Annotated in this window: 62 protein-coding genes (1 of these 62 only partly in view); 42 read left to right on the top strand and 20 right to left on the bottom strand. The window is 42.6% G+C overall.

Annotated features, from left to right (window positions below):
• Positions 1-272 precede the first annotated feature (272 nt).
• The 3 genes from NFU07_RS13615 to NFU07_RS13605 all read left to right on the top strand — a co-directional run bounded on the left by NFU07_RS13615 (position 273) and on the right by NFU07_RS13605 (position 2,975).
• Positions 273-1,925 (top strand): DUF2075 domain-containing protein, encoded by a 1,653-nt coding sequence (locus NFU07_RS13615; protein WP_251478985.1) that lies wholly within the window; start codon positions 273-275, stop codon positions 1,923-1,925.
• A gap of 68 nt (positions 1,926-1,993) precedes the next feature.
• Positions 1,994-2,809 carry a Hachiman antiphage defense system protein HamA gene (locus NFU07_RS13610; protein WP_251478983.1) on the top strand — a complete coding sequence of 272 codons (816 nt, stop codon included), beginning with the start codon at positions 1,994-1,996 and terminating at the stop codon, positions 2,807-2,809.
• Entirely contained in the window at positions 2,799-2,975 is a 177-nt protein-coding gene (locus NFU07_RS13605; protein ID WP_251478981.1) for a hypothetical protein, read from the top strand. Before NFU07_RS13610 ends, NFU07_RS13605 begins: the two co-directional genes overlap by 11 nt.
• Before the next feature lie 32 nt (positions 2,976-3,007).
• On the opposite strand, the gene NFU07_RS13600 is transcribed toward NFU07_RS13605, so the two are convergent.
• The 4 genes from NFU07_RS13600 to NFU07_RS13585 form a co-directional block, all read right to left on the bottom strand.
• Positions 3,008-4,189 (bottom strand): IS256 family transposase, encoded by a 1,182-nt coding sequence (locus NFU07_RS13600; protein ID WP_251478804.1) that lies wholly within the window; start codon positions 4,187-4,189, stop codon positions 3,008-3,010.
• Between the two features lie 322 nt (positions 4,190-4,511).
• The gene (locus NFU07_RS13595; protein ID WP_251478979.1) at positions 4,512-4,832 is read right to left on the bottom strand and encodes a hypothetical protein; all 321 of its coding nucleotides are present in this window, start codon (positions 4,830-4,832) and stop codon (positions 4,512-4,514) included.
• 325 nt (positions 4,833-5,157) lie between these two features.
• Positions 5,158-5,346, bottom strand: coding sequence for a hypothetical protein (locus NFU07_RS13590; protein ID WP_251478977.1), 189 nt, complete (start codon positions 5,344-5,346; stop codon positions 5,158-5,160).
• 163 nt (positions 5,347-5,509) lie between these two features.
• Positions 5,510-6,184 carry an excalibur calcium-binding domain-containing protein gene (locus tag NFU07_RS13585; protein WP_251479190.1) on the bottom strand — a complete coding sequence of 225 codons (675 nt, stop codon included), beginning with the start codon at positions 6,182-6,184 and terminating at the stop codon, positions 5,510-5,512.
• Between the two features lie 224 nt (positions 6,185-6,408).
• On the opposite strand from NFU07_RS13585, the gene NFU07_RS13580 reads away from it, so the two are divergent.
• The 4 genes from NFU07_RS13580 to NFU07_RS13565 all read left to right on the top strand — a co-directional run bounded on the left by NFU07_RS13580 (position 6,409) and on the right by NFU07_RS13565 (position 9,928).
• On the top strand, positions 6,409-8,016 hold the full coding sequence (locus NFU07_RS13580; RefSeq protein ID WP_251478975.1) for an S-layer homology domain-containing protein: 1,608 nt from the start codon (positions 6,409-6,411) through the stop codon (positions 8,014-8,016).
• Complete coding sequence (locus NFU07_RS13575; protein ID WP_251478973.1) at positions 8,013-8,252, top strand: DUF3006 domain-containing protein; 240 nt, start codon at positions 8,013-8,015, stop codon at positions 8,250-8,252. Before NFU07_RS13580 ends, NFU07_RS13575 begins: the two co-directional genes overlap by 4 nt.
• A gap of 249 nt (positions 8,253-8,501) precedes the next feature.
• Positions 8,502-9,095: a type IV toxin-antitoxin system AbiEi family antitoxin domain-containing protein gene (locus NFU07_RS13570; protein WP_251478971.1), complete on the top strand. Its 594-nt coding sequence runs from the start codon at positions 8,502-8,504 to the stop codon at positions 9,093-9,095.
• Positions 9,092-9,928 carry a nucleotidyl transferase AbiEii/AbiGii toxin family protein gene (locus NFU07_RS13565; protein ID WP_251478970.1) on the top strand — a complete coding sequence of 279 codons (837 nt, stop codon included), beginning with the start codon at positions 9,092-9,094 and terminating at the stop codon, positions 9,926-9,928. The genes NFU07_RS13570 and NFU07_RS13565 overlap by 4 nt, the downstream gene beginning before the upstream one ends.
• Positions 9,929-10,107: 179 nt before the next feature.
• Here the strand turns inward: NFU07_RS13565 and NFU07_RS13560 are convergent, their stop codons facing one another.
• A complete protein-coding gene (locus NFU07_RS13560) occupies positions 10,108-10,893 on the bottom strand; it encodes a nucleotidyltransferase domain-containing protein (protein ID WP_251478969.1) in 786 nt (261 codons plus the stop codon).
• A gap of 1,492 nt (positions 10,894-12,385) precedes the next feature.
• Between NFU07_RS13560 and NFU07_RS13555 the strand changes: the two genes are divergently transcribed.
• Entirely contained in the window at positions 12,386-12,781 is a 396-nt protein-coding gene (locus NFU07_RS13555; RefSeq protein WP_251478968.1) for a hypothetical protein, read from the top strand.
• 3,366 nt (positions 12,782-16,147) lie between these two features.
• Complete coding sequence (locus NFU07_RS13550; protein WP_251478966.1) at positions 16,148-17,659, top strand: DUF3987 domain-containing protein; 1,512 nt, start codon at positions 16,148-16,150, stop codon at positions 17,657-17,659.
• 104 nt (positions 17,660-17,763) lie between these two features.
• Here the strand turns inward: NFU07_RS13550 and NFU07_RS13545 are convergent, their stop codons facing one another.
• Positions 17,764-17,964: a hypothetical protein gene (locus NFU07_RS13545; RefSeq protein WP_251478965.1), complete on the bottom strand. Its 201-nt coding sequence runs from the start codon at positions 17,962-17,964 to the stop codon at positions 17,764-17,766.
• A 152-nt stretch (positions 17,965-18,116) separates the two neighbouring features.
• Positions 18,117-18,452, bottom strand: coding sequence for a helix-turn-helix domain-containing protein (locus NFU07_RS13540; protein ID WP_251478964.1), 336 nt, complete (start codon positions 18,450-18,452; stop codon positions 18,117-18,119).
• 160 nt (positions 18,453-18,612) lie between these two features.
• Between NFU07_RS13540 and NFU07_RS13535 the strand changes: the two genes are divergently transcribed.
• Genes NFU07_RS13535 through NFU07_RS13525 form a run of 3 tightly spaced genes read left to right on the top strand, consistent with a single transcriptional unit; the run spans position 18,613 to position 19,624 of the window.
• Positions 18,613-18,885 (top strand): hypothetical protein, encoded by a 273-nt coding sequence (locus NFU07_RS13535; RefSeq protein WP_251478963.1) that lies wholly within the window; start codon positions 18,613-18,615, stop codon positions 18,883-18,885.
• 1 nt (position 18,886) lies between these two features.
• Positions 18,887-19,186, top strand: coding sequence for a hypothetical protein (locus NFU07_RS13530; protein WP_251478962.1), 300 nt, complete (start codon positions 18,887-18,889; stop codon positions 19,184-19,186).
• A 6-nt stretch (positions 19,187-19,192) separates the two neighbouring features.
• Entirely contained in the window at positions 19,193-19,624 is a 432-nt protein-coding gene (locus NFU07_RS13525) for a hypothetical protein (protein ID WP_251478961.1), read from the top strand.
• 89 nt (positions 19,625-19,713) lie between these two features.
• Here NFU07_RS13525 and NFU07_RS13520 read toward each other — a convergent pair whose 3' ends face one another.
• The 4 genes from NFU07_RS13520 to NFU07_RS13505 form a co-directional block, all read right to left on the bottom strand.
• The gene (locus tag NFU07_RS13520) at positions 19,714-20,571 is read right to left on the bottom strand and encodes a site-specific integrase (protein WP_251478960.1); all 858 of its coding nucleotides are present in this window, start codon (positions 20,569-20,571) and stop codon (positions 19,714-19,716) included.
• A 115-nt stretch (positions 20,572-20,686) separates the two neighbouring features.
• On the bottom strand, positions 20,687-22,057 hold the full coding sequence (locus NFU07_RS13515) for a primase C-terminal domain-containing protein (protein WP_251478958.1): 1,371 nt from the start codon (positions 22,055-22,057) through the stop codon (positions 20,687-20,689).
• Between the two features lie 640 nt (positions 22,058-22,697).
• Positions 22,698-23,042 (bottom strand): hypothetical protein, encoded by a 345-nt coding sequence (locus NFU07_RS13510; protein WP_251478956.1) that lies wholly within the window; start codon positions 23,040-23,042, stop codon positions 22,698-22,700.
• Positions 23,043-23,873 carry a ParA family protein gene (locus NFU07_RS13505; protein ID WP_251478954.1) on the bottom strand — a complete coding sequence of 277 codons (831 nt, stop codon included), beginning with the start codon at positions 23,871-23,873 and terminating at the stop codon, positions 23,043-23,045. It abuts the gene before it with no gap.
• A gap of 438 nt (positions 23,874-24,311) precedes the next feature.
• On the opposite strand from NFU07_RS13505, the gene NFU07_RS13500 reads away from it, so the two are divergent.
• The 15 genes from NFU07_RS13500 (at position 24,312) to NFU07_RS13430 (ending at position 34,771) form a co-directional block, all read left to right on the top strand.
• The gene (locus tag NFU07_RS13500) at positions 24,312-24,971 is read left to right on the top strand and encodes a hypothetical protein (RefSeq protein ID WP_251478952.1); all 660 of its coding nucleotides are present in this window, start codon (positions 24,312-24,314) and stop codon (positions 24,969-24,971) included.
• A 232-nt stretch (positions 24,972-25,203) separates the two neighbouring features.
• The gene (locus NFU07_RS13495; protein WP_251478950.1) at positions 25,204-25,500 is read left to right on the top strand and encodes a colicin immunity domain-containing protein; all 297 of its coding nucleotides are present in this window, start codon (positions 25,204-25,206) and stop codon (positions 25,498-25,500) included.
• 90 nt (positions 25,501-25,590) lie between these two features.
• Positions 25,591-25,785, top strand: coding sequence for a hypothetical protein (locus tag NFU07_RS13490; RefSeq protein ID WP_251478948.1), 195 nt, complete (start codon positions 25,591-25,593; stop codon positions 25,783-25,785).
• A 103-nt stretch (positions 25,786-25,888) separates the two neighbouring features.
• A complete protein-coding gene (locus NFU07_RS13485; protein WP_251478946.1) occupies positions 25,889-26,302 on the top strand; it encodes a GNAT family N-acetyltransferase in 414 nt (137 codons plus the stop codon).
• 95 nt (positions 26,303-26,397) lie between these two features.
• Entirely contained in the window at positions 26,398-26,688 is a 291-nt protein-coding gene (locus NFU07_RS13480; RefSeq protein WP_251478944.1) for a hypothetical protein, read from the top strand.
• 431 nt (positions 26,689-27,119) lie between these two features.
• Positions 27,120-28,469, top strand: a complete 1,350-nt coding sequence (gene aroA, locus NFU07_RS13475) for a 3-phosphoshikimate 1-carboxyvinyltransferase (protein WP_251478942.1) — start codon at positions 27,120-27,122, stop codon at positions 28,467-28,469.
• Positions 28,470-28,520: 51 nt separating this feature from the next.
• A complete protein-coding gene (locus NFU07_RS13470; protein ID WP_251478941.1) occupies positions 28,521-28,952 on the top strand; it encodes a GNAT family N-acetyltransferase in 432 nt (143 codons plus the stop codon).
• Positions 28,953-29,316: 364 nt separating this feature from the next.
• Positions 29,317-29,883 carry a sigma-70 family RNA polymerase sigma factor gene (locus NFU07_RS13465; RefSeq protein WP_251478939.1) on the top strand — a complete coding sequence of 189 codons (567 nt, stop codon included), beginning with the start codon at positions 29,317-29,319 and terminating at the stop codon, positions 29,881-29,883.
• A complete protein-coding gene (locus tag NFU07_RS13460) occupies positions 29,870-30,592 on the top strand; it encodes a hypothetical protein (protein ID WP_251478937.1) in 723 nt (240 codons plus the stop codon). Before NFU07_RS13465 ends, NFU07_RS13460 begins: the two co-directional genes overlap by 14 nt.
• A gap of 330 nt (positions 30,593-30,922) precedes the next feature.
• Entirely contained in the window at positions 30,923-31,672 is a 750-nt protein-coding gene (locus NFU07_RS13455; protein WP_251478935.1) for a hypothetical protein, read from the top strand.
• Between the two features lie 185 nt (positions 31,673-31,857).
• On the top strand, positions 31,858-32,208 hold the full coding sequence (locus NFU07_RS13450) for a hypothetical protein (protein WP_251478933.1): 351 nt from the start codon (positions 31,858-31,860) through the stop codon (positions 32,206-32,208).
• Positions 32,209-32,308: 100 nt separating this feature from the next.
• Entirely contained in the window at positions 32,309-32,875 is a 567-nt protein-coding gene (gene lepB, locus NFU07_RS13445) for a signal peptidase I (protein ID WP_251478931.1), read from the top strand.
• Between the two features lie 104 nt (positions 32,876-32,979).
• Positions 32,980-33,657, top strand: coding sequence for a hypothetical protein (locus tag NFU07_RS13440; protein WP_251478929.1), 678 nt, complete (start codon positions 32,980-32,982; stop codon positions 33,655-33,657).
• A gap of 130 nt (positions 33,658-33,787) precedes the next feature.
• A complete protein-coding gene (locus tag NFU07_RS13435) occupies positions 33,788-34,033 on the top strand; it encodes a hypothetical protein (protein WP_251478927.1) in 246 nt (81 codons plus the stop codon).
• A 297-nt stretch (positions 34,034-34,330) separates the two neighbouring features.
• Positions 34,331-34,771 carry a hypothetical protein gene (locus tag NFU07_RS13430; RefSeq protein WP_251478925.1) on the top strand — a complete coding sequence of 147 codons (441 nt, stop codon included), beginning with the start codon at positions 34,331-34,333 and terminating at the stop codon, positions 34,769-34,771.
• A 238-nt stretch (positions 34,772-35,009) separates the two neighbouring features.
• Here NFU07_RS13430 and NFU07_RS13425 read toward each other — a convergent pair whose 3' ends face one another.
• Positions 35,010-36,899 carry an LTA synthase family protein gene (locus NFU07_RS13425; protein ID WP_251478923.1) on the bottom strand — a complete coding sequence of 630 codons (1,890 nt, stop codon included), beginning with the start codon at positions 36,897-36,899 and terminating at the stop codon, positions 35,010-35,012.
• A 28-nt stretch (positions 36,900-36,927) separates the two neighbouring features.
• The gene (locus tag NFU07_RS13420; protein WP_251478921.1) at positions 36,928-37,470 is read right to left on the bottom strand and encodes a recombinase family protein; all 543 of its coding nucleotides are present in this window, start codon (positions 37,468-37,470) and stop codon (positions 36,928-36,930) included.
• 174 nt (positions 37,471-37,644) lie between these two features.
• On the opposite strand from NFU07_RS13420, the gene NFU07_RS13415 reads away from it, so the two are divergent.
• From NFU07_RS13415 to NFU07_RS13370, 10 genes are all read left to right on the top strand, one after another.
• Entirely contained in the window at positions 37,645-39,105 is a 1,461-nt protein-coding gene (locus NFU07_RS13415; protein ID WP_251478919.1) for a SulP family inorganic anion transporter, read from the top strand.
• Between the two features lie 23 nt (positions 39,106-39,128).
• On the top strand, positions 39,129-39,548 hold the full coding sequence (locus NFU07_RS13410; RefSeq protein WP_251478917.1) for a universal stress protein: 420 nt from the start codon (positions 39,129-39,131) through the stop codon (positions 39,546-39,548).
• A 246-nt stretch (positions 39,549-39,794) separates the two neighbouring features.
• Positions 39,795-40,745, top strand: a complete 951-nt coding sequence (locus NFU07_RS13405) for an arsenic resistance protein (RefSeq protein ID WP_251478915.1) — start codon at positions 39,795-39,797, stop codon at positions 40,743-40,745.
• Positions 40,746-40,964: 219 nt separating this feature from the next.
• Complete coding sequence (locus NFU07_RS13400; RefSeq protein ID WP_246807663.1) at positions 40,965-41,315, top strand: ArsR/SmtB family transcription factor; 351 nt, start codon at positions 40,965-40,967, stop codon at positions 41,313-41,315.
• Between the two features lie 13 nt (positions 41,316-41,328).
• A complete protein-coding gene (locus NFU07_RS13395; protein WP_246807664.1) occupies positions 41,329-42,624 on the top strand; it encodes an arsenic transporter in 1,296 nt (431 codons plus the stop codon).
• Between the two features lie 33 nt (positions 42,625-42,657).
• Positions 42,658-43,077 carry an arsenate reductase (thioredoxin) gene (arsC, locus tag NFU07_RS13390; RefSeq protein WP_251478913.1) on the top strand — a complete coding sequence of 140 codons (420 nt, stop codon included), beginning with the start codon at positions 42,658-42,660 and terminating at the stop codon, positions 43,075-43,077.
• A 90-nt stretch (positions 43,078-43,167) separates the two neighbouring features.
• Positions 43,168-43,527 carry an arsenite efflux transporter metallochaperone ArsD gene (arsD, locus tag NFU07_RS13385; RefSeq protein ID WP_251478912.1) on the top strand — a complete coding sequence of 120 codons (360 nt, stop codon included), beginning with the start codon at positions 43,168-43,170 and terminating at the stop codon, positions 43,525-43,527.
• Between the two features lie 16 nt (positions 43,528-43,543).
• On the top strand, positions 43,544-45,316 hold the full coding sequence (gene arsA, locus NFU07_RS13380) for an arsenical pump-driving ATPase (protein ID WP_251478910.1): 1,773 nt from the start codon (positions 43,544-43,546) through the stop codon (positions 45,314-45,316).
• 67 nt (positions 45,317-45,383) lie between these two features.
• The gene (locus NFU07_RS13375; RefSeq protein WP_251478908.1) at positions 45,384-45,812 is read left to right on the top strand and encodes a protein-tyrosine phosphatase family protein; all 429 of its coding nucleotides are present in this window, start codon (positions 45,384-45,386) and stop codon (positions 45,810-45,812) included.
• 49 nt (positions 45,813-45,861) lie between these two features.
• The gene (locus NFU07_RS13370; protein ID WP_251478906.1) at positions 45,862-46,140 is read left to right on the top strand and encodes a HesB/IscA family protein; all 279 of its coding nucleotides are present in this window, start codon (positions 45,862-45,864) and stop codon (positions 46,138-46,140) included.
• 31 nt (positions 46,141-46,171) lie between these two features.
• Here the strand turns inward: NFU07_RS13370 and NFU07_RS13365 are convergent, their stop codons facing one another.
• The gene (locus NFU07_RS13365) at positions 46,172-46,669 is read right to left on the bottom strand and encodes a GNAT family N-acetyltransferase (protein WP_251478904.1); all 498 of its coding nucleotides are present in this window, start codon (positions 46,667-46,669) and stop codon (positions 46,172-46,174) included.
• 99 nt (positions 46,670-46,768) lie between these two features.
• Here NFU07_RS13365 and NFU07_RS13360 point away from each other — a divergent pair, with 99 nt between their 5' ends.
• From NFU07_RS13360 to NFU07_RS13350, 3 genes are all read left to right on the top strand, one after another.
• Positions 46,769-47,215 (top strand): MarR family winged helix-turn-helix transcriptional regulator, encoded by a 447-nt coding sequence (locus NFU07_RS13360; RefSeq protein ID WP_251479188.1) that lies wholly within the window; start codon positions 46,769-46,771, stop codon positions 47,213-47,215.
• Between the two features lie 64 nt (positions 47,216-47,279).
• Complete coding sequence (locus NFU07_RS13355) at positions 47,280-48,638, top strand: NAD(P)-binding domain-containing protein (RefSeq protein WP_397443735.1); 1,359 nt, start codon at positions 47,280-47,282, stop codon at positions 48,636-48,638.
• Positions 48,639-49,271: 633 nt separating this feature from the next.
• Entirely contained in the window at positions 49,272-49,565 is a 294-nt protein-coding gene (locus tag NFU07_RS13350; RefSeq protein ID WP_251478902.1) for a hypothetical protein, read from the top strand.
• 259 nt (positions 49,566-49,824) lie between these two features.
• Here the strand turns inward: NFU07_RS13350 and NFU07_RS13345 are convergent, their stop codons facing one another.
• The 3 genes from NFU07_RS13345 to NFU07_RS13335 form a co-directional block, all read right to left on the bottom strand.
• Entirely contained in the window at positions 49,825-50,769 is a 945-nt protein-coding gene (locus NFU07_RS13345; protein WP_235196248.1) for a cation diffusion facilitator family transporter, read from the bottom strand.
• A gap of 73 nt (positions 50,770-50,842) precedes the next feature.
• Positions 50,843-51,178, bottom strand: a complete 336-nt coding sequence (locus NFU07_RS13340; RefSeq protein WP_235196247.1) for an ArsR/SmtB family transcription factor — start codon at positions 51,176-51,178, stop codon at positions 50,843-50,845.
• Between the two features lie 204 nt (positions 51,179-51,382).
• Positions 51,383-52,006, bottom strand: a complete 624-nt coding sequence (locus NFU07_RS13335) for a class I SAM-dependent methyltransferase (RefSeq protein WP_251478900.1) — start codon at positions 52,004-52,006, stop codon at positions 51,383-51,385.
• Positions 52,007-52,368: 362 nt separating this feature from the next.
• On the opposite strand from NFU07_RS13335, the gene NFU07_RS13330 reads away from it, so the two are divergent.
• A complete protein-coding gene (locus NFU07_RS13330) occupies positions 52,369-53,757 on the top strand; it encodes a murein hydrolase activator EnvC family protein (protein WP_251478898.1) in 1,389 nt (462 codons plus the stop codon).
• 49 nt (positions 53,758-53,806) lie between these two features.
• On the opposite strand, the gene NFU07_RS13325 is transcribed toward NFU07_RS13330, so the two are convergent.
• From NFU07_RS13325 to NFU07_RS13315, 3 genes are all read right to left on the bottom strand, one after another.
• Positions 53,807-56,227 carry a heavy metal translocating P-type ATPase gene (locus NFU07_RS13325; protein ID WP_251478896.1) on the bottom strand — a complete coding sequence of 807 codons (2,421 nt, stop codon included), beginning with the start codon at positions 56,225-56,227 and terminating at the stop codon, positions 53,807-53,809.
• Entirely contained in the window at positions 56,220-56,585 is a 366-nt protein-coding gene (locus tag NFU07_RS13320; protein WP_235196246.1) for an ArsR/SmtB family transcription factor, read from the bottom strand. Before NFU07_RS13320 ends, NFU07_RS13325 begins: the two co-directional genes overlap by 8 nt.
• Before the next feature lie 76 nt (positions 56,586-56,661).
• Positions 56,662-57,276, bottom strand: a complete 615-nt coding sequence (locus NFU07_RS13315; protein WP_251479184.1) for a CadD family cadmium resistance transporter — start codon at positions 57,274-57,276, stop codon at positions 56,662-56,664.
• A 239-nt stretch (positions 57,277-57,515) separates the two neighbouring features.
• Between NFU07_RS13315 and NFU07_RS13310 the strand changes: the two genes are divergently transcribed.
• Positions 57,516-57,671, top strand: partial view of a copper resistance CopC family protein gene (locus NFU07_RS13310; RefSeq protein WP_251478894.1) — the start only. It continues 375 nt past the right edge of the window; 156 of the gene's 531 nt are visible here — the first part of the coding sequence; it begins with the start codon at positions 57,516-57,518; the stop codon falls past the right edge of the window.

The raw sequence follows: 57,671 nt of genomic DNA, 5'->3' as shown, positions 1-57,671 counted from the left end.
ACCTCAATTATCGATTATCAATATATTAAATATGAATTTGTATTAAAGTAAAATTACATTTTTATTAAATATTATCTTTAAATCCATACGTCATGGAAAAACAAATATTATCCTATAATTTTCATAGTAATTTTCCAAAAGAATACAATTAACAATTAAATAATGCTAATATTAGATCATTAATATCGGCTTAGTATTTTGATTAAACATAGTCCGTGAAATTGTAAGCGCTTGAATTTCATATTTGCTGCATCCAGAAAGGCTGAATACTTATGGGAATAACAGAAATAAAAACCTGGAACTTTAACAAATCCACGTTGGAAAGCATCAAGAACGATACGTACTTTGATTATCCAGTGGTTTATTTTTTAAACAATAATACGTCGGTATACATCGGGGAAACAGTAGCCTTTAAAAACCGGATGAAGTCTCACTTGAATAACATCGAGAGAAAGAAATTAGAAAAAATGACGCTTATCATTCACGAAGAGTTTCATCGTTCTGCTACGTATAACCTGGAAACGAAATTGATCAATTATTTTTTAGGGGACGACCGCTACAAGCTGCAGAACAAAAGCCAAACGGCGCAAAGCGTAACGCACAATTACCACAACAAAGAGTTCTACGACAAAGAAATATTCAATGAGATCTGGAAAGAATTATTGCGACGGCGAATGGTGGACAACCCTTCGCATGTGATCGAAAACAGAGACATCTTCAAACTTTCTCCTTTTAAAGAGCTGACGATCATGCAGCTCGAGCTGAAGAATAAAATCCTTGAGGCCTGCGAGAATCACATCGATGACGATGAAACCTTTGTCTTTACGATCAAAGGCGAAGCGGGAGTGGGGAAAAGCGTGGTCCTCAGTTCCGTATTCAACAGCATCCAAGAACGCGCTGCGGATAAAAACTCCAATCTGTATGGAACGAAAAACCATTTGCTCGTTAATCATTCGGAAATGCTGAAAACTTATAAGAACATCGCGGCCAATGTGAAGTTTCTCAAAAAGAACAATTTCGACAAACCGACAAGCTTCATTAATAAACAAAAGAATGCAGCAGAAAAATCCGATATTGTGCTAGTCGACGAAGCGCATTTATTGCTGAGCCGGGCAGATGCTTTTAATGGATTCAACGAAAACAATCAATTGGAAGAAATCATCAAGCACAGCAAAGTTGTCATCGTCGTCTACGACGACAAACAAGTATTAAAACTGAAAAGCTATTGGGACGAAGAGCGGCTCAAGAAAATTGTATCTGGCTATCAAAGAGAAGAGCCCTACGTTTTAAGAGACCAGTTCCGTATGAATGCGGGAGACGATGTGATCGACTGGATTGACAACTTCGTGGAGAAGCGAATTCTGGAGCTGCCAAAAGACGAAAACTACGATTTTCAAATATTCGACTCGGCCAAGGAAATGCATGAAGCGATCGTAGAGAAAAACGAGGAACATGGACTTTCCAGAGTGGTTTCCACCTTCGACTACGAACACAAGAAAGACGGCGAACAGTACTACATCAGAGAAGACAGTCTCGAAATCCCCTGGAACTCAACCGATTCCAAAAACACCTGGGCAGAAAAGCCGGAGACAATCAAAGAAGCGGGATCCATCTATACGATTCAAGGCTTTGATCTGAATTATGTAGGCGTGATATTGGGGCCATCAGTTACCTATGATGAGCAAAATGACTGCTTGAAGATTGTGACTGAAAAGTACAGCGATACCGAGGCTTTCAGAGGAAAAGATGGGATTGAGGATGTGGAAAGAGCGAAAGAGCAGATCATCTTGAATTCGATTAATGTGTTGATGAAGCGGGGGATTAAAGGGCTTTATGTTTTTGCTAGTGATGAGAAGTTAAGGGAACGGCTTTTGATTTTCAAAAGTATTGAAAACAGTCAGAGCAAAAAAATATTTCCTTTTTAAATTCAAGATATAATAAGTAATAATTTTAAAAGACATGATATTGAAAAATTAATGGAGTTGAAATTAAAATGAAACCTCATCTCAGCTGGTTGAAAAAAATTGAAACAGAATATAGAACGAATGATGGGAAATTAATTGAGTTGTATGATTTCTCACATGAAGAAGACGAGGATGTACTGAGAGAATGGGCTAGACACTTTAAACAACAATATTGCTTGGAAGATGAGATTGACTTACTAAGAGAAGGAACAGGATTATCAAGAGGAGAGTATTTAGAAAAATTTAAATTTCCGACTTTAACTGGAGGGGCTGGACCTGGTATAAGATCAGGAGATTTTGGGGAGATTTTAATTGCTGATTATTTAGAGTATATTTTGGGTTTTTGGGTGCCAAGAACAAGATACGGTAACAAGACTGTAAGGAATGAATCAACTAAAGGTTCAGACACTTTAGCATTAAAAGTTATCGGGGATAGTGACTCTCTCGAAGATACATTAGCTATCTATGAAGTGAAAGCACAATTATCACAGACAAAAGGACGGGTTAATCCAAGATTGCAAGATGCAATTAATGATTCCTCAAAAGATATTATCCTTAGAAAAGCTGAATCTTTGAACGCCGCAAAACAATATTTTATTAAATCAAAAGATATAGAAGCAGCAAGAAAAATTAGTAGATTTCAGATGCCTGAAGATCGTCCGTATACAGATATATCTGGAGCTGCAGCTATTTTTGACAATAGTAAATTCGATATAGAAAAGATAAAGTTAGCGAAAACCACAGATCATTTTAATAAAGAAAATTTAAATTTGATAGTAATTAAAGGAAATGAATTAATGGATTTAGTAAATACATTGTATAAGAGGTGCATAGATGAAGCCTGAAGCTAATTCTACTAAACTCCTAGGAGTGACAAGGTCACGAGCAAAATTAATAGAATTTAATGTAGAAGAACAATATTTTAATAAAATATATAGAGATCCTTTTAATCTTTTAATATTAACTTTAAGTATCTTAGGGGATGTTGAGACCGTCAATAATTATGTGTAAATAAGTAAATCCTTTTCTTGTATGTATGTTCATTAAGCCTGTTTGAACATCTCAGCCAGCTCTGCTCGAGCTTGGTCGAATCCGATATGGCAGCGGGTGGAGAAATTCTGGTTATAGATTTCGAATTGGGAAACCACGAAGCGGTCCAAGGAATCTTCGTTCGGGAATTGCTCTTTTCGCTTGCTGTATTTCTTCACTTTCTTATTGAACGACTCGATGAGGTTTGTCGAATAGATGCTTCGCCAAATCGATTTCGGGAAATCGTAGAAGGTGAAAATAAAGGGATTGGATTCCAATGATCTTGTCACTTTCGGATAAGCGGTTTTCCATTTGTCGACAAAGGCTTTCAGCGCTTCTTCGCCCAGTTCCCGGCTCTCTGCCCGGTACACCGATTTGAAGTCTTCACAGATTTCTGGCCGGTCGGCGACACGGACTTTGTGGGAGATGGTGCGCGACAGATGGACGCAGCACGCTTGATACTTGGCATCCCGAAAAACCGCAAAGATGCGATCGGTGATGCCTTTCAAGCCGTCGGAGATGAACAGAAGCACCTCTTCGACACCGCGCTCCTTTAAGTCCAATAGGACTTCTTCCCAAACGAACGCGGATTCCGTGGGCGCCACTGTATAAGCTAGGACTTCTTTCGAGCCATCCTCCCGGATGCCAACTGTGATATAGACGGCTTCCTTGGAGACGGTGTCGCGCTTGAGGGAAATGTAAGTCGCATCCAGATAGACACAGGCATAGCGCTTATCCAACGGACGAGATTTGAACGCTTCGACCTGTTCACTCATCGCTTTCGTCATATTGGAAATCGTTTGCGGGGTGTAGTGATGACCGTACATCTTCTCAATCAGATCCGAGATCTCGGACATCGTGACGCCTTTCTGGAACATGTGGATGACGAAAGATTCCAGCGTATCGTTTGAGCGCTTGTATGGAGCGACCGTCTGTTGGTTGAATTCGCCGTTCCGGTCACGTGGAATCGACAGGTTTAAATCCCCGTACTCCGTATGGAGTGTCCGCGTGTAGACGCCATTCCGGGAATTGCCTGAGTTGAAGCCGATACGGTCGTATTTCTCGTAATCCAGGAAAGCCGTGAGTTCGGTCTGAAGGAGCGTATTGACCGCTGTCTCCAGATGCTTGCGGAAAACTTCGGAGATGTCTTCTTTTTTTACTAGAGCTTGCATGATATCTGTTGTAAACTGAGTCATAGGGAAGGCCTCTTTTCTGTGAATTGGTTGTGGTGACTTAATTCTACAAGAAAAGGTCTTCCTTTTTCTATTTATTCATTTACACAAGATATTTTACGCTCTCATAAAAGTTCGCATTTATATTTAAGAAGAAATACCAAATTTATTTGATGTAGATATTCCTCTAATTTCTTTACTTAAATGATATATCCACGAAAGAAAAATACGGATTACTGTTGGATTGTTGCTATTAATGAGTGTGACCGGCTGTGTATGTAATGGTTTGAAACACTTTATCGAATATAGTTGATAATCCCTCTACCGGAATGGAAGAGGGATCAATTTATTGGAAGATAGATTGGGATGATGTAATCCTTTGAGACCCCTGCATTATTATCAGAATATCAATCGCGGACAGATTGGGTAAGTCGGAAACAAATCTTTTCGCACTGTCCATGTCACTAAAAGCAAAAGCCTGCAGTTCCTTTTCAATCACCCAATCGTCATCTTCCCAAGTGATTAAGTAAATACGCACTATTGGTTGAATAGATGTTTCTCCATAATTATCCCCAACAATAATCACTCCAGTATTCGGCTGCATCGGACTAATCAAAGTCTCAATTAAAACCATTCCGTCCAATTCTTCCGGCATCTGATTCTTCATCGCGCTCTCCCTTTCTTTATTGCAACTGTTTTTAACAGATTATCGAACCTAGTGAAAGCACACAATAAGCCGTTTTGGTGTTTCAGACCCGCATATTGCACGTTTCACGTGGCAAACACCCTGTTTGAGCCTGCAAAGAGCCTACTTGCATCGAAAAAACGGAATTATTGCTGATTTTTCTATCAGTATCTTTATTATTAATCCATCTGTTTTCATATCACTAGAAAAGGTAGCTATAGCATTTACCCCACTTCTTCTTATTTCAAATCGTAGTCGAGGCCATTTATTCATCCAATGTTCCGAGTCCACCTAGGCTCCGCTCACATTAGTCCGAATAATTCTTATCCTTCTTCTTTGCAAAGTGATTTACCGTATAATAAACAATCCAGAAAATAAGGATTACCAGGAATGCATAATGTCCATGGCCTTCAGGAAGCAATAAAAAAGTCACAATCGCAGCCACAAAAAACGGCGGCATCAAAAGCCAATACAATCTGTTTTTAAAATGCTTCATTCTACTCACCCCTTTGTCTTTACTACGATCCAGAACTCCATAAGTTACCCCATCACCTAAAAAAGGAAGATCCACGGGGATCTTCCTTTCAGGTTCCACTCAATTCCATCACATACTGTTCAATCATTGGCAGGACAGCGGCGATTATCCAATTCGTTAACTCTTACGCTTCACAAGCATATCCGTCCTTATCCCGATCCATCTTCGATTGATATGCTGCATGCCCTTCCGGAACGCCACTCGGATAGACGGAACGAAGTTCGGTACAGTTGCTGAAGTTTTCGTTGGCAGCTGACGCGCTGGCTGCACTCGCTGCGGCTTCCTGCGCCGCTTGCTCCGCTGCCAGTTTTTCTTGCGCCGCCTTCTCTTCTGCCGCTTTCTGTTCAAGCGCCAATTGTTCTGCTGCTGCACGTTCTGCCGCGGCTCTTTCTTCCTCCGCCTTCTTCTCTGCAGCCATTCGCTCATCTTCCGCTTTTTTCTCCGCCGCCGCTTTCTCTTCCGCTAATCGTACTTCTTCGGCTTTTGATTCTTTTTCTTTAGCAAGTGCTGCTTCTGCTGCTTTCGCTTCTTTTATCTGGGCCTCTTCTTTTGCTGCTTCCTTTTCTTCGTCCGTTTCCTCGACTTCCGCTAATGGCTGGATCTCACTTTTAGCGGCCGTTTCGTTTGCCGGAGCCGACGGATCAAAAATAACCGCCAGGATCAGGAGAGCGAATGAGGCCCACATGACTTTTTTCGTGCGTTTTGCAAATGGCCGTTTGGTCGTCCTTCTGCGGATGAACCACACCACCACCCCCACGAACAAAATAACTGTACTGACCATGCCTAGAAATGCCCACATCTTCTTCACTTCTCCATTCTCATCCTATAATCCATCTCTCTAAATGGAAATATTTTAATATTTAAGTTAAATATACCACCTTCCATTGATTTAACAAGAATAAATTAAAGAATGGTGATTCTTATTAATTTGTTTAGATAATTCCCTTATATTCTCAAATTAAATAGACAATCGAATCAAGGGTCGATAAGATAAAAGTATCTTATCGGAAAAGAGGAGAAGACGTGAAAAAAATTCTAATCGGAATCTTAGCGGTTGTGCTGTTCTTGTCGCTAGCGCCCATGAATTCCACCCAGGCCGCCCCTTATAAGGATGTGCCGAACAGTCACCGTTTTTACGACGACATCACGTATCTACAGGAGAAAGGCGTGGTCGGCACCAGTTCCATTTACGGGGTGGATACGCCCATCACCCGGGAAGCCGCAGCCATCATGATTTCCAAAGCCTTGAAATTGGACGGCAAGCAAACCACAACACCGTTCAAAGACGTCCCCTCTTCTTCAGCCGCATCGGGGTACATTAACTCTGCGGTAAAAGCGGGCGTCATCTCCGGCTATCCGGATGGCACTTACCGTCCTAAAGGAATTGTGAACCGCGGGGAAATGGCCATCTTCATTTCACGCGCTTTCAACCTAACGACCGAATCCACCAAGTCCTTTAAGGATCTCAGCCCTTCGATGAAGGCGTATCCGTATATCAAACGCATCATCCAGGCGAATATCACGGTCGGCAATACCGACGGCACATACAAGCCGAATGACACGATTACCAAAGGGCAGCTATCGGCTTTCCTGAGCCGGGCCATGGTCATGAAGGAAACCGGGAAGAAGCAAGCCAAAGTCCACTTCATTAACGTCGGCCAAGGCGACGCCATTCTGATCCAGTCCGGCAATGGCAAGAACATGCTGATTGATGGCGGTACCAAAGCCCAAGGCGCGAAAGTCGTGGCTTTCCTGAAAGCCAAAGGCGTTTCAAAACTGGACTACGTCGTCGCGACGCATCCGGATGCGGACCACATCGGCGGATTGATTTCTGTCTTGAACAACTTCACGGTCGGAAAGTTCCTGGATTCCGGGAAAGCCCACACCACCGATACGTACTACCAATTGCTCCAATTAATTGATACGAAGAACATTGCGTATGAAATTCCAAAAGCGGGGCAGCAAATCGCCTTCGATACTGTATTCGGTATCCAAGTCCTGAACGTGAATTCCAAAGCAAGCGATACCAATGACGCCTCAATCGTCCTAAAAGCGAAGTACGGGAAAGTGAGCTTTTTGTTGACGGGAGATGCGGATACAGCGATTGAAACGGCGTTGCTGAAGAACTATGAAGTGAAGTCGACGTACTTGAAAGCGGGACATCACGGATCTAATAGCAGCTCTTCCGCCAGCTTCCTGAGTACCGTCCGTCCAGTGGGGACCATTCTTTCCTATGGCAAAGACAATTCCTATGGCCATCCGCATAAGGAAGTCGTGACGCGCTTAAATAGCATCAAATCGAAGATCTATTCAACGGCCCTGGCAGGCGACATTACGGTGACGACTGATGGGAATACCCATACGACGACAGCCAAACCGATGGTGGTCGAAACGCCGAAACCGGCACCAAAACCGACGCCAGCCCCAGCGCCAAAACCAACACCGAAGCCGACGCCGCCAAAACCGGCCCCTGACTTCGAGTCCGGATTGTATGTCATTCCGGGTGCGCCAACTAGCTTCCAGAACTGCACAGCAATGCGGAAGTATTACCCGCTCGGCGTTAAAAAAGGGCATCCGGCTTATGCGTCGAAGCACGACCGCGACAAAGATTCCTGGGCGTGTGATTCATGATGAAGCGCTATACCTTGGACCGGTTGGATGATGGCTTCTACGTATTTTTGGAAAAAGGAAACGAAGAACAGCAGCTGCTGATTCCGAAAGAGGAGATCTCTTCTGTGCTGACGGATGGCGATATTGTCGACATTCAGCAAAATGAAACCGGCTACCAAATCAGCGTATTAAAAGAAGAAACCACCGATCGGAAACAGCAAGTCATGGACTTAATTGAGAAACTGAAAAACAAGTGACCGCTTAAAAAGATGCCACGTTCTTTCTAAACACGAACCAGATTTCTATCCGGTTCGTGTTTTTTCATCTTCAATTCTTTTCTTTTGAAAAGATATGTATCTGTCAAGAAGTGTTCTTCTTCAAATAAACCTTCAATATCCTTCTATTATTACGATATTCAAAGACTTTAACAGTAAAATAGAATTTTTTTGCATTCACACTAAATTCATATATAATAGACGTATAAAAGCAAAAAAGAAGGTGACAACTTGTCTTATACGGCTAAACTTCTAGAACTGATTTCCAAACAGGATGGCATCGTCCTTACACGGGACGTGGAAGCAGCGGGTATTCCGCGTCATTACTTAACTTTATTGGCTCGTGAAGGGCTTATTGAGCGCGCTAGCCACGGGATTTATGTAACGCCTGAAACATTTGAGGATGATCTTTATATCCTGCAGGCACGCAGCCCTCAATTGATCTATTCTCATGAAACGGCTCTGTACTTGCATGATTTGACGGACCGGGATCCCCTCGCATATTCCGTGACCGTACCGCTGGGGTATCACAATCGGCTTCTCATCGAGAACGGCTTACACGTTTATACAGTAAAAAAAGAATGGCATACGCTTGGGGTAACCGAAACTGCTAGCGAGTATGGGCGTCCCATTCGCCTTTATAACGCAGAACGCACGCTATGCGACCTGTTCAGGCAACGGAAGAAAATCGATGCCGACCTGTTGAATGACGGCATGAAGCGCTATTTAGCCAGGAAAGACAAGAATGTTCCGCAGTTGCTGCGCTATGCTGAACAGTTTCGGGTTTCTTCCCTGGTTCGCACGTATGTGGAGATTTTGCTATGAAGAGTTCCAGACAAGTAAAAGACCTCATCAGGAATCTGTCTAAAGAAAGAGGCGTCAATGCCCAGCTTCTTCTCCGAAACTACCTATTCGAGCGATTACTCGAACGGATTGCTCACTCGGATTTCAGCCAGCACTTCGTGCTAAAAGGTGGGGTGCTGATTGCTTCGATCATCGGTGTTGATTTGCGTTCCACGATGGACATGGATGCCACCATCCAAGGATATCCACTAAACCAGGACGCAATTGAAAAAGCGTTCTTGGGTATCTTGGCCATTCCGCTTGAAGATGGCGTCATCTTCAGTTTAGGAAAAGTGTTGCCCATTAGGGATGAAGCCGAGTACGCAGGATTCCGTTTATCCATTCAGGCACAAATGGATCAAGTCCGCCTGCCGTTAAAAGTGGACCTGACGACTGGAGATCAAATCACATCGAAGGAAATCCGGTATTCATACCAACTTTTACTGGAAGAGCGGCAAATTGATATCCTCGCCTATCCGCTGGAAACAGTGCTGGCCGAAAAATTCGAGACGATGGTCTCTCGCGGGGTAGCCAATACTCGACTTCGTGACTTTTACGATGTTTATGCCTTACTCGCAACCCAAAATGAGAGCTTAAAGGAAGATCTGATGCAAAAAGCGCTCCTCTCGACTGCGAACCAACGGGGATCTGTTGGGTTGCTGGCAGAAGGAGACACAATCTTAGCGGAAGTCTTTCAGAGCCAGTACATGGAGCAATTGTGGAATCGGTATCAACTGCAATATCCATATGCTGCCGATATTACCTGGCAGGCTATACAAAAGGCGGTCCTACAACTATGGAAAATGAGTCGATAAAAACGATGAAAAAGCTGCAGTTCCTTGCTCAGGAGGAACTGCAGCTTTTTTGAAAATACTACCGTTGTATTCAACGTTCTGCCCTTCGGAATAAACTCAGATCTTAGTCGACTAACCAAAGACCCAAAATGCGTTCTCAAATGATAAGGATTCACCTTTTCACTTCATGATTGCAGTCCTTATTCTTTTCTTTCCATCGTATTTTCGCTAAACCAAACAATGAAGTAATCTAAGTAAGTTAGGACTTCCTCTGTGATGAGGGGCTTCTGGCAAAGAAACACCGCTTCAATTTCCTCGAAATACGCTTCATTCGGAAAATAATGCTGGAGAATTTGGAGATTTTCCCGGATATCGGTGGACCAGCTTTCATCGCTCACCGCTACATAGCAATAAGCCCCTCGGACAATCCGTTTTAAAATGGACTGCAGCTTATACGCATCGGCCTCTTTCGTCAAAATCGCCTTTCGATAGCCGGCCAGTGTCTCCATTAGATCTTGGTTCATGGCCTGACAGATTCGAATATCGGGTTTCATTCGGGACCATTTCACGGATAGATCCTCTCCATAAATGCAGCTGCAGACGTGCTTCAACCAAAATCCCCAATAAAATTGGTTCTCTTGTTTTAGGACTTCGGCTACGACTCCCATATCATAATCTACTTTTGGTACAAGCGGATTCAAGTGAACAAGCGCCGCTGTCTCACGATCCATAAGGGCCTTTTCTTGCGCGAGCAGCGGGGATGTCAATAGTACCGTCAAATCAATATCTGAAGTTCCTTGGACCGCCTCCCCTCTTCCTACACTGCCGTAGATATAGACGCTATGTACCTTAGCTCCTGCGCATCTTTTTAACATCGCAAGGATCTGATTCAGCAGTTCCCGATATACTGGATGGATTTTCTGTGTTGATGTTTGATTTAAGATATATCCAGCCGGATCAACGCCCATTCGTGTTGGAAATTGCATACTACCTCTTCCTTCCTATCCATAAAAATTGAAACTTTTCTTTCCCCATGTCTGGTCCAGCTTATTAAAGAACACTAAGTAGACGGTAAAATCCGATTAGCTTTCTCAAAAATACTCAATCCATGCCAATATATATGCTACGGAAAAATAGTAAGTTAAAAAAAGGCTTACTAAAATAAAAATATATTTGATTAGCTTGTTAGAAATGAAGAACGCCAACAGCAAACTTCCAATGGGAAAAAAGATTAAAATGACTTGAAGCCCAATATTGATGAAATTATGAGCTGTATAGGGACTGACATTAATACTCTCGGTTAATTGATGAAAAACAAACAGCGATAATAAAACGAACCACATGAATACAATTAATAGGATGCAGATTGCTGATTTCTTCTTCTTTTGCATGCAATTCCTCTTTTCAACTTTATTTAAGGGTTAAATCCGCCTTTAACTTCCAGGACTTAAAGTGAAACACATATACTGCCCTTTCCATTTAACTTCTCTTATCTCCTTATTTCAAGTATGCCTTAATTTTCTTCTAATTCATTTTAATCACTTGTCTTCTTACGATAACAAAAACGGTGTCAAAGTTATTGCGAACGCTTTTAATCAAGCTGCTTCTTCAAAAAATGATTCACCGTATAATAAACAATCCAGAAAATAAGGATTACTAGGAATGCATAATGTCCTTGGCCTTCAGGCAGCACAAAAAAAGTGACAATTGCAGCGACAAAGAACGGCGACATCAAAAGCCAATATATTCTGTTTTTAAAATGCTTAATTCTATTCACCCTTTGTCTTTACTACGATTCAGAACCCTATAAGTTACCCCACCACCTAAAAAAGGAAGATCCATAGGAATCATCCGTTTAGATTCCACTCAATCCCTTTACATATGCTGAAATCTTCATTAGCAGCTGACGATGCTGGCTGCTTACTCCGCTGCTAATTTTTCTTGCGCAGCTTTCTCTTCTGCCAATCACGCTTCTTCCACCTTGCCTTCTTTTTCTTTAGGGAGTGCCGCTTATTCTGCACTTGCTTCCTTTTTACCCCTATGGCTTCTTTTTCCGCTTTTACCGCTGGCTGGATATCGTTCTTAGCTGTTATTTCATTTGCGGATATATGATGGATCAAAAATAGACGACAAGATCAGGCGGACGAATGACTCGCACATTTACAACTTTGTGATTTAGAAAATTTTGCTCTGAGCAGTCATCATGATTAAAACAATTTTATGAAAAAATCTTTGTCATTCTGAAAAAGTTTTTAAAAATAAACCTAGAAATATCAAATTAAGAAAGTATACTACTTGAACTACAGAAGAAAGGAGAAAATCTCTTAAGTTCAAATATATAAAAATGAATATTTAAGAAGCCATTTTTCAGCATGCATAACTGTCTATGAATGACATTTGTAAAACCTGTTAAGCGTACCGGCTAACAGATCAATAACAAAATCAATCTTACTTTTTATCAAGAAAGGAATTTTAACCATGACAAAAATATCAAACATCGAATTGCATTTAGCAGAAAAAATCAAATCTTTAACTTACACAGATTTAGACGCAGTCAATACTTACCTTTATACCGACCGAGAAGATCTTTTCTTACTCTATATTTTGGACAATCTGGACCAGTTTCATGAACAAGTAGATATGGAGAAAGGAGGGTATTTTGAAAGTTATTTCTTTTACTGGGATATAAGCAAAGACACAGTCTTACCTTATTTAGCTGGAGAATGGCCACATGACTTCCATAAAAGCGTTCGAGATTCAGATAGAAAGTATATCTCGCTGTGTCTAGACATATATAGAGATACGAATTCCTGGACCCTTTATGTATTTACAGAAAAATTTTTTACCAACAATTTTTTGGCCACTAGGAATTAAAACAGCTAGGAATAGTTTTTTTAAAAGCATAACTTTAATATCAAGAAGTAATTTGAAAGAAAAAGTATTCCAAAATTTATATCCTTAAAAAGATAGAGCAATTAGACGATAAGACTTTAAAAAAATCTTCTATTAGGCAAAAAAGGGTTCCATAAATCGGAACCCTTTTTTATTTTTTTATAATCAGCTATCACTCCATATCATGCATACAATTGAAGAACAACCTTGTTCTAAACATCGCAAGTAACGCAACTGAATAACCATATTTAATGCCGAATGAGCTACATACCTCTTCCTATTTTCTGGACATTCATCGCTTCTTTTAATATAAACTCCATTTGCACCACTGCAATTTTTAAACATTTTGCTCTGAAAAACATATCAAGTTGAGTACGATCATGGCATTTTCCACTCTCTCTAAAAGTCCAATGCGAACAAATATCCTACGGCTGGAAGTCGCTCAATCGATGCCGTTTTGACAGGGGGTATAGATGGACGCTAGAGAACCTCGCTCTCTCGAATTCGTTTGGCCAGTTCTTTCTCGCTTTCGACCACATTGAGTATCCGGCCATCGATACAATGGATAAGAGTTTGGCCACGGCCAGGCTGGATAAAATCAATTGGTTCCGGATCGATCGTGACGATTTCCTATTTGTATTTATATAATCTGACTTCAATTCCTTTCATAAATCTCTTATTCTTTCGGAAGAATTTGCATAAGATTTTGATCCCAAAAAGACAGCTTAAACAGGGTTAATTGGGTAAGTCTGAAATATACCCAATTAACCGCATGGTGCCGTCCATAGGTCTAGCTCTCTGCAAGCCTTGATATGTTTGCTTTTTACCGGTCTGAAAATAAGCCAACCAGGCCGACTAACTACATCTAAACCACCTACTTTTGACCACTTTTCAGCCGTGCAATTTTCGCCTCAAAACTGCTAGGAAATTGGTTATGATAATGCGTCATTATTAATAAAAAAGGGGCTTTTAACATGACAGACCCCACCTTTATAAAAGTGACAAGCTTCAGAGCATTCGATTTCAACTTGAAATAAAAAAAGATATTTCAACCTTTTTTATTTTGAGCTGGCGACATTTTGAATGACTGTTAAATTTCAGAGGGTACAGAATTTCGAACAGCCCCCTCGAATTGAGGACATCTTTTAAATAACTTGAAGCAACCTGAAATCTGGAATTTTCTCTCTACGATAACTAAGTTGATCACTACGAGATAGCTATTCAATTACCCACAATTTGGTATAGAATGTGGGTGAAATCGCCCCTAATAATACTCAAATTTGGAACAGCTCAAGGAGTGTATTTAGTTGTCGAAAAAAGCCAGAAGATGATATACCGAAGAGGGCTTTTTAAAAAGGCCCTCTTCGGGTTATCACCTAGGTGATAACCCTGAAACTCGGCAAGCCTTGGGGTGCCTACGTTTTTTGACTGATTTAAAAATCATCTACCCCGACTATTTACTTTTCTACGATCCTTATTCCTCCCCAATTTACCCAAAAAAAGGTGACAATAATTCGTTTTTAAAGCGCTTTCATTTTGCTCTTTTCATTACCTAAAATGTCGAATTTTCCATAGTAAAAACATTTTTAGAACACAAAAAAAATGAGGACGTAAACCGTCACTATTGCACTCTCCAAAAGTTCAATTCACAAAATTGTTTATTGCTGAAAGTCGCCCGATTGACACTATTTTTACAGGGCTGATAGATGGATCGCTACCGGATTTTGCGTTGTTAAATTCGTTTGACCAAATCCTTTTTGCTTTCACCACCTCGATTACTCTTCCATTGATGAAAAAGATAAAGTTTGGCCAAGACCCGGCTGCATAAAATCGATTTGCGCTGGATTAGTCGCACTTTATATAGTGTGACGGTAACTTCACTTAAAATTATCCCCCCTCCTTGTAATCAACATTTAACTCGTCGTTTGCTTGGCTGTTTGCATGAATGAGATCGTAGCAAGTTCGACAAGTGGAATTCTCCTCTTTAAAATGGAAAATGGCTTTCCTGTTTACACATTGCGAACACTCGAACCACTTTCTGCAGCTATCTGTTCCTAGTGATTCGTCCATTGCTAAATAAAATGTTGTCTTTCACTTAGATCTATCCACCGCTAGGCTGTAACCCACACCCTATTCTCCCCATATTCGCCCTCTGCCTTATGAACCTGCGTTCTTAAGAATTAAGGGGATGATGGTTCTATTACCATATAAAAAGGGTAAGGAGACTATCTCTAATCCCCCTATACGTGTCATACAGCCAATATAATATCCGGTTGCTGATGGCTTCGTTTAGCTTCCTACTCTCTATCGAATTCACCAAATATCCCTTTAATCGATTTATAATAACTGATCATTTGAATAGATCCAATGAAAATACCAATAGATGCCACCGCTAATTACATCACTGTGCGTCCAGTTCTAGTACATGCATCTAATACAGCGCTGACTTCGATAATTGACTTGCTCCCTCTGGAATTTAATACGCCCATGCCGCATAAACTATCACCTTGTTCAGTAGCAAGAATAGATGATAGCAAGCCTCTCCATTCCAATCATTTCTTTTCCCGTTGCTGAATGTTGACCAAAATCGACCACTTTTGAGATGCTCTTGAAAAGCATCAGTTTTATTGGTTTACCTGCTCTTTTGTCTTGCATTTAAAATGACAGCTCGAGATATTTTGAACTATTTCCGCTTTTTCATAATTCTGCCTTCACCCTATTCTACTAATATTACGAACTATTAATGCCCCCAATATTACGAACTATTAACGTCCCCAATATTAGGTACTATTTCATTTTGATGAATCTATTCGTGTAAAAAGCTTTAAATACTGAGTTTTTTATAGTTCCTAATATAAGAACTATTAGTAGTTCCTACTATAAGCAAGACCGTAATCTTCTAAGGAACTGGATAATTATTGTATGTTTTTGTTTAGTCTTTCTAATCTTTTCTCTATATTGGAACTAATAATGGTTCCGATATCAGATACTCTGTTAGTTAATCCAATAACACAAGATAAACGAGAAGGTTTTCACTTTTATAAAGCAGATCAGCTCTTTTTAACCTGGTCTAAAAAATTTTTTATATAAATATTTTGCTAAAGGTTCGAATTTACGGACTTAGCGATTAGTATGTATAAAGTAAAAAGACAAATCCGATAGAAGATACACTTTTTAAGATTCATATTCGGTTTAGGTCGGTTTAGGTCGGTTTAGGTTTGTCTTTTACCTTATAAAACTACTTGATATCACTCACTTTTAAGGCGGTTAGGTACTTTAGGCATGAAAGTAACTGATATTGAAAAGTTTAATAAATTCATATTTAAATAAACTAAACGCGAGGAGACGTTGAAAATAGAACTTGAACTTGAACTTGAAAAAATAAAGCAGGCATTTAAGAATAATAATGGGACTGAATTATCTAATCAATTAAAAGGAGAAGATAATGATTGGGAGATACCGGTATATCTTGAAGTTTACGATTTACCAGAATTTCCTATTGATATTTTTCCGGCAGCATTAAAAGCACAAATTAAAGCAGTTGCAGAATATACTCAAACGCCCGTTGATTTTACGGCACTGACCGGAATTTGGGTATTGTCAACAGCCTTGTATAAAAATTACCAAGTGAAAATAAAAGAAAATTGGACAGAACCAGTAAATATCTATGCGATGTCTTTAATGCCTCCTGCTACTAGGAAAACTGCCATCTTGGATATCATGACCGCTCCCATACGCGAGAACCAAAATAGTTTGGCAGAATTACTCGAACCAAAAGTGCAAGTGAGAAACTATGAACGTAAGACCTTGCTTAAAAAAATTGACGAACATCAAAAGAAAACAGTGAAGAATAATACGCCAGTAATACAGAACGATGTAAAAACTCTTTTTAAAGAATTAGACAATACTCCTGAGATTGTCATTCCCACTTTACTGGTGGACGATCCACAATACGATACGTTAATAAAAAATTTAAAAGAGAATAAAGAAAAATTGGCGATTTTGTCAGGTGACGAAATTTTAACATCTAGTAATAAAAATATGAAAATCGATTTACTTTTAAAAGGATATGGAAAAGATCCTACCGATTATTTTAAAGCACCCTTAATTACTTTATGTATTACCACCTATCCTCAAATTCTTGAAGATTTGCCGGTCACTCATCATAGAAAAGGGTTAACTGGTCGTTTTTTGTATAGTATCCCAAGCGACTACAATGGCTATCGACAATCAAATCCCTTACCTATTCCCAATCACGTTAAACAGCAGTATGAGAAATTGCTATTAAAAATGCTTACCCTTTCCACTTCACAGCCCATCTCCCTGCAATTAGACAATAAAGCAGAAAGTGTATTGAAAAAAATGTTGGACGAAGTGGAAATAGAATTAAGAGACAAGACTCTATATGAGGAAGGATTTAGGTATTGGATGGGGAAACTGACTGGAAACTTGCTAAGAATAGCCGGACTCTTACATGTTGCCAACTATGCATCCACTGACATTGAACTTAACCGGATACCTACGACTATCAATGCTGAAACGTTAAGCGCAGCATTTAGGCTAAAGCCATACTTTATAGCTCATGCTAAAAAAGCTTTTGGTGTTATGCATCACAATGAAAAATTTGCTGACGCTTTGATCATTATTGAGAAATTACTCGAGGAGAATAAGCCGATCATTGATCGGCAAGTAATTTGGCAAAAAACAAAAAAAATCGTTACTACAGCGGAAAGGCTTAATGCCGCATTAGAAGTTTTAGAATCTCGTTATTATCTTCGGCGGATTACTGGCGGTCCTTCTGGAAGAAAGGAAATGATCCAACTAAACTATCACTTGTTTCCCACTGCAGCAAATTTGTAAATTAAAACAAATACGAGACTTTTATAAAAATAGTCTCGTATTTTTTCAAATTCTTTAATGAAAATTAGATAAATTAATTTTGGTATTCATTATATAAAAATCGATTAACAAATATTAGAATTTTTAATGATTAGCTGACAAGTGGCCAAAGCTCCTTCTTGAATAATCGGATCAGTTGAACTCAAAAAAAGTTGAATGCATTCACCATAATCTTGTACATCAGATTCCACCAGTACGTCCTGTATCTTATCTTTATGACGCATCAATAAATCTGTTAACAAAGTTAATTTTTCCCGATTGGACATCCTTTATTCCCCCTTGCATTTTGTATTAGTTATATCATAATAACCTTTCTTATATATTCCTTACTTTAACTATCCATCTCCTTCTCTAATTATTTTTGTTATCCAGTTTATATAAAGTTGATAGAAATAAAAAAAGCTTCCGCAAAGGAAACTTAAAAAATAGAATTTTTATTCAAAAAGGCAACAATAATTAAGTTTATCGCTCGTCGTTGCTCTTCAGTTAACGTTGTAAATTTTCCTTCAATTTCTCGGTCACTTAAATCACTTTCTATGCCTTGTCGCTCTAATTCTCGCATAAAAAACGTAAGGGAAACATTAAAATAACCGCAAAAATCCTCTAAGACGTCTAACGAGATCTCCTGCTCGCCTTTTTCAATTCTCGACAATCGAGGCTGTGAAATATTAATAGCTTTAGCCAAATCAACCATATTAATATTATTTTTCTTCCGGATTTCCCGCATTAACTTACCCGCTTTTTTTCTTATCATGTCGCTTACCTTCTAAACATATTTTGTCTCGTTTAGTTTAACGTTTTCTCATTTTACAAGCAATTAAATATCAGTTAATATAATATAAACGAATAAAAATATATAAAAAATAATGAATATGGATATTTTTATTTGTAAACTACAAAAGGGAGTGGCCAATATGGATTTTGAAAAAGCCATTGAAGAATTTACTTACAATCGGATTGAAGAAGTTATGTTAAGTTCGCAAAACAAAGCCAGAGAAGACATTTTTAAAGAACTGCAGGCGCAAATTGATAAGTTAGGTATCGACCAAAATAACGCTGAAGCTTTACAACGAGAATTATTTGTATTGATTGATACTCAAAATCAGCTTATCTATCGCCAAGGATTGGCAGATGCATTAGATTTTTTAGCTAGCTTCGCGGACACAAGATACAGATTGGGGATATAAAATGGTCAATAAATTAAAATCATACGGGTTATTTGGCGCTAATGTATATGCTATTAGAGATACAAACTCTACAGAGGAAAACAACGAATACAGTGAATTTGACTCAGAGTTAACAGATGAAATCAAAGCATTGCTGGAAGCTAGAGGCTATATCGTCCTGGATTTATTTTTAGACTTTAAAAAACAGGAAGTCTGCACAGAAACCGATCTCCTCATGTACGAAACTATCATGAAAAAATCACAGATTAAAGCGAATCATGTTTATTTAAAAGGCACTACAATCTGCACCCGGTTAGACTGACTTTCAATGAGATATAATCCCGCTATATTTCCTTTGAGATACGTTAGATTCCCGAAAGACTATTTTGATCAGGGACGTAGTCTTATCAAGAAAAATCCATTAAATGAACTGCTGAACAGTAAGATTGGTATTCCTAACAGCCACATCTATCATAAGCGTTATTTTAAAGTTCCTGAAAAAATTTTCATCTCCTATTGCCACGAAGAATTGGAGTATTATGATGCATGGACATTATTAGCTTGTTACTATCTACTTGACCAAAAAAATAGTCATGTATTTTTGGAAAAAGAAATTTTGGAAGTTGCATGGAGAAATATAGGTGACTTCGGTGTTCAATTACATTACGATAAAGAATTTAGTTTTGTACTCTTTCGGCTATTATTGGACGAGTGGATTGATATCACAGAAGAAGAAACTATTATACTTAAACAATTTTAAATTCTTAAAAACACAAAAAGAGCAGGAATACTTAGTCTCATACTAGGTATTCCTGCTCTTTTTAAAAAGGAATAGTAGATATTAATCAACTATATTTGCGACATAAACTTATATCGTTCAAAAACCAGCTTCAGCGTCGACGTAAGCGATTCTGGCGTAACCCCTAACAATTCCGCCAGCTCATCCACAGACTTCTCCTTACGCTTATATAGATGATAAATATACGCCATCCGCACTTCCTCTGTCTTAAACGGTTTTGGCAGCAAGCCATTCAACCGGCCATAAATGTCCTTGAGATTCTGCCGGACATAATCCGCGCCATATTTCTTGTCTGAAGCCACCAAGTAATCATGTTCCCGAAAAACCGCCCGTTCCAATGCCTGGGACAACACCGCCACCTCAAACCGGTCCGAAAAGACCAACTGCCATAAAATCCCCTGTGACGTGATAAAATTCATTTCAACGGTCTCCCCCAGATCCGCAAAGTGACGGCTTTCAAGCCGTTCAATCTCCAGCATCCGAAACCCCTTCATCGCAAATAAAAAGTACAAACGCGCATTCAATAACAGATTCGCATCACGCAATATGGTATCCTTCACGTTCAAAAAGTCTTCGTAGAGCAGCTTCGCTTCTGTTTTCGGCACCACCAGTTCGTATTCAAACTTCGGCATGAAATCCACCGGCACCTTCCCAATCTTCCAAAGGTAGTGAAAGTATTGTTTGATCTGCGACAACTTCCGTTTCAAGGTACTTGCCCGAAGCCCCTTTGCCTTTTCCTGATCCAAAAAAGCCCGGACATCCGCCGGCTTGATTTCATACGGCTCCAGCTGCTTGTTGTTATGCACATTCACAAAAGCCACAAATGCCTTCAGCAATTCCACTTCCGTCACCAAGGTTCCAGGAGAAATGCCCTTGTCCAACCGATACGCTTCATACCCATGCAGCATATACTATCCCCTGCCTTTCTTATATCACTAGTGTACCAAGTTCTAGAGTGAACGTCTGCCGGAAAACCCAAAACCAAAAGACACGTATTCAGATATGTATTGGCAGACTGGACCATTAAGAGGAATTGAAAATTTTACCATCTATTGGCCTGTTTTCAGGAAACCTCGTCAGCAATTCCAACTGATAGTTCAGTTCCCACAGAGCGGTTTCATTATCACGCGAGCGACTCATAAGAGCTACGGCTTCGTAGTACGCACTGCGGTGGGTCTGTTGGTAATTCAAGGCACACTGAAGCAGCACAGCCACCGACGTTAATCCGGTCTTGGCTGCGCGGCCTTTTCCTTCCCGTTTGATCAAGATGGTTTTGGACTTCCGGATGATTTCGTTAAACGTGCTGCGCGGCATCCCGACCGCTTCACAGATTTCCTTTTGCGTGGACCACTTAATCGGCTGCTGGCTGCTGGTCTCCGATTGGATATAGGCGAGCAGATCCGCTTCCCATTCATCGTAATGGCTGCGGATGCGGTCCTTGCGTTCTTTTTTGAACTTGTACCAGCCGCTGCGGGGATTTTCAATCGTGATGTTCTTGCCGCTTCCCCAGGTCTCCAACAGTTCCCGGATATACGCCTGGTGTGCGCCTTTAAAGCGGCCCTTGTAGGCACTCTTCACGATTTTTCGGACGGCACTGTGGCGAAGAGGGCTGGCCAAGCTGGAGTTGTACTCATCCAGCAAGTTGAGCGTTTCCTGGGTCCCCTTCCCCGCGCTGTAGCAGGCCAAAGCGAGCGTATACATGAGGTTGTCCCGGCCAATCTGTCCGCTCTCCCCTATCACGTGGCGCGTAGCCAACAATTCCCGGAACCACTCCGTCTCAGTCGGATCCAGTTCGGCTCCGCGTTGCGGCACGACAAAAAGCCCGCGTCCCCGGTCATCGTCTTGCCGTTTGGACCAGGCGATCAGGCTGCCGAAATCGTAGACCAGCTCTTCGGAGAACCAGCGGATATTCTGTTCATTGGGCATGCGGAAAAAGCCGAAGTCGTTGCAGGATATGTCCACTCCCTGCAAAACTTCCGCCAGGCTGCGTTTGATGTTTTCGGAAATCCGCTTGGCCACTTTCAGGCCGCGGAAATCGTTTTGGTTGCTGATGAAGAGCGGCTTCTCCAGCACGAAATACGCCTGGAAGCCTTTGGGGGTTTCCAAGACCAAGGTGGGAACGCCGATGCTGTGATCCATTGCAGCCGTCAGGATTTCCGTATAGGGTTGCTTTTTCGTATCGATATCGACGACGAACGTATTGATTTGCTGCAGGTTTTCTTCTCCATGTCCTTGGATACGGGTTCTGGTTTTATCCGTATACCGTAAGTAGTTCGATACATTAGGGTTCCAGTGAGAAACGAAAGAAAAGTCTTCAAGAAGGGTTTCTAATGAAGTAACGACATAGCCTTTTACGCCTGTTGGGGTGGATAGATCCTCCTTGGATTTAACCAAGCAAATAGCGCCCTTCTTTTGATTGGAATTTTTCTTTTTTAAAAGATGTAACTGAGGAAGAGGAGCAGCTGAACCAACTTTTTTAAATTTCTCAATACCATGATGGATAATCAATTCAATTGCATTCTGAACCTTTGCCACTGTCTCTCCCCCTCACTTTTAAATCTAGAATTTCTTGATTAGACTTAAAGTATAGAAGAGTAGAAAGCACGCTACAATAGGGTTTGACACTGTTTTTCTAAACCGTATGCCAGCATACGTATATACCAGCATGCGAGTATATCAGTATATTTATATACTGGCATGCAGATATATCAGTATACAGATATGCTTGTATATGCACATGCCAGCATATGGATATACATCATACTATATTTATCATTTCCATCATTTACTTTAGAAAACGTTGTTATATCAATGATTTACATGAATTTTATTCTTACTAGTTACGTATGCTGATATGCTTGCATATTCGTATGCGAGCATATCAGCATACGTATATATTAATATGCATGAATGCAAGTATGTAGGTATACGTATATACGTGCATGCTTGCATATGCGTATGTCCATATGCAAGCATGCAGTTTTTACAGAAATTATAAAATCCTTAGCAAATATTAGCAGCTAAGGATTTCATTTCAATTTTTGGACTTGTATAGATCCATTACAATATCAAATTGTTTTTTTTCCTCTTTAGTAATATGCACAGAAGAATACTCGTCAATCATAATTTCAATCAATTCATCTATTGTATCTGCTTTATTTAAACTTACTAAAGCATTTAATTTATCTCTTGTTGATTTTCTTACCCGGACACTCGTTACTTTTTTTTCGGGAGGGGCTTCCTTTTTAGTTACCGGTTTTTTTGGTGATTCCTGAACTGCCTCTTCTACGTCATTTAATTTAAACGAAGTAGATGGGGAAATCTGAGGCCCTCGCTCCAATAATTTTTTTTTAGAGTTTTTGTTCAAAAGGTTACTCATTTATTTTCCAGCTCCTTCAAGTTCTGCATTCAGACGTGAAATAAATTCTTTTGCGATTTCTGTATAGCTTTCGTGGACTCGACGATCATGCATATCACCATCTGTAATCCCAGTAATGTCAAAACGCTTTAATCTCTCCATGTTTTTTACAATGATTTTGAAAAGGTTTTCCTCTCCAAAAATTTCTTTAGCATTTTCTAGAGTTGCTAAGTCCACCTGAGCGCCGTTTTTCAAAAGCACCGGTAATATTCCGATTATATCTAAGTCTGCTCCATACTCGTCAATTAGTGACTGAAGGTACTTAGTAAATACTTCCGCGCCTTGTAAGCTGCGTTCTTGAGTTTGCAAAACTACTACTACAAAATTTGATGCGTAGAGAGCAGAATCTGTAATGATGGATATAGTAGGAGGGACGTCAATAAAGATGAAATCAAAATTATCTTTGATTGGTTCAATTAGTTTTGAAAAATATTGAACCCGATCCACTTCATTCGGAAACTTCTTCTCAAGAAACCTTGGATACAAAGCAAAATCGCTAAAGCTTGGTAGTAAATACAAATTCTCTTTCACTTCAGTAATGATTTCTTCCAGATTTTCTTCCTGAATAGCTGTCATTAGAGTTTTGTTAAAGCTAACAATATCTCCAGTAATTTCAGATTTTGTTTTTAAATATAAGCTGGTGGCATTTGCTTGTGGGTCTTGATCGCTCAGCAATACTTTATATCCCATATTAGATAAAGCATAAGCAATCATCGTACTGTTAGTAGTTTTCCCCGTTCCACCTTTAAAATTCCCAAACGTCACTACAATGGCTCTGTCATCTTGTTTCACGTTTTAATCCCCCTTACTTTATTATGTATAAAATATTACCATATAATGTTTTACTCTAACATATGCAAGTATATCACTAGAGAAAAGTATGTACAAATATTTTTTTATTACATTATATTTTCTGACTTCCATGCATGCACATATACAAGTATATACGTATGCACGCATATGCGCATACGTATATACTGGCATACATGATGATTTTTTCTATTAATAAAGGAGGAGGGGGTTATAAGGTTATAAAAACAAGGATTCTCGTAAGTTCCCAACAAAATTGTTCGTAAAAGTGTACTTTTACGAATGCTTTAATTACTAAAAAATCAGCTGGCTATTTAATGAATGGTTAAGTATATTTAGAGGAATAAGTCTGACAACTAAGGGAATTACAGGCCAATTCGATTTAGAGTTTTATTCAGTGGATAAAGAGGAGAAAATACAATGAATAAAAAATTACAGAATAAAGGATATAAAGTGATTGAAGGGGAAGGAAAGTACGCAAATCTTTTCGGTGGAAATTCAATTGAAACCCTTCCTTGTCCGACTTGCGGGCTTCCGGTGCAGGTTCTACTTGTCTTCGATCTAGAAGATCCTATCTTCAAAGATATTGGACAAGGACTTTCAAGATTACCATTAGCTAGTTGTTTAAATTGTTCAGGTTGTTGGGACACTCAGTATTACGAAGTGGCTGAAAACCGCATCTTGAATTTGCAACAATTCGACGAGGAGAAGTGGTTTATGGAGGAAGAAGACAGATTACCTTCGCCCCTTCCAGAAATCCCGATTCACTTACTGCCACTAGCCAAAAAAGAAATTCTTTCTGCTAAGTCCAGTGAGGAAAGGGTGTATGAAGTTTTCGATCAATTAGGGGCAAACTACATCGCTCGTGTTTTCGGTGGTCGCTTAAATGATTTCGGAGAAATGGAAAAGATATCTTGCATATCTTGCACTAAAGATATGGATTATATTGCATCACTAGGGGAAGATTCGACTGAAGGCAAATTAATCTCCGTGCTGCCCTTTTTATTTGGAGAAATGGTATTCAATTTCTTCTACTGCTACAAATGCAAGGTGGTCAGGGTAGAACCGATCCATTCATAATTCTTTGAAACAAATAGTTTACATATCAGCTCCTTATCGGAAGGAAAGAAGCTCAAATTTGAGTTTTAATTTGTAGAAGTATACTTTTACGAACGCTTCTGTTCTCACAAAGCTTTTAGCTATTTAATGATAGTTTGCGTATTGTTTTAAAAAACGGCTATTAAACTTTTTTAGAAATAGAAGACAACTTAGAATGCAGTTTATTAAATAATTCATGATAGGAAGAAAAACATTGGAAGATAAATATAGAAATTTAATGTTGAAATTTATTAAGGGGAAACTTTCGGCTGATGAATTTCAGTCACAGTATACCAAGAATTTCCTTGAATGGGACGACCGGATGAATGAATCTCAATTTGAGATATTAAATGGAATATTTGAAGCAGCCGATTGCTATTGGCATGAATGTCTACCTGGTCAAGAAACAGATATTGAAATTTCTGAGCAACAGCTTCGGAAAGAAGTAACGGAAGCGTTGTTTGAATTGAAAAAATTAAGAGAGAGCCACATTAAAGAGGAACTCAACTAGAGGAATAAATTCAAAAGACATCTATATAGGAAGTGTATAGTTTAGACAATGAAGAGGGATTGCGGATAAATCAACGACCTGCAGCAACTTATGCGACAGCCAAAACAACAATTGCCGGATCCGATAGACCACACGGAAGTCCTTCCGGACCTGAAAAACGAACTGAAAAAGAGCCAGGAACGGGAAGAACAGCTTTTGGTCATCGTTCAGCAGCTGCAGAGCGCTCTGGACGAATTGAAAAAAGCCCCAGCAAAATCTAAGTGGAAGTTTTGGGGCAAAGACTAGGAACTGAATGTAACTTATGTGCAGTTAAGTTACATTCAGATCTAAGAGACATCTAAAATATATCGACATGCTATTACTTATGCCTTTTTACTGGAGGAAATCCATGAAAGAAATCGATTCTAAAATAATTGATTCGTCTGTAGAAAAACTTTTGTCTTATGCAATGTCTAGTGACAATATTACCGAAGAGTACGACAAGTATATAAGTTCAATTAATCGGAAATTATATGGATTTTTTCTAGAAGATGCATGCATCGGTTGTATAGGCCTTGAATTTTCAAGTTTATATAACGCTGAAATCAAGCACATTGCTGTTGATCCAAGCCAACGAGGAAATAAAGTTGCAAGTAAAATGGTCGATTTTGTATATCAGCAGTATTTGTTAAGCACAATCTCTGCTGAAACGGATAAAGAGGCAGTAGAATTTTATAAAAGATATGGATTTGCAATAACAAGTTTAGGAGAAAAATATCCTGGCGTTGAAAGATTTCAGTGTATCTATCAAGAAAAACAATAATCTCGAAGTTAATAATTCTTTGTTTTGAATGTAACTTATTGGGAATTAAGTTACATTCAGACTTAAGTAAAATAAATAGAAAATGGTGAACAAGAATGGTAATAGATGTGGGTGCAGAAAGTCTCTGGGAGATTTTGAAGTCAATTTTCGGGAGATTAAAATATAGTTTTCTTTCTAAAGATCAGAAAATCGAATTTAACTTGAGTCAACTTCAAAAAAAGTATTGGTTTGAACAACTTGTTTTAGAGTCTCCATCTCTTGTTCAACTGATTAAAAATGATCATGAACTACAAACCTATTTAACTTCCAGAAAGAAATTGCAAAAAGTGTTACACAATTCAACCGCCCGTAAAAAATTCAAGGAAATGATTAATCAAAAGTTGTAAAAAGGAAGAGTGATTAATCGATGTGAATGTAACTTATTAGCAATTAAGTGACATTCAAAACCCGTATTTTAAATGAACTTTGAAGAGCAAGAAGAGAAATTGAATTTGATAGAAAAATGATACATTCACTATGCTGTTCCGTATCGCTTTAAAGGCAGAATTTCATAATCATATAGGTTAATATATCGCTAGATTATCGGTAGGGAAGGAGCATAATAGCTTCTTTCTTTTTTTATTTCTGTATAAGTGTACTTTTACGAACGCTTTTAAATCTAACTCCTGTTAGTTTAAGATTATGGGTTATATTAATAAGTTAATGAAAAAGTGTCTAATGTGTGCTTGTCAATTGCTTTTGTCTTCTCAGTTTTTTTAATGCTACAATTGTAGAAAGGCAATTCAAAATTTTCTTTTTAAAGAGAGGACGATTATGAATGAGTACTCCCGATTTACAAGCAAGATCCCCGTGGTCTCACTTAAACGATATTGAATCTGTGAAGATTGCACCAAAAACGGATCATCCGATTAACGGTAGCATTCGGATTCCTGGAAGCAAAAGTTTTACTAATCGTGCCTTAATTATGGCAGCTTTGGCTAAAGGTCATTCAAAGCTTTCTGGCATTCTTAGAAGTGACGATTCTTACTGGTGCATCGATGCCTTGAATAAATTAGGAATTGAAACCGAAATTGAAGGTGACATCGTAACTATACAAGGTTGCTATGCCAACTGGCCAAACTTACAAGCTGATTTATACATAGGTGCTGCCGGCACTACTGCCCGTTTTCTTCCAGGGGCATTAGCAGCCGGAAAGAAGGGCGATTGGGTAGTACAGGCAAGCAAGCGAATGAGCGAGCGTCCTGTTGAACCACTGATCAAAGCGCTAATCGATTTGGGGGCAAAAATCGACTACCTCGAAAAGGAAGGTTTTTTCCCGATTCAGGTAAAAGGCTCAGGACTTGCAGGAGGGGCGGTAAGCATCTCGGGGAAACTATCCAGCCAATTCATCAGCGGTTTGCTATTGGCTAGTCCTTACGCTGAAAAAGAAGTGACAATTACCATACCGGATAGCATCGTACAACATGAATACGTCCGGATTACGTTGGGACTGATGGAGAAATTTGGAGTGAAAGTCGATTGCTCTGAGGACTTGAGTCAGATGGTGGTGCCACAAGGAGAATACGTTGGACAAGACCTTTCCTTGGAAGCCGATGCATCGACAGCCAGTTATTTTTTTGCCTTAGCAGCAGTGACCAATGGGCAAATCCGGATTACCAATCTATCTGCAAATACGAATCAGCCTGATATTCACATGCTTGAGGTTTATAAAAAAATGGGCTGCCGAGTCGTGAAAGGCGAAGACTATATCGAACTGATTGGAACCGACCGCTTGATTGGGGGATTTGACATCAGCATGAAAGAAATGTCTGACCAAACCTTGACGCTGGCAGCGCTGGCTCCGTTTGCCTCGGGACCGATTACGATGAGGGATGTGGAGCATATCCGCCATCACGAGTCAGACCGCATCAGTGCAATTTGTACGGAACTCGGGAAATTGGGGATCAAAGTCGAAGAATTCCAAGATGGCTTAACGGTTTATCCAGGAACGCCACAAGCCACTACATTGAATTCTTATGATGATCACCGAGTTGCCATGTCCTTGGCATTGATTGGCACTAAAGTTCCGGGAGTTGTCATTCAAGATCCGGGATGCATTTCGAAGACGTGCCCTACTTATTTTGAATTACTTCAAGGACTGGGTATTTCAATTGAATACCTAACGTAGACAGATGATTGAAGAGATAGCGAGCTTAGTGAAAACAAAGTGGAATTAAAAATGGCTACTGATATTGTATATGGAAAAGCTGTAGATGAAGATAGAAAAGAGCTATATCCCTTAGCTAAAGGGTTAGCGACAAGCTTTGAAGTAAACGAGGCAGACTTTACGACAGTTTTTAATTCATTGATAGAGAATCCAAATACTGATTTGCTGGTGGCGGAAAAAAATCAAGCGCTCATAGGCTACGTTTTTGTATTACATCATCCGGCTTTCTATGCGAACGGCATCATCAGTTGGGTAGAAGAACTGTTTGTTGTAGATACTTACAGAGGACAGAACGTAGGAAGATACTTGATGGAAGAAGCAGAAGAGCTGTCGAAAGCACGAGGATCCAAATTAATCGCCTTGGCCACAAGAAGAGCCGACAAATTTTATAAGGCGATTGGGTATAGCGAATCCGCCACTTACTTTAAAAAGAGTTTTGTTTGATACATTTTTTAAAAATCCATAAATATGATCATCCTCCTACTAGAAATCGAAGTCGACTATTTAATCGAAGAATGGCTGGTTTTGGAATACTAATAGTCCAAAATAAATCTTAATGAAAAATGGTTTACATATCAGCTCCTTATCGGAAGCTGCATAAATAGAAAGGGAGAGAAGTTGCATTTTGATTAGCACCTACTTTCCCTTTTTGTCTGCAAAATTGTACACTTACGAACGGTTTTCTGTTGTTAAGGTTATAAAAAATTTCTATATAGAAAGACAAAAAATAAGATTAGTAAAAATGAAAAATAGGGGTCAAAATAGCTCTGGTAATCGTCTAATAGAGTGAAAGGAGTTGAATTGAAGAATGAGTAACCAAGAACTTTCACATAGAGAAAAGATAGAAAAAAATTCAGAAAGTGATGCAGAAATAATTTTAAACCAGCTCTTCCGAGAATACGCCACTGACCTTAAGAAAGTTGCTTACCTATACATAAATGACCATTCAGAATGCGAGGATATCATCCAAGAAGTCTATATCAGTTGCTTTCAAAATCTGTCTAAATTTAGAAATGAATCGAATTACAAAACTTGGTTAACTCGGATCACCATTAACAAATGCAAAGACCATCAACGACTTTGGCGTATAAAGAATATTATTTATAGGCCGATAAATAATCTAATAAAAAAAGAAATCTCAGCAGAAGATCAATATTTCTACCGTCAGCATTCTAAAGTAATAGTAGAACAAGTTTCCTTACTTCCTACTAAATTTAAAGAAGTATTGATTTTATACTACTTCCAGGAGATGACCATGCAGGAAGTGAGTGAAGTTCTTGAAATTAACCATAACACGGTTAAATCTCGTTTGTTGCGAGGGAAAAACGCACTTTTGAAGAATCTGGAGAGGAGGAATATAAATGGATCACTTTAAGATTGAAGTGAAAAAAGAAGTAAATGAATTTCTAGAAAAGAATATCCGTTCCACACACGAAGAATGGGAGCGGATACAAAGTGAAATACACGAGAAAAAAAAGAAAACACCAAAATTTAATCCTGTCTATTGGACGGTACTAGTAGCAGCAGCAAGTTTATTCCTCTTTCTCAGTGTCACTTATATAGGAGATTTAAATAAAGGCACATCATCATCAGCTAACTTTTCCATACCGGGATTGTTTACTAATGAAAATCTTGATAAAGACTTATACGAAGGAAAAGAGTTATCTATTGGAGTATTGGGAAAGATACCAGAAACCTATGAAAAACAGATCAGCTTTCAAGTAATAGAATTTGAACAATTCACTGTAAAAGAAATAAGAAAATTTGACGCGATTTTTGTAATGAAAGAAAGTTTATCGACTGCTGCTGAAAAACAGTATACAAAAGTTTTTACAGATTCAACTATCCCTTTCTTTTTCCTGGATTCCAATAAAGGAGCTTATCCATTTATCGATGAAAACCTTGAGTATGAAGAAGCTCGAGAAATCCCTTATCATGACTACTATGCTACGGGTTATCTTGTAACCGTTGACGGGGAAGAAATGACTTGGACTTATGAAGAAAAAAACGCTTTATCAACTATATTTAAAACCATAGAGAAAGTTTCACCAAAAATAGTTAAGTCCGAAACCATGAATAAATGATCGTTGCTTATTTTAACGGTACTCACTCTATGTTGTAGCTAGTTTAGTAAAGCGACCCACTAGAAATTTTAGATTATGGGTTTTCATATCAGAGCTTATAGGTAGGATAGAAGCTGGTAAAAGCAGCCGCTATCCTTTTTTGTTTATTTAAGTATACTTTTACGAATGGTTTTTAATTGGTAATTACAGTTATACAAACTAGCTTTTCTCCTATTCTTAATAAACAAATAATGGTAATGTAAAATGAAGGAAAATAACTTTTCAGTCTATTTGCGTAAAGAACAGTACCAGACCGTTTTAGTGAAGGCTATAAATAAAGGAGGCAGCAAAATGAAAAAATGGAGTGGGGTTTTACTTATACTGAGTTTTCTCCTGGCGTATTGGCTATGGCCGAAAGCGAATATTGAAAATCCTATTGTTGTATCCGCTCAAGTTATGGAATCCACCAGCACGATGACCGTTTCCTATATCACCGCAAAAAAAGATGATACACATTTAATGGAGGTCGCTGTAAACAGAAAAGGCTTTTATCCTCCATCTCGAAAGGAGAATGGAGCAGAAGGAAGAAACAACCAAGTTCCCAGAGAACTCGCTACCCAAAATGGCTATCAGCTGCGGGAAGCTACTATTAAGTTAGACACTGAGGAACTAGCATATCTCCTATCCAATGAATCGAGCCGCACTTTTTCGGCGGATTTTTCCTTCGATAATTATTCTCCAATAAAAGCTGAGGGGATCCTGCTATTAGAAGATGAAGCGGCAGAGGGAAGCATAGATCAAGAGCAGCTGCATTATAAATTTACGGCGCCAGAATCAATGACTGTTTTTACAGTAGGGCATTATAGTTCAGTTGCCACTGTCTCCTGGTCCCTTAACAGCAAAGAAGTGAAATTACCATTTGAAATGGAAAAGGGAGATACGCTGGACATTCATTTTGCCGGACCCTACCAACTGGGATCAATGGATGAACTTCTAGTGGAAATTCAAACAGCAGACGACACCTATTACACAAGACATCTAAAAGAAACTGTTCAGCTGCCAGATGGATACTTAAAACAACTGGTAAATGAGAACCGATAGCTGTCATATGGCAAGGGAATTTGTAAATCCTTAATTTATCGGTAGAACGATATTGACAAGTTCTTAAATAAAAGGCGCGAATTATGGAGAACTGAAGGTAACTTAAGTGCAGTTAAGTTACCTTCAAACTTAGTTAAAGTAAAAAAAATATTGTTTAGATAAGAATGAAATAGAAGGAGTTTGTGATGAAAAAAAATATAAGCTCTATAATCGTGATTTTGGCATTCATCGGCTTTTTAGTTGCAACGTTTTTTCTCCAGTATGAATTTTTATTTCTAACTCGTATTGCTTCACTTATCTTCGCAATCATTTATTTAGTAATTGAAGTAAATCAAGAATATTTCTTAGCAAACAAGCCATTATTTATTCTCTTTAGTGTCATTAGCATACTAGCTATAACGGTCTGCATTATACTTGATGAGACTTCAGCGAGTGATGGATTCAATGCTAGAAGTTTTATGTCCTTGGTGTTTGTTTACATTCTTTTGGTCGTCAGCTATAAAGATTTATATAACAAAAACAATGCTGTAAAGTAATTTCAGTTCAACTTTAGTTTTATAAATTCTTTGATCTAAATGTAACTTAATGTGACTTAAGTTACGTTCATACCCAATGTATTGAGGGGGAATCTGAAAAATGAATCAATCAAAAAAAGAGAAAAATGAACTTTGGGAATGGGGGAAAGCACTCTTTATCGCTTTTGTGGCGGTTGGAATCATTCGCTTTTTATTGTTTGCACCAATTGTGGTGGATGGTGAATCGATGATGCCAACGCTTGAAAATGGCGATCGGATGATTGTAAACAAAATTGGCTATACCATTGGAGAACCAGGCCGATATGACGTGGTTGTTTTTCATGCTACGGAAGACAAAGACTATATCAAACGAGTAATCGGAGTTCCGGGGGATCATGTAGCTTACGAGGATGACCAGCTGTTTATAAACGGCAAAGCTCAAGATGAACCGTATTTAGCTTCTCTTAAAGAGCAACAAAACCTTAGCAATGGTACGTTAACAGAAGATTTTACGCTTGAAAAACTGACGGAATTGGAAGTGATTCCAGAAGGGTATGTATTTGTATTAGGCGACAATCGACGAAATAGCACCGATAGTCGAATTCTCGGTCTCATACCGATCGAAAATATAATTGGCAGCACTAATTACGTATTTTGGCCATTTAGTGATATGGGCTTTGTAGAATAAATTAATCAAGGAACTGAATGTAACTTAATAGTTGTTAAGTTACATTCAACCCATGGCACTGGCTATGTTTTTGAAATTAAAGTTTAAAAGTGAGGGTGCAACGTATGGAATACAGTGGCGGTTATTTTCTTCTGTCTGCAGCAAGCGCCAATCAAGCTTATTATCTTAAACCATTAGTGAACGGTGGTTTTTATATCGAAAAGCTGATTTCGATGGACGAAAAAGTGGGCGGTGTCTTTCCTAACCTCTTCGACATTTGGGCGAATCGAAAAACCGAAAGACCGACACCGGTTTTATCTAAACAGGTGTTGGACAAGGTCTTGGTATCCATGGTGTTCGGAACGTTGGAGGAAGCATTGGAGGGCTTCCGGGAAGCGAAGCCTCAAGATCCGTCCGTTATCTTGATAGGGATTAGTCTGGAGGAGAAGCACCTTCTGGACTTTCACGACTGGCGGGATCATAGAAATGACGAAAACGGCGAAGGAGTCGTCCTTTGTCTGGAGAAAAAGCAGCCAGCCAGCAGGGACGGAATATTCGTCGGCTACGACATTGCGGGATATGAACTGGGTGGGAGTTTCCTTTCTTTCTTGGGTAATGACTTGCTCCAGGATTACCTGGATTTTAATCCTAACCTTTCCATCAATAAATTCGGTTTGTTTTCAGAGCAGCAAACAGCTGAAGAGCTAGCCTGCTATATGAATGATGTACTCAAGGACCTGGTTGGGGCGGAAGAAGATTTGATGTGGCTGCCGTGGAAAATCACAGTTTATGAAGGTCTCTAAATTAAAATTTCCTAGTTATTTAGAAGCTATATACTTACCTTCATCGAATGTAACTTATTGGGAGCTAAGTTACATTCACGTTAGTGGTATAATTTGGTATATATGGATTTTTTATTTAAGGGGGAGTACTATGAACAACAAATTTTGGAAAGTCGCTGGATTCTCATTTTTAATTGTATTTATTCTCGCTTACTGGCTAGGCGATCGCACAATAATAACAACTGATGTAAACGGACTTTCTTCAGCAGCATTATTAACGGATTCCGAATACTTTTTCAGAACAGCTGGTTATTCTTTATTGATTACTGCAATTATTTTACTAGCAGTCTATTTAATTAATTGGATTCAGAAAAAAAGTCGAAAACAATCGTCTTGAAGCAGTACAAATTCAAAGCTCTTATCGTCGATACGCATACCGACAATAAGAGCTTTTGGGCTTTTCTTGATTCCACTGATTTTACCGGAAACTCATACAGAACTGGTTTCATTGGAAAAAGATATATTCAAAACGTTGTTATGTAAAGTTTTAAAGCTTGAATTTCAAAAAGAATGAAGGTTTACATATCAACACAATATGTGTATTGATAGCTATTTTCGATGTTAAACCAGCATATTTAATAAAGAAACACGCAGTTGTAATGATAGTTTTTAAAATCGGGGGAGAATAAACATTATGAAAAAATATGTTAGGTGGCTGTTAGTAATTCTGGTTGTAGGGCTTGTTTTAACTTATATACGATGGAACGACTTTCGAGAGAAAGAGTTAGTCAAAGTTTTGGAAGCAGAAGAAATAAAAGAATTTCGTTTTGCTGACGGGACTGAGAAGTATCCCGGTATCGAATTTAATGGCAAAGTAAAAGATTCGGAATCTCTTCGAGAATTAATTGACTTCTTAAGTCAATATAAAGTGGAAAAGGTACAGAATAATATATTTACGTCTAACTATCCGAAAGAACAATTTAATTTTATGCTTGAATATGAAGATGAGCGTTCAACTGTCCCTTCTACTATTGAAAGAGATGTAGTTCTTTTTGATATGAATCAATACTCCGTCACTAATGGACCCATAGATTATGAATGGATTGAAAAATTTATAGCGAAACAAGAATACTAGTAGTCCTATGTAGTTAACTCCCTTTTTTAAGTAACACTAGAAAAGAATTTAGAAAGAACTAAATTTAATTATTTAGGTTAACATATCATGAAGTTATCGGAAGTGAAAAGGGAAAAAATAATGCATTGTTAGAATACAAGGAAGGCTCCTAGCACCCAGCGCCTTCTTCTCTTTTTCTGCTTAATTATATAGAAGGAATTTTTCAATTTAAAAAGGAGTGCAGCTGCACTCCTTTTTCTTATGGGTCAGTCGTCAGTAATTGGCCGGTCTCTTCATTGTAAAACCGAAGCAGGTCGCCGTTGATGACTTCCTCGGAATAGTGAAGTTCGGTAAAGGCCTGTTCCGAAAACGGCGTACATGCTTCCGGACCGGTTTCGAGGCCGGTCCCATTTTCATAACAGGTATTGCCGGCATAGACCACGTCCTCCGTCACAAAACGCCCGTCGCGGAAAATCACGAATTCCTCGTGTTCTTCGGAGAACAGGTCGCTTCCGAACTGCATGTCCGTTTGTGATTCCACACCCATCAAATTAAGGAGGGTCGGCCGCAGATCAATCTGTCCGCCAATTGTTTCATTGACGTGGCCTTTCCCGGAACCCGGGATGTGCACGAAGAAGGGCACCCGCTGCAGTTGGGCTGATTCGTACGGTGTAATTTCTTTGCCTAAATACTGGGCCATCGCCTCGTTATGGTTTTCCGAGATGCCGTAATGGTCGCCGTACATGACAATGATCGAATTTTCATAAAGGCCGCTCGCTTTCAATTCCGCGAATAACTCTTTGACGGCCTCGTCGAGATACCGGGTCGTCTGGAAAAAGCGATTGAGCGTGCCCGAATTGGAGTCAAATTCACTGATCAGTTTATCTTCCTCATCCAGCGTAAACGGATGGTGGTTGGTTAATGTGATCAGCCGGCTGTAGAACGGCTGCGGCATGTCTTTCATATGGGCCACGGACTGCCGGAAGAACGGAATGTCTTTCATGCCCCAGTTAACCGCTTCGCCTTCCGCGACTGTATAACTTTGGATATCGAAGAACTCGTCAATGCCGAGCGACTGGTACATCATGTCCCGGTTCCAGAAACTCTTCGAATTGGCGTGCTGGACCGTCGTGGTATATCCGTGGTTGCCCAGCTTTTCAGCCATCGAGTTATAAGTATTGCCGCCATGCGTAAAGAACACGGCGCCACCGCTTAGCGGATAAAGCGAGTTCTCCAATAGGAACTCGGAATCGGACGTCTTGCCGAGGCCCGTCTGGTGATAAAAATTCGGGAAATAGATGGTGTCTTCATCGCGCGTCAATTCGTTAAGGAACGGCGTAATCGTCTGGCCGTTCATTTTCTGGTTCAGTGTAAAGGTCTGCATCGATTCAAGTGTCACGACAATCAAGTTCTTGCCTTCCGCCAGTCCGAACAATTCTTCATTGGGATCGGCTTGATTGGACCGCACATAGTTGTGGATTTCCGTCAATTCGGAGCCGTCTGCAAAGGCCCGTTTCGCTTGGGATTTCGACTGGATATAGATGTCGTACAAGTGGTAATTGTACATCCCCAGGTTCTTCACCAGCATTTCCCGGTCAAAGCTGCGCGTCAACAGCTGGGGCCGTTCCGATTCCGCGAGTCCCAAGTTCAGGAACAAGACCGCTGCGGAAAAAATGAAATACGCACTGCGCTGGAACTTTAAGGAAGATTCACTTTCTTTCTTCACGCGCAGAAATTTGACCGCAGCCACCAGCAGAATCAGGTCCGTGAAATAGAAGAAATCGGTCGGGTAAATGCTCGCAGCCGCGCTGGAGCCGAGATCTCCGAAGTTATCGGCCTGGAATAGCACCGGCAATGTGATGAAGTCGCTGAAGAACCGGTAAAAGGCAATATTGCCATACAGAATCACCGAAGTGATCAACGTCATAGCGATCAAATAGCGATTCCGGTTCTTCTCGCTTTTGAAAAACAGGGATAGTCCGTAAAGAAAGAGCAGCAGGCTCAACGGACTTAGGAACAGGATGAATTCCTGCAGGCGGTTCTCAATCGTAATCGAAAAGCCCGTTTGGTAGGCGATATAGGTTTTCAGCCAAGTCGCCACAATGGCGATTGCCAGAATCGTGTGCTTGGGCCATTCTTTGTTCAACATAGAATTTCTCCTTTAAAAAAGACGTGCATTAACTTTCCAGGTAACGGTAGAGCGTGGACTTGCTGATGCCGGTCTTTTCCTTGATTTCAGCCAAGGTGTATTGCTTGCTGTTGTGCATCTCAATCGCTTTTTTGACGTTTTCGTCGGGTTTCCGAGGGCGGCCTGAAACAACGCCTTTTTCCTTGGCGACCGACAAGCCCGCTTTGGTCTTTTCGCTGATGGCGTCGCTTTGGAAATCCGCCAGGTTGCGAAGGTTGTTGGCGAATGGGTATTCTTTGCCGGTGCCGATTTCAATATTTTCCTGTAAGGAGTAGAGAGTCATTCCTTTGGTTTCAAGTGTGTCCAACAGCTCTACTAAATGGCGAGTGGAATCTGCCCACGTATACAGTTTGGCCACGACGACTTGATCGCCGGCTGTCGCTGTCTCCAACAGTTCCTGCAGACGTACCCGTTTTTTGGGAGAGGCATGCTCTTCGATATAGATGGTGTTGCATCCAGCCTTTTTTAACAGGGCCAGCTGATGTTGGCACTCCGGATCTTCTAAGCTCGGTCTTGCATATCCTATTAACACGTGAAAATCCCCTTACGTTCTGAATTTACTCCATCTTAACATAAACCAAATAAAAAAGGACCAAAATGGTTCACTTTTGGGAATAATGGTGCTACACTAATGCCATTGCAAAACGGCCCCGGCTTTTATGAGAGTTAAAAGCCACCAAATAAAACGTAAGAGGAGAAAGATATCGTGTTAGAAAAATTAAAAACTCAATGGTTCGGAAACATTCGGGGAGATGTGCTGGCAGGAATTGTCGTGGCGCTCGCTCTCATTCCGGAAGCCATCGCCTTTTCCATCATCGCAGGCGTCGACCCGATGGTGGGACTGTATGCATCGTTTAGCATTGCGGTGATTATCGCATTTGTCGGAGGACGTCCCGGCATGATTTCAGCGGCCACAGGTGCCATGGCGTTGTTGATGGTGCCACTGGTCCGTGACCACGGATTAGACTATTTATTGGCCGCTACCATTTTAACGGGGGTCATCCAGATTGTATTCGGGGTGTTTAAAGTTGCAAAAGTGATGAAGTTCATCCCGAGAGCCGTGATGATCGGCTTCGTCAATGCACTCGCCATTCTCATCTTCATGGCGCAGGTGCCGCATTTTCTAGGCATCAACACGATGACGTATGTCTTTGTCGCCATTACGCTGGCGATTGTCTATATTGTGCCGCGTTTCTTCAAAGCCATACCGGCTCCATTGATTGCGCTGGTTGTACTGACAGCTGCCGCAATCTATGGTGGACTGGACTTGCGGACAGTCGGGGATTTGGGCACCATCAGCCAGACGTTGCCAACGTTCCTGTTGCCGGACATTCCAGTGAATCTCGAAACCTTGATGATCATCCTGCCGTATTCATTGGCACTGGCTGTGGTTGGGTTGCTCGAATCACTGTTGACGGCCAATATCGTGGACGACATGACCGGAACGCCAAGTGATAAGAACAAAGAAGCAAGAGGGCAGGGGATTGCCAACTTCGTCACCGGCTTTTTCGGCGGAATGGCCGGCTGCGCGATGATCGGACAGTCCATCATCAACGTCAAATCCGGCGGGCGCGGCAGATTATCGGCACTTGTTGCCGGAACGTTCCTGATGTTCCTCATCATTGTCTTGGGCAATGTGGTGGTCCAGATTCCGATGCCCGTTTTGGTTGGGATCATGATCATGGTGTCCATCGGCACTTTTGACTGGTCCTCGTTCACCTATTTGAAGAAAGCACCGAAAGCCGATGCCATCGTCATGCTTGTGACCGTCGCGATTGTCGTCTACACCCATGATTTATCGATTGGCGTGCTGGCAGGTGTTCTATTAAGCGCCATCTTCTTTGTAGCGAAAATCTCGAAAATCAACGTGAAGAAAAAATTGCTGGAAGCGACGCATTACCAAGTAATCGGCCAATTGTTCTTCGCTTCGGTGGAGGATTTCCTGGAGAAGTTCGACTACGAAGTGGAAGGGCAGAAAGTCGTCATCGACTTCACCGATGCGCACATCTGGGATGATTCCGGTGTCGGGGCAGTCGACCGGGTCGTGTTGAAGTTCAGGGAAAATCGCAACGACGTTGAAATCGTGGGGCTGGATACCGGAAGTCAGAAGCTGATTGACCAGCTGGCCATCTTTAATAGCAGTAACGCGAAATTGCCCACCCATTAAATCGGAAAAAGGAGTGTTGAAAGATGTATAAGCGAATACTGTTAGCCGTGGACGGATCGGATCATTCTGTCCGCGCGGCAAAAGAGGCGGGAAAATTAGCAGCTGGTACGGCAGAGTCACAAGTGACCATCGTTTTTGTGGCGGATTACGACAACGCCAAAAACGAAGTGCTGCACAGTGGAAGTACCATGGAGTTGGATCTCCAGCGCAGAAAGAAACTGCAGCCGGTGGAAGAAGCATTATCTACGGCGGATGTCCGCTACAAGGTGGAAATCCTTCACGGCACACCGGGGCCGACCATCGTCGAATTTGCGAATAAAGAAGGATTCGATATTCTGGTGATTGGCAGCCGCGGTTTGAATTCCCTTCAGGAAATGGTGCTTGGCAGTGTCAGCCACAAAGTGGTCAAACGGGCCAACTGTCCGGTATTGATTGTGAAGTAATGAAACGTAGAACGTGTTGAAAAGGGTTCCTTGCTGGAATCCTTTTTAATTACAAAAAACCTAATAGGGTTTACATATTAGGGCTTATCGAATTTACTTATATATGAAGGGGGAGAAGAGGCTATTCAAAGCTTGTCTTCTCTCTTTTTGTGTGTAAAAGGGCTGGCTTAATTTTTTTGACTTAGTTAATCTTAATAGGCAGTCGCTTGTATCGTTAGTTTTCTCTTTTCGTAAAGGAGTGCCATCATGAACGTATTTGAGAAATTTCAAACCGCTATTATTTTAACCGCAGTGGGGATCGGTCTTTTATTCGGTCAAGTCTACTTTTTTGAACAATACGCCGGATCCTTCATCGTGCCATTTTTGTTGCTGATGCTCTATGGATTATTTCTCACCATACCCTTGCAGCACTTGAAAGATGCTTTTAAAAATCGCAAGTTCTTGAATACCAGCATCCTTATCAATTTTGTCTGGACGCCTTTGGTAGCATGGGGACTGGGGGCTGTCTTCCTTGCGGACCATCCAGCCTTGTGGATTGGGTTTATCATGCTGATGGTGACGCCTTGTACCGACTGGTACTTGATGTTCACGTCGATTGCCAAAGGGAATGTCCCCTTGTCCACGTCCGTTTTGCCGATTAATTTGATTCTGCAGGTCGTGCTGCTGCCGGTCTACCTGTTCATTTTTGCCGGCACAATCGAGCCGATCCCGTTATCAACCATCGGCGAAAGCATTGTCCTGGTGCTGATCATTCCATTTACCCTGGCGCATGTGACGCGCTATGCCTTGCGGAAGAAGGAGAGATTCTTGAATGAGAAACTCGTGCCTTTTTTCGCTACGGCACAGATTTTCTTTTTGTCCCTGGCGATCCTGGCGATGTTTGCTTCGCAAGGGAAGTACCTGCTCAACAACCTTGAAGTCATTTCCATCTTGTTGCTGCCGGTTTTGCTGTTCTTTGGCATCAACTTTATCGGGGCGCAATCGGTGGGAAAAGCGCTGAAATTTTCCTATGAAGATATGGTGAGTTTAAGCCTGACGATCATCGCCCGCAATTCGCCCGTTTCGTTGGCCATTGCGGTCATCGCTTTTCCGGATCAGCCGTTGATTGCGTTAGCCTTGGTCATTGGCCCGCTGATTGAATTGCCCATATTGGCCATCGCATCTCAACTATTGCTCCTTAAAAGAAAAACAGCTTAATAGTAAATATACAAAAAGAAAGACGGATGCTTAACCCTCTGTCTTTCTTTTTTATTCCCGTAATCATAGTGTCAGTAAAAGGATGAAACACAATTAGAAATAGGGACTTGAACATATAAGCATATGCTGATATGCTGTTATTGGATTACAAACAGGTAACGAAAGAAATCCTACTTAATCAAAAAACGATACAACCCGTAGAGTGAGGTGAAAGAACAGATGGAAGTGAAAGCGAAGGAAATTGAAATCGAGAAAGCCAGTATTGTCCTTAAATTACTTGGAGACAAGACGCGCCTTGCGATGATGAAGCTCTTGGAGAAAAACGAGTGCTGCGTCTGCGAATTTGTGGCCATCTTCAACATCAGCCAATCGGCCATCAGCCAGCATTTGCGGAAACTCCGCGATGTCGGATTGGTGAAGGAAAACCGGAAAGGCCAATGGATTTTCTATTCATTGAACAAAGACAGCGAACTGTACGAAATGGTCTTGCATATCCTGGAGGTGATTCCGAGTCAGGATGAACGAATGAAGGAATTGGAGAAACAAGGACTGCGAATCAGCTGTGAATAATGGAGGGAACTAAATGGTACAAGGAATTTTAGCATCGGTCATCTTCCTCCTCACCCTGGTACTCGTCATCTGGCAGCCACGCAATCTATCGATTGGTTGGTCGGCTATTGGCGGGGCAGTAGTTGCTTTGTTGGTTGGAGTCGTTGATTTTCAAGATGTAGCAGATGTATTTGGAATTGTGTGGAATGCCACACTGGCCTTTATCGCCATCATCATCATTTCATTGATTTTGGACGAAATCGGCTTCTTCGAATGGGCAGCGCTTCACATGGCGCGAATCGCCAAAGGGAACGGCTTGCGCATGTTTGTCTTTGTCAGCATCCTCGGTGCCTTTGTGGCGGCGTTGTTTGCGAACGATGGGGCAGCCTTAATTTTGACGCCAATCGTCTTGGCGATGGTCCGGAATTTGAATTTCTCGGAAAAGATGATTTTTCCATTCATCATGGCCAGCGGATTTATTGCGGATACGACCTCGTTGCCGTTAGTTGTCAGTAACTTAGTGAACATCGTCTCGGCCGACTTTTTCGGCATCGGGTTTGCGGAATACGCCTCCCGGATGATCGTCCCGAACCTGTTTGCGTTAGTGGCCAGTATTTTGGTGCTGTATTTGTTTTTCCGGAAAGACATTCCGAAAAACTACGAAGTGGCGAATTTGAAAAAGCCGAACGACGCCATCAAGGACCACAAGATGTTCCGCCTGTCGTGGTTTGTTCTGGCGATTCTGCTAGTCGGATATTTCTCCAGTGAATTCATCGGGGTGCCAGTTTCGATTGTCGCGGGCATCATTGCCATCTTCTTTTTATTGATGGCACAAAAAAGCCCAGCGGTCCGGACGCGCATCATTTTACGTGGTGCGCCGTGGAACATCGTCTTCTTCTCGCTCGGCATGTACGTCGTGGTCTATGGACTGCGGAATGTCGGCTTGACCGGCGTGTTGGCAGATGTCATTCAGATGGCGGCGGAGCAAGGCTTGTTTGTCGCCACGATTTCGATGGGCTTCATTGCGGCCATCCTGTCGTCGGTGATGAACAACATGCCGACGGTGATGATCAATGCGCTCGCTATATCTGAGACGCAGACAACCGGAACCATCCGGGAAGCACTCATTTATGCGAACATCATCGGATCGGATTTGGGTCCAAAAATCACCCCAATCGGGTCGCTCGCTACGCTATTGTGGCTGCACGTCCTATCATTAAAAGGGGTGAAAATCTCATGGGGAACGTATTTCAAGGTCGGCATCATCTTGACGATTCCTACGCTTCTTGCAACCCTCATCGGATTGTATTTGTGGTTATTGATTCTCTAAAAAAATCTATTTATCCAAAAGGAGTTTATCATTATGACGAAAAAAACATTGTACTTCCTCTGCACAGGCAACTCATGCCGCAGCCAGATGGCGGAAGGTTGGGGGAAAGAAATCCTTGGAGACGAGTGGCGGGTATTGAGCGCTGGCATCGAAGCACACGGGCTGAACCCGAATGCGGTAAAAGCGATGAACGAAGTCGACATCGACATTTCGAATCAGACTTCAGACATTATTGACCTGGACATTCTGAACAATGCGGAATTTGTCGTGACGTTATGCGGTGATGCAGCGGACAAATGTCCGATGACGCCGCCTCATGTGAAGCGCGATCATTGGGGATTTGTGGACCCGGCGAAAGCGGAAGGAACCTATGAGGAGAAATGGGTGGTCTTCCAGAACGTCCGCGATGAAATCGGCGCACGTATCCGGGAATTCGCAGAAACAGGCAAGTAATCAAAGAGCCGTGATCGGGTATCACGGCTTTCTTTCTCAGTGCTACATGCGTCTATTCTATTCTAATCTTGTAATGGAGGAGAAACCATCATGAAAAAAGTCGAAATTTACGATCCGGCGATGTGCTGTTCCACCGGTGTCTGCGGTCCCGTTGTAGACCCGGACTTAACCAGAATCGCGTCAGCTGTCTATTCCCTTGAAAAGAAAGGCTTCACGATTGCGCGTTATAACTTGACCAATGACCCCGGTGCGTTTGTTGAAAATGAAATCGTCAACCAAGTATTGGTAGAAAAAGGACCGGAAGCCCTTCCGGTGGTCCTGGTCGATGGGGAAATCGTGAAAGTGGCGGCATATCCGACAAATGAAGAGTTAGCGGAGTGGTTTGATACCACACCGGCCGACTTGCAGGAAAAGCCACGGGTTCGCGTGTCCGTCAATTTTGGCAAGTAAAGGAGGAGAAAGACACATGTTTTCACTTTTCAATCCGAAAAAGATGCCACTGACGCCATTCCTGTTCTTCACTGGAAAAGGCGGGGTCGGCAAGACCTCGACGGCTTGTGCCACGGCGGTCGCTTTGGCTGATCAAGGGAAAAGTGTGCTGCTGGTCAGCACCGACCCGGCTTCCAATCTGCAGGACGTGCTGGAAGTGGCCTTGACGAATGAGCCGATGGCGATTCCGGGTGTTCCGAATCTGTCTGCGTGCAACATCGATCCGGAAGAATCGGCGCGCGCTTACAAGGAAAACGTGGTTGGCCCGTACCGTGGCAAGTTGCCGGATGCAGTGTTGGCCACCATGGAAGAGCAGTTGTCCGGCGCTTGTACTGTCGAGATTGCCGCTTTCGATGAATTCTCGCATCTGTTGGCAGATGAAACCATCTTGGAGCAATTCGACCATGTCCTGTTTGATACCGCACCGACCGGGCATACCTTGCGGCTGTTGCAGCTGCCGACGGCATGGAGCGGATTCCTGGAAGAAAGCACCCACGGCGCTTCTTGCCTCGGACCGCTCGCGGGGTTGGAAGGGAAAAAGGAAATGTACGGCAAAGCGGTCGCTTCCCTTTCCGATCGGGAAAAGACGACGCTGCTGCTGATTGCGCGTCCCGATAATTCGTCGCTGCTTGAAGCGGACCGTGCTTCGGCAGAACTGAAGGAAATCGGCATCGGGAACCAATTGCTGATTGTAAATGGTCTTTTGCAGACACATCAGCCGGAAGATGCGGTTTCGACCGCGTTCTACAGCCGTCAGCGACAAGCGTTGCAGGAAACACCGGAAGCCTTGAAACAGATCATGACGTATGCGCTGCCGTTCGTTTCGTATTCCCTGACGGGCGTGGAGAACTTGCGTCACCTGTTCAGCTCGTATGCCATGACGACATTCGAAGTGGAAGACACAAACGAAGAAGCGTTGACCCTTCCGGGCTTGAACCAAGTGATTGAAGATTTCTCGGAAAAAAATACCCGGGTCATCTTCACGATGGGCAAAGGCGGCGTCGGCAAAACGTCGATTGCATCAGCCATTGCGGTGGGCTTGTCTGAAAAAGGGCATCGCGTCCATTTGACCACCACCGATCCGGCGGCCCATCTGGCCTATACCTTTGCAGGCGGTGAAACGCGCGATAATTTGTCCATCAGCAGCATCAATCCCCAAATTGAAGTTGAACGCTACAAACAGACGGTTCTTGCGAATGCCGGGAACGGGCTGAGCGACGAAGAGCTGGCCTACCTGCAGGAAGACCTGGAATCGCCGTGTACGGAAGAAATCGCTTTGTTCCAAGCCTTTGCGGCGGTGGTCGAGAAATCGGAGAACGAAATTGTCGTCATCGATACGGCCCCGACCGGCCACACATTGTTGCTGCTGGATTCGACGGAAGCCTATCACAAGGAAATGAGCCGTTCGACCGGCGATGTGCCGGTGAGCGTGAAAAAGCTGTTGCCGCGCTTGCGCAATCGGCAAGAAACCGGCGTCGTTATCGTGACGCTGGCGGAAGCGACGCCGGTACTCGAAGCAGCACGGCTGCAGGAGGACTTGAAGCGCGCGCAGATCGAACCGAAATGGTGGGTCATCAACCAAAGCCTGTATGCTACGGAAACGACGGATCCGATTTTATGCGGCCGGGCAAATTCCGAGAAGAAATGGATTCAAAAAGTGAACGAAGAACTGGCGTCGAAATGCGCCGTGATTCCTTGGCTGCAGGAAGAAAAGATTGGTTATACCCAGCTGAAAGAATTTATTTTGTAAAAACCAAATGCGTAGTACAGTATCTTTTTTCAACTTAACGGGATAAATAATGGAAGGTGGTAACACCATGAGCAAAAATTATCAGGAACTGGTCAAGAACCGCATTTTTATTGGCGGCGCAGCGGATGCCAAAGACGCAGTCGACACCGAACAGATTGACTTGGTGGTGGATTTGCGGGCAGAAGTGACCGAAGGGGAGTACGAATACCTCCGGGTCCACAGCCCCATCGTAGACGATTCCGACAACCAGCAGGATGAATCGGTCAAGAAAGCGATTGATCAAGTGGTGGACGCCTACAACGACGGCAAAAAAATCTATTTCCACTGTGCAGGCGGCAGCAATCGCACCGGCACGGTGGCCATTGGCACGCTGTTATCCCTTGGGCAAGCGGATAGCATCGCAGATGCGGAAGCCCAGGCCACGTCCGTCCGCCAGAAAATCAACGTGAAACCGGCGTTGAAAGAGTCCCTTCAGCGGATTTTCCCCGATGCCTGAAGAGTGCTAGAATAAATAAAACTTAAACCCAAAAGGAGAGATCTTACCCATGATGATCACCAATGAAGCCAAACAATACATCCAGTCCATCCTGGACGAGCAAAAAGCGGAAGGGCTGCGGATTCACGCCGTCGCTGGCTGCTGCGGACCGCAGATCGGCATGTCGCTGGATGCGCCGGAAGCGACAGACGAAGTACTGGACGTTAACGGCATCCGGATGGCGGTTGCCCCGGAAGCAAAAGAAATCGCAGACAACCTGACCTTGGATTTCGAGGAACAGGGAGAACAAGCCGGTCTGGTCATGATTGGCGCACCAACCGGGTGCTAGATGAAAAAGAGCTCACGTGTGAGCTCTTTTTTTATGCCCATCCATTCACTTGGCTTCTTCTTTCTAGGAGAATCGTGTCTCGCCATACGCCAGCGCGTTGGCCGATGCGTTCCCGGCGGCCGACTTCCCGGAAACCGTTCTTCAGATGGAGCTGCAAGCTGGCGTGATTCTCCGGAAAGATGCTGGCCTGTAAGGTCCAAAAACCCTGTGCTTCGGAAGCGCAGATTAATGCCTGCAATAAGGCCATTCCGATTCCTTTGCCTTTGTGGGCCGGATCAACATAGACACTGACTTCTCCGACCCCTTTGTATACTTGACGGCTTGAAACAGCCGACACTTTACACCAGCCAATGATTTGCTGCCCTTCTTCCAGTACCAAACGACACGCTGACTCGGTTTGGTCGGCCCAATTTTCATAAGAAGGTGCTTCAGTTTCAAACGAAGCCAGACCGGTGGCCAGTCCGGCTTCGTAAATCCGTTTCACGGCTGGCCAATCCGCTGTTGCGAATGTTCGGATGCTGCGGTGCATAGTCCAACTCCTCTCAATTTCCTTGTTGTATTTAAAAGGATAGAGAAAATACTTGCAAAATGCAAGTATTATTTGTATGCTAGGGATGAGGTGTTGAACATGGAAAACAAACGAGAATTGTTTCAAAGCATGGTTAAGCGGTTCGGATTGTTGAATAAGAACTGCTGCATGGTCGGAGACATGGAAATCAGCTTGGTGCAAAGCCACATACTGTACGAAATCGACAAACGGCAAACGCCTTCGATGCAGGAAGTAGCAGACGCCCTGGCAACCGATTTGTCCACGTTCAGCCGCCAGATCCAGACGCTCATTAAAATGAACCTGGTGACGAAGTCACCGTCGGAAGCCGATAAACGCATCTATGTCCTGCAACTGACAACCGACGGGAAATTCGCGGCCACGGTGATCCAAGAAGGCATCGAGACGCATCTGGACGAGATTTTCTCGCACTTGAATGAATTCGAACGCGAAATTGTCTTGCAATCGATGCAGTTGCTGAACCAAGCCATGGCCAAGTCAACGGTCTGTTGCAAGCCCATGTTTTAACTGAACGGAATTAATACTTGCAAAAATCAAGTTTTATTATAGAACGACTAAAGGAGGAAGTTATATGAACACGCAAGCAGCTTGTTGTTCACCGAAGGCATTTCCCATCCCGTTTGACTTACCGAAAAAAGAAACGAATGCGCTGCCGATCGTTATCATTGGGGCCGGTCCGGTTGGATTGGCCGCAGCCGCGCATCTGGCAAAAGCCGGAGAGAAGTTCCGGGTGCTTGAAGCCGGGACCTCTATCGGCCATCACGTGTTGCAATGGGGACATGTCCGCCTGTTTTCCCCTTGGCAGTACAACATCGACAAAGTCGCCCGGGAATTATTGGAACAATCGGGGTGGGAAGCACCGGTCGAGGAAGAATTGCCCACAGGCAAGGAGCTCGTCGACCAGTATTTGACGAAACTGGCAGAGCTGCCAGTTATACAGCCCTTTATCCAACTCCACACCCGGGTACTGGGCATCAGCCGAAAAGGCCAAGACAAAATGAAGACCGCTGGTCGGGGGAACCTGCCGTTTGTCCTTTATCTAGAAGAAAACGGAGAAACGACCCAGCGCATCGAAGCGAAAGCCATCATCGACGCTACGGGAACTTGGGGACAGCCGAACTCGTTAAGTGCCGGCGGCATAACGACGAAAAACGAAGAGAAGCTGAGTCAGCACATCTATTACGGCATCCCGGATGTCCAAGGAAAGGATCGTGAACGGTTCAGCGGAAAGCAGATCGCGGTGGTAGGCGGCGGCCATTCCGCCATCAATACCATCCTGGAACTGGCTGAACTGCCCGATTCGAAAATCACGTGGATTCTGCGCAAGAACCACGTGGAAGACGCTTATGGAGGAGAAGCGAACGATGCGCTCCAAGCACGGGGCGAACTGGGTTCCCGGATTCATCAGCTGGTGGATTCCGGCCAAGTGGATGTCTACACGCCTTACCGGATTTATGACGTGAACCGAAATGGGGAAATGTTGACGCTGGAAGGGGAATGGAAGGAAGCAAACCATTCGATTGAGGGACTCGATGAAGTGATCGTCAATACCGGCAGCCAACCGGACTTTTCATTCCTGCGTGAAGTGCGCCTCAGCGTCGATCCGGCCACCGAAAGTGTGGATGCATTGGCGCCGCTGATTGACCCAAACCTTCATAGTTGCGGCACGGTCCGTCCGCACGGCGAACGGGAACTGCGGCAGCCCGAAAAGAATTTCTATATCGTCGGCATGAAGAGCTACGGCCGGGCGCCGACGTTCCTGATGGCCACCGGATACGAACAGGTCCGGTCCGTCGTGGCGTACCTCACGGGAGATTTCGAGGCGGCCCAGAACGTGGAATTGGATCTGCCGGAAACCGGCGTCTGCAGCGTCAACCTTTCACCGAACGGCACACAACCGGTTGCAGCTGGCAGTTCGGGCTGCTGCTAAAGGAGCGATGACAAGTGACCGTGAATCACGGAGGACGGTTGCAGCCCGACTATTTCCGTTCCTATTTATCCCTTATCATGAACTCGCGCCAATGCACCGTCGAGTGTGCACGGGAATTCATGCTGGCAACCTTTTTCCAGGGGGATCCGGAAAAGTTTGGCCCGGAGAGCTACGAAAATTTTCAGTTGGCCGTGCAGTCTTCGAGTGAGGAAAGATAAAAATTCATTTATAGAAGAAGCGCCTAAGAGAACTCATTTTAGGCGCTTTTTCTATGTTTTCTCTAAAAGTACGTTTACGTACCACCAGAATATTGGCAGAAAAAGAGCTTCTCATGAAGTTTTTTTACGTCAGCGTGATTCTACGAACACTTTAATTACTATACTCTCAACTAAATACTCATTGTATAATCAAGAAAAGATAGATTTTCAAAACGTTCAACCGATAGAATATTAACTAGATAATCATAGAAAACCTTTTATACCTATGCTTGTGCTCAAGTTGATGAATTAAAGCTTAAAATAGTCGGTCTGTTATCTTACATAAGAAAATTATCCTTCTGGAACTAAGCCAAGCTCCTTAAAAATTTTACCTTTTGATGATTTGTGCGATTCAAGGAGGAGAGGAGGTTTCTAAATGTTTTCGAAATATCGTTACGAGCACACGAAGTTGTCTATAGAGCCAAGAATGGTAGAGGAGGCACGGAATTGTTTGGCTAAAGAAAGCAAGGAAACCATCAAAAATGGGGAGAGATTTACGAAATACTTCCTGAAGAATTCTACGGCAGATGGAGTTTTGGTTAAGACAGTCAAAGAGATAGCTTTTGATTTAAGTATTCCTTCTTATATGCTTGTTAAAATACTCGAGGTTCTCGAACGTGAAAAGGTGATTTATCGCCGAAGAGGCATGATTGGATTATGGAAAAATTAAAGGAAAGCCTGTTTTTTGACTGCCGCTCCAGAATATATCCTTTTTAACAACGGTAGCTAAAAAGAGACAGTAGATTCAAGAAAGAGAAGAGGCCGGTTGAGCTTCTTCTCTTTTTTCACATTTATAATTTTTATTGAAGTCTAACTTTCAAAAGAAAAGTAACAGACAATTAACTATGGAATATATTAAATTACTTACCAAACAAAAAAAGAATTCCTTGCATCACAAAACTATAAAGATTTAACTACAACTGTTTATCCTAATGGTGATGATCGTGTGAAGGTTCATTTTTTGCCGTACAAAGAATGGACTCATCATGTTCATGGGCACTGGTTTCCAGCTGGATTGTGACATGCGTAATTCCTTTATGCGTCAAATCGTGTTCAATCCGGTGCAGCATACTTTCGCTCTCAGCGATGGTGAGCTGATCATTTACAACGGCATGGCAAGACAAGGCATTGAGTCCACTGGTGATCGACCAAATGTGCAAATCGTGAACACCTTGGATTCCCTCTGTCTTTTTAATGGTCTGTAGGACGTCCTCTACATCAATGTTTTGAGGCGTTCCCTCCATTAGCACATGAAGAGAAGCCTTCGTTACATAGTACCCGCTTCGTAGGACGAGGACTGCCACGATTACACTTGCTGCGGGATCCGCCCATCCCCAGCCAAAAAACATGATGAGTAAGGCGGCCGCAATGGCGCCGATTGATCCCAGCATGTCACTCAGTACATGCAAATACGCTCCTCGCATATTCAAGTTATCTTCTGTATCTCCACCGCGCATCATAATCCAAGCGACCAGGATGTTAACCAGTAATCCAATAACGCTGATAATGAGCATGCCGGTCGTTGCTACTTCCGGTGGATTAGCAAACCGGTCAATGGCTTCATAAAAGATATAAAGGGCCACGCCAATCAATGTGGCACCGTTGATGACCGCGGCGATAATTTCAAACCGTTTGTAGCCATAGGTTTTGCTGTAGTTCGCTACTTTTTCAGCCAGTTTGAAGGCAATGAGGGCAATCGCCAGTGAAATGGAATCGCTCAGCATATGCCCGGCATCCGCTAAAAGCGCCAAACTATTGGTGAGAAAACCTCCGATGGCCTCGATAATCATGTAACTTGTAATGATTAAAAAAGAAATGAACAGCACCTTTTTGTTTGCTCCGTGTGTGTGGTCATGATTGTGATCATGGGCCATTTCAACTCCTCCTTTCAAAATTATTCTTCCTTATAAAGCCATTCATGCTTTTAGCCATTTTCCAATTTTATTCTCAATGATGCGCAGCGTGCTCAATGGCTTGTTTCAATAGGTTCATGATGTGGTCGTCGTCTTTTGAATAATATAAAGTGGTCCCAGCTCTTCTGTATTTCACCAGTCGCAGCTGCTTCAAAAAACGCAATTGGTGCGACACGGTAGACTGGCCCAAATCCAATCGTTCAGCCAATTCGTTCACCGAGTGTTCCGCGGAACAAAGCAAATTCAAGATACGGATACGGGTCGGATCGCTCAATGCCTTGAATGTTTGAGAGACGACAAAAAGGGTTTCTTCATCCAACGGATGTTCGTTTTCCATATAATCTACTTCTTTTTCAAACTCCTGCGTCATGTTGGTAGACACCTCCAATAGAATGGATAAAACAAATATCAATATATGAGCATATGTTCATATATTGATTATAAGGAAGAATGTGAAGGAATGTCAAGCTAAGTCCTGTATAAATTCTAACTTAACACGGTTGATAGTCCGTCCTTATCAAGATAGATTAAATACCTTCCATATAATATAGGTAAGTATATTTTTATGAACCCCTTAAATACGTTGTTTGCTGAGAACAATCTTTCTATACATTCCATTGAACAGGACCGGGACATCTTCTTTGACAAGTAAGGTTCCATTATTATTTTCGACCAATCTATCAAAGTCTAAGCCAATATCGGTTCCTAATAATTTAATGACGGGTCGAATCATTTTTTTAGGAAGTGAGAGCTTTTTTTCTCTAGGAAGGAACTTATCAAAGAGCAGTATTTCTCCACCAGGCTTCAACACTCTTTCCATTTCCTTAAAACAATCTTCTGCATGGGGAACCACGGAAAGAATCAAACTTCCGATGACCACATCAAATTGGTTGTCAGCGAATGTCATTTGTTGGGCATCCATTTCTATGAATTGAATGGAGGAGTCTTTAAACTTCTTTCGGGCTTGATTGAGCATATCTTCCGAGTAGTCTATGGCGGTAATCTCCATTCCATCCAGATCCAACAGTTCTAAATCAGCTCCCGTTCCGACACCGACCACCAAAACTTGTTGTTGAGGATTGATGGTTATTCCATGGAACACGTTTATCCGTGCAGCCAGAAAGGGACCCGCGTTGAAGAATATATCGTAGACCGGGGACCATAATTTATAAATGATTTTGTTCCAATAGTTATTCAATGCACTCTGCCTCCTGTCAGTTTCTAATTTCTGCATGTTCCTCATTTTTCCTTCAGTCATCTTCTCGAGTAAAAGAAATTAAGTAGGCAACTTTAATAAATAGCGTATTTGTTAAGTAATCGGGATTTGAAATTAACAAACAAATATTTCGTTGCTAGAAGAAAATGAAATATAAATGTAACAGGAATTAAATGTTTAGCTGATATACTAAGCAAGTCGGATTTTTTAAAGAAGCGTAATTCGGCAAAGAGTAAAATCATGTAACCTCAATAAATTTTAGCTTCACCGTGCAAGCTACTTGGAGCTGAAATCGACTAATACATACCAAAAAAGTAGAAAGATTCTGGAAGGGGAACAAGCACTTGATTTCGAAATGGATGGTAACCGGTTTATCCTCTGTCTTGGCCTTGTCAATTTTAGTGCCAACAGCGAATGCGGATACATTAAGCGAATTGGAACAAAAACAGCAAGAAGCACAACAGCAGCAAAGTGAATTGAATTCCGGCATCAATGAAAAAGCGGGGCAAATCAATCAAAACGCTTCCAAGCTGGAACAGCTGGCGACGAAAATAGCGGATTTGAATACCCAAATCAATGATACCCAAGCCAAAATCAACAATGTCCAAGCTCAAATCGATCAGACAAAAGTCGAAATCGATGAATTGAACAAGTCAATTGAAGAACTGAAACAAAAAATTGCTGAACGTGAAGAATTGTTGAAAGAACGCGCACGCGCCATTCAATTAAGTGGCGGCTCCGTGGATTACATTGACGTCTTACTTGGAGCCAATAGCTTTATCGATTTCATCGACCGGTTCTCCGCTGTCAATACCTTGATTGAAGCAGACCGGGAGATTATGCGTGATCAGGCGGCCGACAAAGAGTTATTGGCCGATCAAAAAGCTCAAGTGGAAACTAAACTGGCCGAACAGGAATCACGCCGCTCGGAACTTGTTGAGTTAAAAGCTACCTTTGATGGTCAGAAGAAAGAACAGGCTGGCTTGGTGAAGAATTTGGAAGCGGAACAGCAACGGTTAGCAGCAGAAAAAGGCAGCTTGGAAAATCAACGCAGCGAAGTCATCGAAATTAGTGCGGATTTGGAGCAACAAATCGCCGCTGAACAAGCCCGACTAGCTGAAATTGCGAGAAAAGCGGAAGAAGAACGTCAACGGAAACTAGCCGCTGAAAAAGCCAAAGCAGAAGCTGCTGCAAGAGAAGAAGCGCGCGCTAAAGCAGCCCGTGAAGCGGAAGCTGCCAAAAGTGCTAAGACAGAATCTGTGAGCACGCCAAAAGCTGAAGATGCAGCTGTAAGTGCTCCGAAAGAAACAGTAGCGCAGCCATCATCAAATGGGATATTTATTCGGCCAATTTCTGGTCGTTATTCATCTGGGTTTGGCGGACGTGATATTGGAGCAGGGGCAGAATCGCATCTTGGGCAAGATATTGCCAATGTAACCGGTACGCCAATTTCTGCAGCAGCCTCTGGTTATGTTTCTTATGCAGGAGCAATGGGCGGCTACGGAAATGTCGTCATCTTGACACATTCCATCAATGGTCAATCCTATGCGACAGTTTACGCTCATATGAGCGCCATTAAAGTCTCAGCTGGCCAAGCAATTTCACAAGGTCAAACGGTTGGACTGGTCGGCAGTACAGGCCGTTCGACCGGGCCTCACCTTCACTTTGAAGTTCACATCGGCTCGTGGAACGGAGCTCGTTCAAACGCCGTAAACCCGATGAATTTCTTCTAATAGAAATGCAAAAACAGCGTGCATCTTTTCAGGTGCACGCTGTTTCTTTTTATTCTTTTACACGCATCAGCCGTAAACTGTTGAGGGCCACCAGGAGAGTAGCTCCCATGTCGGACATAATCGCGATCCACAGGGTCAACCAACCCGGAATGACCAACAGCAGCGCAATTACCTTGATCCCGATGGCAAACGCGATGTTCGCTTTGATGACATTCAAGGATTTCCGGCTCAATTTCACCGTGAATGGCAGCTTGCTCAAATCGTCGCCCATCAAAGCGACATCTGCCGTTTCCAAAGCCGTATCGGTTCCAGCACCGCCCATGGCAATCCCAACGGTAGAAGCGGCGAGTGCCGGCGCGTCGTTCACGCCGTCTCCAATCATTGCCACGTTGCCGTACTCGGCCCGTAAGCGTTTGATGACATTCAATTTGTCTTCTGGCATCAGCTCGGCCTGGATTTCGGTGACACCGACCTCTCGGCCGATGGCCTGACCGGTCGCTTTGTTGTCGCCCGTCAGCATGATCGTCTTCTTGATGCCCATATCGTGCAGCTTCTGGATGACTTCCTTGCTGGAGTCCCGGACTTCGTCGGCGACGGCAATTATCGCCAGGATGTGTTGTTCCGTGCCGATGATCATCGCGGTTTTGCCTTGTTCTTGCAGCGCCGTTACGGTTTGGTCCAGGGTGTGATCGGCACTTGCAGCGCCCAGCTCGTTGAAGAGAATCGGGCTGCCGATGTAGTACGTGATGCCATCCACTGTCCCTTTGATCCCTTTGCCGGTGATGGAAGAGAACTCTTCGACTAAGACAGAGGCATAATGGATGTTTTCCTCGTCCGCTTTTTTCATGATGGCGGAGGCAAGGGGATGCTGCGAGCGGTACTCCAGCGCTGTCACGATGGAAAGCAGCTCTTTTTCGTTTACTTGCTTGTTCAGGACTTCAAAATCCGTTACGACCGGAACTCCTTTAGTCAGGGTACCGGTCTTATCAAATGCGATGGCCTTCAGTGCACCCATTTCCTCCAAGTAGACGCCGCCTTTGATTAGCACGCCTTTTTTCGCCGCGTTCCCGATGGCCGATACGATTGAAATCGGTGTCGAAATGACCAACGCACACGGACAACCCACCACTAAAACAGCTAATCCTTGATAAACCCAGGTTTCCCAGCTGGCATCAAACAGAAGAGGCGGAACAATGGCCACGAGTGCAGCTACTGCCATGATGATCGGTGTGTAGTATTTCGCGAACTTGTCGACAAATGCCTGTGATGGGGCGCGTTCGCCCTGCGCTTCCTCGACCAGATGAATGATTTTTGCGATGGTCGTATCTTCGACCAGTTTGGTGATTTGGACTTCCAGCAAGCCTTCTTCGTTCAGCGTGCCGGCGAAGACGTCATCGTTCACGGTCTTGGCAACCGGCACGGATTCACCGGTAATTGCTGCCTGATTGACCGCCGAATAGCCGTTAGTTACCGTGCCATCCATTGCAATCTTCTGGCCGGGTCTGACAATCATGGTGTCGCCCACCACAATGTCGTCCACCGAGATTAGAAGTTCCTGGCCATTCCGCCGGACCAGTGCCTCTTTCGGCGCAATGTCCATCAACGAACGGATGGATTGCCGGGCTCGGTCCATCGAATAGCGTTCCAGTGCTTCACTGATGGCAAACAAGATGACCACGATGGACGCTTCCGCCCATTCGCCGATAAAGGCTGCCCCGATGACCGCGACGGTCATAAGGGTCTTCATGTCGAAATCCAGACGAATCAGGTTCTGCAAGCCGATCTTAAAGAGTGAGTACCCACCAATGGCAATGGCTGCCACAAACAGGAGGGACGTCATCAGGTTATCTTCCCCGTTCACAGATTGGGAAACGTACCCGAAGACAATCAGCAGGGCGGAGTAGAGCAGGACGCTGTGCTTTTGGTAGAATGGCACTTTTTTCTCTGTTCGTTCGGTCGCTTTTTCAGTTCCGGTATTCGGGATAGCTGGACGTCCGGTTATTTCAGGCGCCACCTTCAGGTTTTCAAAGGCACCGGCTTTCTCCAGTTCATCGATGGTCGCTGCCCCATAAACGGAAATTTTAGATGCACCGAAATTCACTTTGGCATCCTGGACGCCCGGAATCTGCTTCACATTCTTCTCGAATTTTCCGGCGCAGTTTGCGCACGAAAAGCCCTCGACCCGGTAAACACTTTTGTCTTCGACTGCCACCTTCACTTCAGGAACCGGTTGGCGTTTCAGTTTTTCCGGTGCCACTTTCAAGTTCTCAAAGGCACCGGCTTTTTCCAATTCCTCGACCGTCGCTGCGCCGTAAACCGCAATTTTGGAAGCTCCGAAGTTCACTTTCGCATCTTGGACTCCAGGAATCTGCTTGACGTTCTTTTCGAATTTCCCCGCGCAGTTCGCACACGAGAAGCCTTCAACCCGGTAAACGGTTTTGTCTTCGGTTTCCTTTGTTTTTTCAACCAACGGAAACGACCTCCTTCTGATGGAGGAAGGCCACTTGTACCAAGTGTTTCACATGCGCGTCATCCAGTGAGTAGTAGACCAATTTACCTTCCTTGCGGTATTTCGCGAGTCCCATATTCTTCAACAAGCGCAGGTGGTAGGAGGCGGTTGCGGTGGAAGAGCCGATGATATTCGCCACGTCGCACACACAAAGTTTGTCCTCCAGCGAGAGGGCATAGGCAATCTTGATACGCGTATCGTCCGACAACGCCTTGAAGATTTTCGCCACTTCCAATGGATTCTGTTCCGCCAATTGTTGCTGAACTCGTTCCACCTTTTCTTCATCTATACAGACCACATCACAAATATCTTTTGCCAATTTCTTTCACTCCTTTTTCGTTTCGTTCTTCCAATAGTTCACTTTCCTCTAGTCATACAAAGCTTTGAAAATCCCATTAATTCACCAATTCCCAAAGGAAACGGAAGGTTCCGTTCTCCATCATAATCAAGATGCCGAGTCCAACAAAGACAATGGGGACAATCCAATGCTCCCATTTCTCAATTGTTTCCGAGATTGTTTTAATCGATGCCAGACGGTAACTGAGGTAACACAAGACAGCGACCAAAATGGCGAAGACGACCAGCATCACGATGGTCTCACTTGGATTCAGGGTTGAGAAATACGGTATGTACACGCCGATGTTATCGCCGCCAGCTGCCAAGGTGATGACTGTCACAGTGATAAACAAACGGTTGGGCTTTCCTGAAGACAGGCGGGACAAAAGATTCTCTTCGTCTTCCTCTTCTTCTTCTCGTTTCCAGACCCGGATGCCCAGGTAGATGGGAATGAGGCCCAGCAAGCCGACCCAATGAGGGGGGACAAGTGTCAAGCCGTAGGCAGCCAACAGGCTGACACCCACCAAAATGGTAGTTCCTAAATATTGTCCAACGACAATGGATCTTAATTGGCCTTTTTTCAGCGTCTGCGAAAAAAGGATCAGCAAAATAATGACGTAATCAATGCTTGTCGCAACATAAGCGACAACCGCGGTGAAAATCGTGGCTATCAGCATCACCAACTCCTTTGTGGATACCGGCACTATCTATTAGCCGTCCAATAATTAAACATTCAAACGAACGTTTGATTAATGTAAGTGTATAAACTTTTCGCTGAATTGTCAATTATATATTCAAATGGTTGTTTTAATGTTTGAGCTTGCTTGTTAGAATGAACAGGGAGTGAATAGCCGAAAGGCTCCTTCGAACTTAAATAGTAAATCTTTTCTTCTAAGCATAAGGAGGCAAACCCATGAAAAAGATTATCGCATTGACGTTATTGGTCTTCTTTCTGTACGGACCAAGCGCTTTTGCTCATACTGGACTTGAAAGCAGCACACCCGCTGAAGGGGAGGTTGTGACCGAAGAGCTGCAGGAAATGGTTCTGGCATTCAATACCGAGTTAGAG

The sequence above is a fragment of the Planococcus sp. NCCP-2050 genome, assembly GCF_023708025.1.
Taxonomy (GTDB): domain Bacteria; phylum Bacillota; class Bacilli; order Bacillales_A; family Planococcaceae; genus Planococcus.
This window is presented reverse-complemented; position numbering and strand designations above follow the sequence as displayed.

Excerpts from the sequence above, each read along its gene's own strand:
- NFU07_RS13615 (WP_251478985.1), top strand. The coding sequence starts at position 273 with ATGGGAATAACAGAAATAAAAACCTGGAACTTTAACAAATCCACGTTG.
- NFU07_RS13610 (WP_251478983.1), top strand. The coding sequence starts at position 1,994 with ATGAAACCTCATCTCAGCTGGTTGAAAAAAATTGAAACAGAATATAGA.
- NFU07_RS13605 (WP_251478981.1), top strand. The coding sequence starts at position 2,799 with ATGAAGCCTGAAGCTAATTCTACTAAACTCCTAGGAGTGACAAGGTCA.
- NFU07_RS13600 (WP_251478804.1), bottom strand. The coding sequence starts at position 4,189 with ATGACTCAGTTTACAACAGATATCATGCAAGCTCTAGTAAAAAAAGAA.
- NFU07_RS13595 (WP_251478979.1), bottom strand. The coding sequence starts at position 4,832 with ATGAAGAATCAGATGCCGGAAGAATTGGACGGAATGGTTTTAATTGAG.
- NFU07_RS13590 (WP_251478977.1), bottom strand. The coding sequence starts at position 5,346 with ATGAAGCATTTTAAAAACAGATTGTATTGGCTTTTGATGCCGCCGTTT.
- NFU07_RS13585 (WP_251479190.1), bottom strand. The coding sequence starts at position 6,184 with ATGTGGGCATTTCTAGGCATGGTCAGTACAGTTATTTTGTTCGTGGGG.
- NFU07_RS13575 (WP_251478973.1), top strand. The coding sequence starts at position 8,013 with ATGATGAAGCGCTATACCTTGGACCGGTTGGATGATGGCTTCTACGTA.
- NFU07_RS13565 (WP_251478970.1), top strand. The coding sequence starts at position 9,092 with ATGAAGAGTTCCAGACAAGTAAAAGACCTCATCAGGAATCTGTCTAAA.
- NFU07_RS13560 (WP_251478969.1), bottom strand. The coding sequence starts at position 10,893 with ATGCAATTTCCAACACGAATGGGCGTTGATCCGGCTGGATATATCTTA.
- NFU07_RS13555 (WP_251478968.1), top strand. The coding sequence starts at position 12,386 with ATGACAAAAATATCAAACATCGAATTGCATTTAGCAGAAAAAATCAAA.
- NFU07_RS13545 (WP_251478965.1), bottom strand. The coding sequence starts at position 17,964 with ATGTCCAATCGGGAAAAATTAACTTTGTTAACAGATTTATTGATGCGT.
- NFU07_RS13540 (WP_251478964.1), bottom strand. The coding sequence starts at position 18,452 with ATGATAAGAAAAAAAGCGGGTAAGTTAATGCGGGAAATCCGGAAGAAA.
- NFU07_RS13535 (WP_251478963.1), top strand. The coding sequence starts at position 18,613 with ATGGATTTTGAAAAAGCCATTGAAGAATTTACTTACAATCGGATTGAA.
- NFU07_RS13530 (WP_251478962.1), top strand. The coding sequence starts at position 18,887 with ATGGTCAATAAATTAAAATCATACGGGTTATTTGGCGCTAATGTATAT.
- NFU07_RS13525 (WP_251478961.1), top strand. The coding sequence starts at position 19,193 with ATGAGATATAATCCCGCTATATTTCCTTTGAGATACGTTAGATTCCCG.
- NFU07_RS13520 (WP_251478960.1), bottom strand. The coding sequence starts at position 20,571 with ATGCTGCATGGGTATGAAGCGTATCGGTTGGACAAGGGCATTTCTCCT.
- NFU07_RS13510 (WP_251478956.1), bottom strand. The coding sequence starts at position 23,042 with ATGAGTAACCTTTTGAACAAAAACTCTAAAAAAAAATTATTGGAGCGA.
- NFU07_RS13500 (WP_251478952.1), top strand. The coding sequence starts at position 24,312 with ATGAATAAAAAATTACAGAATAAAGGATATAAAGTGATTGAAGGGGAA.
- NFU07_RS13490 (WP_251478948.1), top strand. The coding sequence starts at position 25,591 with ATGCGACAGCCAAAACAACAATTGCCGGATCCGATAGACCACACGGAA.
- NFU07_RS13485 (WP_251478946.1), top strand. The coding sequence starts at position 25,889 with ATGAAAGAAATCGATTCTAAAATAATTGATTCGTCTGTAGAAAAACTT.
- NFU07_RS13480 (WP_251478944.1), top strand. The coding sequence starts at position 26,398 with ATGGTAATAGATGTGGGTGCAGAAAGTCTCTGGGAGATTTTGAAGTCA.
- aroA (WP_251478942.1), top strand. The coding sequence starts at position 27,120 with ATGAGTACTCCCGATTTACAAGCAAGATCCCCGTGGTCTCACTTAAAC.
- NFU07_RS13470 (WP_251478941.1), top strand. The coding sequence starts at position 28,521 with ATGGCTACTGATATTGTATATGGAAAAGCTGTAGATGAAGATAGAAAA.
- NFU07_RS13465 (WP_251478939.1), top strand. The coding sequence starts at position 29,317 with ATGAGTAACCAAGAACTTTCACATAGAGAAAAGATAGAAAAAAATTCA.
- NFU07_RS13460 (WP_251478937.1), top strand. The coding sequence starts at position 29,870 with ATGGATCACTTTAAGATTGAAGTGAAAAAAGAAGTAAATGAATTTCTA.
- NFU07_RS13455 (WP_251478935.1), top strand. The coding sequence starts at position 30,923 with ATGAAAAAATGGAGTGGGGTTTTACTTATACTGAGTTTTCTCCTGGCG.
- NFU07_RS13450 (WP_251478933.1), top strand. The coding sequence starts at position 31,858 with ATGAAAAAAAATATAAGCTCTATAATCGTGATTTTGGCATTCATCGGC.
- lepB (WP_251478931.1), top strand. The coding sequence starts at position 32,309 with ATGAATCAATCAAAAAAAGAGAAAAATGAACTTTGGGAATGGGGGAAA.
- NFU07_RS13440 (WP_251478929.1), top strand. The coding sequence starts at position 32,980 with ATGGAATACAGTGGCGGTTATTTTCTTCTGTCTGCAGCAAGCGCCAAT.
- NFU07_RS13435 (WP_251478927.1), top strand. The coding sequence starts at position 33,788 with ATGAACAACAAATTTTGGAAAGTCGCTGGATTCTCATTTTTAATTGTA.
- NFU07_RS13430 (WP_251478925.1), top strand. The coding sequence starts at position 34,331 with ATGAAAAAATATGTTAGGTGGCTGTTAGTAATTCTGGTTGTAGGGCTT.
- NFU07_RS13425 (WP_251478923.1), bottom strand. The coding sequence starts at position 36,899 with ATGTTGAACAAAGAATGGCCCAAGCACACGATTCTGGCAATCGCCATT.
- NFU07_RS13410 (WP_251478917.1), top strand. The coding sequence starts at position 39,129 with ATGTATAAGCGAATACTGTTAGCCGTGGACGGATCGGATCATTCTGTC.
- NFU07_RS13405 (WP_251478915.1), top strand. The coding sequence starts at position 39,795 with ATGAACGTATTTGAGAAATTTCAAACCGCTATTATTTTAACCGCAGTG.
- NFU07_RS13400 (WP_246807663.1), top strand. The coding sequence starts at position 40,965 with ATGGAAGTGAAAGCGAAGGAAATTGAAATCGAGAAAGCCAGTATTGTC.
- NFU07_RS13395 (WP_246807664.1), top strand. The coding sequence starts at position 41,329 with ATGGTACAAGGAATTTTAGCATCGGTCATCTTCCTCCTCACCCTGGTA.
- arsC (WP_251478913.1), top strand. The coding sequence starts at position 42,658 with ATGACGAAAAAAACATTGTACTTCCTCTGCACAGGCAACTCATGCCGC.
- arsD (WP_251478912.1), top strand. The coding sequence starts at position 43,168 with ATGAAAAAAGTCGAAATTTACGATCCGGCGATGTGCTGTTCCACCGGT.
- arsA (WP_251478910.1), top strand. The coding sequence starts at position 43,544 with ATGTTTTCACTTTTCAATCCGAAAAAGATGCCACTGACGCCATTCCTG.
- NFU07_RS13375 (WP_251478908.1), top strand. The coding sequence starts at position 45,384 with ATGAGCAAAAATTATCAGGAACTGGTCAAGAACCGCATTTTTATTGGC.
- NFU07_RS13370 (WP_251478906.1), top strand. The coding sequence starts at position 45,862 with ATGATGATCACCAATGAAGCCAAACAATACATCCAGTCCATCCTGGAC.
- NFU07_RS13365 (WP_251478904.1), bottom strand. The coding sequence starts at position 46,669 with ATGCACCGCAGCATCCGAACATTCGCAACAGCGGATTGGCCAGCCGTG.
- NFU07_RS13360 (WP_251479188.1), top strand. The coding sequence starts at position 46,769 with ATGGAAAACAAACGAGAATTGTTTCAAAGCATGGTTAAGCGGTTCGGA.
- NFU07_RS13355 (WP_397443735.1), top strand. The coding sequence starts at position 47,280 with ATGAACACGCAAGCAGCTTGTTGTTCACCGAAGGCATTTCCCATCCCG.
- NFU07_RS13350 (WP_251478902.1), top strand. The coding sequence starts at position 49,272 with ATGTTTTCGAAATATCGTTACGAGCACACGAAGTTGTCTATAGAGCCA.
- NFU07_RS13345 (WP_235196248.1), bottom strand. The coding sequence starts at position 50,769 with ATGGCCCATGATCACAATCATGACCACACACACGGAGCAAACAAAAAG.
- NFU07_RS13340 (WP_235196247.1), bottom strand. The coding sequence starts at position 51,178 with ATGACGCAGGAGTTTGAAAAAGAAGTAGATTATATGGAAAACGAACAT.